Source organism: Kiritimatiellia bacterium, from assembly GCA_028715905.1.
Taxonomy (GTDB): domain Bacteria; phylum Verrucomicrobiota; class Kiritimatiellia; order JAAZAB01; family JAAZAB01; genus JAQUQV01.
Genome location: JAQUQV010000007.1, coordinates 1 through 57,671, shown reverse-complemented (window position 1 = coordinate 57,671; position 57,671 = coordinate 1). Strand labels below are relative to the sequence as shown.

General features: G+C 56.5%; 48 protein-coding genes, 3 tRNA genes and 1 riboswitch (1 of these 52 running past the window's edge). Of the genes, 26 read left to right on the top strand and 25 right to left on the bottom strand.

Translation table 11 applies throughout. The features are described from left to right. Window positions 1–2,028, bottom strand: partial view of a hypothetical protein gene (locus PHP98_02890; GenBank protein MDD5482587.1) — the 5' portion only. 237 nt of this gene lie to the left of the window's left edge; 2,028 of the gene's 2,265 nt are visible here — the first part of the coding sequence; its start codon is at window positions 2,026–2,028; its stop codon lies beyond the left edge, outside the window. A gap of 186 nt (window positions 2,029–2,214) precedes the next feature. After that, window positions 2,215–2,400: riboswitch (cobalamin riboswitch) on the bottom strand. A gap of 178 nt (window positions 2,401–2,578) precedes the next feature. On the opposite strand from PHP98_02890, the gene PHP98_02885 reads away from it, so the two are divergent. Both PHP98_02885 and PHP98_02880 read left to right on the top strand, forming a co-directional pair. After that, window positions 2,579–5,659, top strand: a complete 3,081-nt coding sequence (locus PHP98_02885) for a hypothetical protein (protein ID MDD5482586.1) — start codon at window positions 2,579–2,581, stop codon at window positions 5,657–5,659. Window positions 5,660–5,939: 280 nt separating this feature from the next. Beyond that, window positions 5,940–6,563: a MarC family protein gene (locus PHP98_02880; GenBank protein MDD5482585.1), complete on the top strand. Its 624-nt coding sequence runs from the start codon at window positions 5,940–5,942 to the stop codon at window positions 6,561–6,563. Here the strand turns inward: PHP98_02880 and amrA are convergent, their stop codons facing one another. From amrA to PHP98_02855, 5 genes are read right to left on the bottom strand one after another with little or no spacing between them, the layout of a single operon-like run. Then, window positions 6,564–7,271, bottom strand: a complete 708-nt coding sequence (gene amrA / locus PHP98_02875; protein MDD5482584.1) for an AmmeMemoRadiSam system protein A — start codon at window positions 7,269–7,271, stop codon at window positions 6,564–6,566. It lies immediately after the preceding gene. A gap of 7 nt (window positions 7,272–7,278) precedes the next feature. Continuing rightward, the gene (locus PHP98_02870) at window positions 7,279–8,157 is read right to left on the bottom strand and encodes a rhomboid family intramembrane serine protease (protein MDD5482583.1); all 879 of its coding nucleotides are present in this window, start codon (window positions 8,155–8,157) and stop codon (window positions 7,279–7,281) included. 5 nt (window positions 8,158–8,162) lie between these two features. Further along, window positions 8,163–9,278 carry a glycosyltransferase gene (locus tag PHP98_02865; protein ID MDD5482582.1) on the bottom strand — a complete coding sequence of 372 codons (1,116 nt, stop codon included), beginning with the start codon at window positions 9,276–9,278 and terminating at the stop codon, window positions 8,163–8,165. Then, window positions 9,275–10,444, bottom strand: coding sequence for a glycosyltransferase family 1 protein (locus PHP98_02860; protein ID MDD5482581.1), 1,170 nt, complete (start codon window positions 10,442–10,444; stop codon window positions 9,275–9,277). Before PHP98_02860 ends, PHP98_02865 begins: the two co-directional genes overlap by 4 nt. Then, window positions 10,444–11,532 (bottom strand): glycosyltransferase family 1 protein, encoded by a 1,089-nt coding sequence (locus PHP98_02855; GenBank protein MDD5482580.1) that lies wholly within the window; start codon window positions 11,530–11,532, stop codon window positions 10,444–10,446. The genes PHP98_02860 and PHP98_02855 overlap by 1 nt, the downstream gene beginning before the upstream one ends. 80 nt (window positions 11,533–11,612) lie before the next feature. Here PHP98_02855 and PHP98_02850 point away from each other — a divergent pair, with 80 nt between their 5' ends. After that, on the top strand, window positions 11,613–11,819 hold the full coding sequence (locus tag PHP98_02850; GenBank protein ID MDD5482579.1) for a hypothetical protein: 207 nt from the start codon (window positions 11,613–11,615) through the stop codon (window positions 11,817–11,819). 40 nt (window positions 11,820–11,859) lie between these two features. Continuing rightward, window positions 11,860–13,251, top strand: coding sequence for a TrpB-like pyridoxal phosphate-dependent enzyme (locus PHP98_02845; GenBank protein ID MDD5482578.1), 1,392 nt, complete (start codon window positions 11,860–11,862; stop codon window positions 13,249–13,251). A gap of 126 nt (window positions 13,252–13,377) precedes the next feature. Here PHP98_02845 and PHP98_02840 read toward each other — a convergent pair whose 3' ends face one another. After that, entirely contained in the window at window positions 13,378–14,901 is a 1,524-nt protein-coding gene (locus PHP98_02840) for a hypothetical protein (GenBank protein MDD5482577.1), read from the bottom strand. 126 nt (window positions 14,902–15,027) lie between these two features. Between PHP98_02840 and PHP98_02835 the strand changes: the two genes are divergently transcribed. Beyond that, window positions 15,028–16,104: a KamA family radical SAM protein gene (locus PHP98_02835; protein ID MDD5482576.1), complete on the top strand. Its 1,077-nt coding sequence runs from the start codon at window positions 15,028–15,030 to the stop codon at window positions 16,102–16,104. Here PHP98_02835 and icd read toward each other — a convergent pair. The 6 genes from icd to PHP98_02805 form a co-directional block, all read right to left on the bottom strand. Continuing rightward, a complete protein-coding gene (icd, locus tag PHP98_02830; GenBank protein ID MDD5482575.1) occupies window positions 16,088–17,266 on the bottom strand; it encodes an isocitrate dehydrogenase (NADP(+)) in 1,179 nt (392 codons plus the stop codon). The two genes, PHP98_02835 and icd, sit on opposite strands and share 17 nt — an antisense overlap. Further along, window positions 17,250–19,190: an aconitate hydratase gene (locus tag PHP98_02825; GenBank protein ID MDD5482574.1), complete on the bottom strand. Its 1,941-nt coding sequence runs from the start codon at window positions 19,188–19,190 to the stop codon at window positions 17,250–17,252. The genes icd and PHP98_02825 overlap by 17 nt, the downstream gene beginning before the upstream one ends. Window positions 19,191–19,271: 81 nt before the next feature. Beyond that, window positions 19,272–20,243, bottom strand: a complete 972-nt coding sequence (gene miaA / locus PHP98_02820) for a tRNA (adenosine(37)-N6)-dimethylallyltransferase MiaA (GenBank protein MDD5482573.1) — start codon at window positions 20,241–20,243, stop codon at window positions 19,272–19,274. Continuing rightward, window positions 20,236–20,706 carry a signal peptidase II gene (gene lspA, locus PHP98_02815; GenBank protein MDD5482572.1) on the bottom strand — a complete coding sequence of 157 codons (471 nt, stop codon included), beginning with the start codon at window positions 20,704–20,706 and terminating at the stop codon, window positions 20,236–20,238. Before lspA ends, miaA begins: the two co-directional genes overlap by 8 nt. Before the next feature lie 63 nt (window positions 20,707–20,769). After that, on the bottom strand, window positions 20,770–21,405 hold the full coding sequence (locus tag PHP98_02810) for a TraR/DksA C4-type zinc finger protein (protein ID MDD5482571.1): 636 nt from the start codon (window positions 21,403–21,405) through the stop codon (window positions 20,770–20,772). Window positions 21,406–21,650: 245 nt separating this feature from the next. Further along, complete coding sequence (locus tag PHP98_02805; GenBank protein ID MDD5482570.1) at window positions 21,651–23,003, bottom strand: sigma-54 dependent transcriptional regulator; 1,353 nt, start codon at window positions 23,001–23,003, stop codon at window positions 21,651–21,653. A gap of 78 nt (window positions 23,004–23,081) precedes the next feature. Here PHP98_02805 and PHP98_02800 point away from each other — a divergent pair, with 78 nt between their 5' ends. Further along, the gene (locus tag PHP98_02800; protein ID MDD5482569.1) at window positions 23,082–23,480 is read left to right on the top strand and encodes a nucleotidyltransferase domain-containing protein; all 399 of its coding nucleotides are present in this window, start codon (window positions 23,082–23,084) and stop codon (window positions 23,478–23,480) included. Then, the gene (locus PHP98_02795) at window positions 23,470–23,850 is read left to right on the top strand and encodes a HEPN domain-containing protein (protein ID MDD5482568.1); all 381 of its coding nucleotides are present in this window, start codon (window positions 23,470–23,472) and stop codon (window positions 23,848–23,850) included. The genes PHP98_02800 and PHP98_02795 overlap by 11 nt, the downstream gene beginning before the upstream one ends. A 7-nt stretch (window positions 23,851–23,857) precedes the next feature. On the opposite strand, the gene PHP98_02790 is transcribed toward PHP98_02795, so the two are convergent. Then, a complete protein-coding gene (locus PHP98_02790; GenBank protein MDD5482567.1) occupies window positions 23,858–25,255 on the bottom strand; it encodes a HAMP domain-containing sensor histidine kinase in 1,398 nt (465 codons plus the stop codon). A 264-nt stretch (window positions 25,256–25,519) separates the two neighbouring features. On the opposite strand from PHP98_02790, the gene PHP98_02785 reads away from it, so the two are divergent. The 3 genes from PHP98_02785 to PHP98_02775 all read left to right on the top strand — a co-directional run bounded on the left by PHP98_02785 (window position 25,520) and on the right by PHP98_02775 (window position 28,797). Then, on the top strand, window positions 25,520–26,314 hold the full coding sequence (locus PHP98_02785) for an electron transfer flavoprotein subunit beta/FixA family protein (protein ID MDD5482566.1): 795 nt from the start codon (window positions 25,520–25,522) through the stop codon (window positions 26,312–26,314). A 103-nt stretch (window positions 26,315–26,417) separates the two neighbouring features. After that, complete coding sequence (locus tag PHP98_02780; GenBank protein ID MDD5482565.1) at window positions 26,418–27,623, top strand: electron transfer flavoprotein subunit alpha; 1,206 nt, start codon at window positions 26,418–26,420, stop codon at window positions 27,621–27,623. A gap of 169 nt (window positions 27,624–27,792) precedes the next feature. Beyond that, on the top strand, window positions 27,793–28,797 hold the full coding sequence (locus tag PHP98_02775; GenBank protein ID MDD5482564.1) for a zinc-binding alcohol dehydrogenase: 1,005 nt from the start codon (window positions 27,793–27,795) through the stop codon (window positions 28,795–28,797). A gap of 351 nt (window positions 28,798–29,148) precedes the next feature. Here PHP98_02775 and PHP98_02770 read toward each other — a convergent pair whose 3' ends face one another. Further along, window positions 29,149–29,976 (bottom strand): helix-turn-helix domain-containing protein, encoded by an 828-nt coding sequence (locus tag PHP98_02770; GenBank protein MDD5482563.1) that lies wholly within the window; start codon window positions 29,974–29,976, stop codon window positions 29,149–29,151. Window positions 29,977–30,413: 437 nt separating this feature from the next. Here PHP98_02770 and PHP98_02765 point away from each other — a divergent pair, with 437 nt between their 5' ends. Next, window positions 30,414–33,242 (top strand): PD-(D/E)XK nuclease family protein, encoded by a 2,829-nt coding sequence (locus tag PHP98_02765; GenBank protein ID MDD5482562.1) that lies wholly within the window; start codon window positions 30,414–30,416, stop codon window positions 33,240–33,242. Continuing rightward, the gene (locus PHP98_02760; protein MDD5482561.1) at window positions 33,239–36,532 is read left to right on the top strand and encodes a UvrD-helicase domain-containing protein; all 3,294 of its coding nucleotides are present in this window, start codon (window positions 33,239–33,241) and stop codon (window positions 36,530–36,532) included. The genes PHP98_02765 and PHP98_02760 overlap by 4 nt, the downstream gene beginning before the upstream one ends. 90 nt (window positions 36,533–36,622) lie before the next feature. On the opposite strand, the gene PHP98_02755 is transcribed toward PHP98_02760, so the two are convergent. Then, entirely contained in the window at window positions 36,623–37,507 is an 885-nt protein-coding gene (locus PHP98_02755) for a class I SAM-dependent methyltransferase (GenBank protein ID MDD5482560.1), read from the bottom strand. A 124-nt stretch (window positions 37,508–37,631) separates the two neighbouring features. Here PHP98_02755 and PHP98_02750 point away from each other — a divergent pair. From PHP98_02750 to PHP98_02740, 3 genes are all read left to right on the top strand, one after another. Further along, window positions 37,632–37,708 (top strand) — tRNA-Pro (locus PHP98_02750). Window positions 37,709–37,956: 248 nt separating this feature from the next. Next, window positions 37,957–38,217, top strand: a complete 261-nt coding sequence (locus tag PHP98_02745) for a hypothetical protein (GenBank protein ID MDD5482559.1) — start codon at window positions 37,957–37,959, stop codon at window positions 38,215–38,217. A gap of 272 nt (window positions 38,218–38,489) precedes the next feature. Further along, window positions 38,490–38,717 (top strand): hypothetical protein, encoded by a 228-nt coding sequence (locus PHP98_02740; protein ID MDD5482558.1) that lies wholly within the window; start codon window positions 38,490–38,492, stop codon window positions 38,715–38,717. A gap of 26 nt (window positions 38,718–38,743) precedes the next feature. On the opposite strand, the gene PHP98_02735 is transcribed toward PHP98_02740, so the two are convergent. Further along, window positions 38,744–38,831 (bottom strand) — tRNA-Ser (locus tag PHP98_02735). A 170-nt stretch (window positions 38,832–39,001) separates the two neighbouring features. After that, the gene (locus tag PHP98_02730) at window positions 39,002–40,306 is read right to left on the bottom strand and encodes a YhjD/YihY/BrkB family envelope integrity protein (protein ID MDD5482557.1); all 1,305 of its coding nucleotides are present in this window, start codon (window positions 40,304–40,306) and stop codon (window positions 39,002–39,004) included. A gap of 112 nt (window positions 40,307–40,418) precedes the next feature. Here PHP98_02730 and fabZ point away from each other — a divergent pair, with 112 nt between their 5' ends. The 4 genes from fabZ (at window position 40,419) to PHP98_02710 (ending at window position 45,368) form a co-directional block, all read left to right on the top strand. Continuing rightward, entirely contained in the window at window positions 40,419–40,865 is a 447-nt protein-coding gene (gene fabZ / locus PHP98_02725; GenBank protein ID MDD5482556.1) for a 3-hydroxyacyl-ACP dehydratase FabZ, read from the top strand. Next, window positions 40,862–41,635 (top strand): acyl-ACP--UDP-N-acetylglucosamine O-acyltransferase, encoded by a 774-nt coding sequence (gene lpxA / locus PHP98_02720; protein MDD5482555.1) that lies wholly within the window; start codon window positions 40,862–40,864, stop codon window positions 41,633–41,635. Before fabZ ends, lpxA begins: the two co-directional genes overlap by 4 nt. A gap of 61 nt (window positions 41,636–41,696) precedes the next feature. Then, window positions 41,697–43,748: a type II secretion system secretin GspD gene (gene gspD, locus PHP98_02715; protein MDD5482554.1), complete on the top strand. Its 2,052-nt coding sequence runs from the start codon at window positions 41,697–41,699 to the stop codon at window positions 43,746–43,748. 36 nt (window positions 43,749–43,784) lie between these two features. After that, window positions 43,785–45,368, top strand: coding sequence for a GspE/PulE family protein (locus tag PHP98_02710; protein ID MDD5482553.1), 1,584 nt, complete (start codon window positions 43,785–43,787; stop codon window positions 45,366–45,368). Window positions 45,369–45,523: 155 nt separating this feature from the next. Here the strand turns inward: PHP98_02710 and PHP98_02705 are convergent. Further along, window positions 45,524–45,597: transfer RNA gene (locus PHP98_02705), tRNA-Pro, on the bottom strand. 106 nt (window positions 45,598–45,703) lie between these two features. On the opposite strand from PHP98_02705, the gene PHP98_02700 reads away from it, so the two are divergent. Beyond that, window positions 45,704–46,198 carry a hypothetical protein gene (locus PHP98_02700; GenBank protein MDD5482552.1) on the top strand — a complete coding sequence of 165 codons (495 nt, stop codon included), beginning with the start codon at window positions 45,704–45,706 and terminating at the stop codon, window positions 46,196–46,198. Window positions 46,199–46,213: 15 nt separating this feature from the next. Further along, complete coding sequence (locus PHP98_02695; protein MDD5482551.1) at window positions 46,214–47,062, top strand: SDR family oxidoreductase; 849 nt, start codon at window positions 46,214–46,216, stop codon at window positions 47,060–47,062. 144 nt (window positions 47,063–47,206) lie between these two features. Here the strand turns inward: PHP98_02695 and PHP98_02690 are convergent, their stop codons facing one another. Further along, window positions 47,207–47,422 carry a hypothetical protein gene (locus PHP98_02690; GenBank protein ID MDD5482550.1) on the bottom strand — a complete coding sequence of 72 codons (216 nt, stop codon included), beginning with the start codon at window positions 47,420–47,422 and terminating at the stop codon, window positions 47,207–47,209. 365 nt (window positions 47,423–47,787) lie between these two features. Here PHP98_02690 and PHP98_02685 point away from each other — a divergent pair, with 365 nt between their 5' ends. From PHP98_02685 to PHP98_02675, 3 genes are read left to right on the top strand one after another with little or no spacing between them, the layout of a single operon-like run. Further along, window positions 47,788–49,002 carry a type II secretion system F family protein gene (locus tag PHP98_02685; protein ID MDD5482549.1) on the top strand — a complete coding sequence of 405 codons (1,215 nt, stop codon included), beginning with the start codon at window positions 47,788–47,790 and terminating at the stop codon, window positions 49,000–49,002. Between the two features lie 59 nt (window positions 49,003–49,061). Next, the gene (locus tag PHP98_02680) at window positions 49,062–49,601 is read left to right on the top strand and encodes an ATP-binding protein (protein MDD5482548.1); all 540 of its coding nucleotides are present in this window, start codon (window positions 49,062–49,064) and stop codon (window positions 49,599–49,601) included. Further along, window positions 49,594–49,956 carry an STAS domain-containing protein gene (locus tag PHP98_02675; protein ID MDD5482547.1) on the top strand — a complete coding sequence of 121 codons (363 nt, stop codon included), beginning with the start codon at window positions 49,594–49,596 and terminating at the stop codon, window positions 49,954–49,956. The genes PHP98_02680 and PHP98_02675 overlap by 8 nt, the downstream gene beginning before the upstream one ends. 41 nt (window positions 49,957–49,997) lie before the next feature. Here the strand turns inward: PHP98_02675 and budA are convergent, their stop codons facing one another. After that, entirely contained in the window at window positions 49,998–50,795 is a 798-nt protein-coding gene (budA, locus tag PHP98_02670) for an acetolactate decarboxylase (protein MDD5482546.1), read from the bottom strand. 39 nt (window positions 50,796–50,834) lie between these two features. Then, window positions 50,835–51,851, bottom strand: coding sequence for a UDP-3-O-acyl-N-acetylglucosamine deacetylase (locus PHP98_02665; GenBank protein ID MDD5482545.1), 1,017 nt, complete (start codon window positions 51,849–51,851; stop codon window positions 50,835–50,837). A gap of 292 nt (window positions 51,852–52,143) precedes the next feature. Between PHP98_02665 and PHP98_02660 the strand changes: the two genes are divergently transcribed. Continuing rightward, window positions 52,144–52,851, top strand: coding sequence for a PqiC family protein (locus PHP98_02660; GenBank protein MDD5482544.1), 708 nt, complete (start codon window positions 52,144–52,146; stop codon window positions 52,849–52,851). A 209-nt stretch (window positions 52,852–53,060) separates the two neighbouring features. On the opposite strand, the gene PHP98_02655 is transcribed toward PHP98_02660, so the two are convergent. Both PHP98_02655 and PHP98_02650 read right to left on the bottom strand, forming a co-directional pair. After that, a complete protein-coding gene (locus PHP98_02655) occupies window positions 53,061–54,479 on the bottom strand; it encodes an undecaprenyl-phosphate glucose phosphotransferase (protein ID MDD5482543.1) in 1,419 nt (472 codons plus the stop codon). 32 nt (window positions 54,480–54,511) lie between these two features. After that, window positions 54,512–55,645, bottom strand: a complete 1,134-nt coding sequence (locus PHP98_02650; GenBank protein MDD5482542.1) for a Gfo/Idh/MocA family oxidoreductase — start codon at window positions 55,643–55,645, stop codon at window positions 54,512–54,514. A 237-nt stretch (window positions 55,646–55,882) separates the two neighbouring features. On the opposite strand from PHP98_02650, the gene PHP98_02645 reads away from it, so the two are divergent. After that, window positions 55,883–56,851 carry a glycosyltransferase family 9 protein gene (locus PHP98_02645; GenBank protein MDD5482541.1) on the top strand — a complete coding sequence of 323 codons (969 nt, stop codon included), beginning with the start codon at window positions 55,883–55,885 and terminating at the stop codon, window positions 56,849–56,851. On the opposite strand, the gene PHP98_02640 is transcribed toward PHP98_02645, so the two are convergent. After that, window positions 56,826–57,671, bottom strand: an 846-nt coding sequence (locus PHP98_02640; protein MDD5482540.1) for an ROK family protein, incomplete at its 5' end; no start/stop codon positions are given. The genes PHP98_02645 and PHP98_02640 overlap by 26 nt on opposite strands.

Sequence of the window (57,671 nt, the reverse complement as noted above, 5' to 3'; positions counted from 1 at the left end):
CGACAGGGCGGGGTCAGTGGGGTCCGGGTCGCAGCCGTTGCTCATGACGGGATTTACGCCGGCGAAACCGGAATTGTAACAATAAGGATGACGGACATTGAGCTTTCCGCTCCCGGGATAATAGCGCGGCGAGAAGTCAATCGGGAATTGCCGCCAGTTCACGCCATCCTGGCTGACGGCCACAACGGCCGGCTCCATAAAACGGGTTTCGGGGTCAAGCACGCCGGCATCGTTGCAAATATAAAAGACATTTTCAAAAATCGTAAAGTCGGCGCCCGGCCCGTCCCACACAACGTTATCCACAAACTCCAATATTATTGAGCCGCCATACGGCGCCGAGCCCCCGTTGTCGTTGTTGATGGCGGCGCCCAGAGAAACAACGTCCGCCGATCCCGAGGCAAGCCCCGTGCCGCGGGGGGCGCCGAGAACAATCCGGGGCAGTTCGGACGACCGGAAGGCATTCGGATGAAGCAGTTTGCTGCTCGCGACTTTATCCGCGAACGGGTCTGTTTCCGGCGGCAGCGTCACGCAAAGCGCCGGCGGCGCCGCCGAGGTTACCGTTGTTCCGTTTTCTTCAAGGAAGGCGGCATAGTAATAACGGCCGCGGCCGACATCGCCGTCAAGGCAGGATGTTCCGGGCCCGTAATACACGGCTTTACCGTCCGCCGGCGTCAACGGTTTCCGCGCGGAATTTCTGACAATCCGGACGCCGATCTTTCCATCCGCCGGCGGCAGTTCCCATTTCAAAGCCACGCTGTTGCGGCTCAAGAGCGCCCGGAAATCGGAAAGCGCGGGGGCGCGGGACAAAACCTCCAAGGCAAAGGTTACGGCAGCCAACCTGCCGTCGGCGTCCTGAATCTGGACGCTGTTTTCGTAGAGGCCGGGTTCCGAGGGCCGGCCGGATAAAAGCCCGTCCGCTGAAAATTCAAGGCCGGGCGGCAGAAGGCCGCCCGCACTCCAGAGATATGGCTCTCTTCCGCCGGCCGCCTGAAAAACAAACTCAAACAACTCCGACTCGTAAAGCGGGGATTGAGGAGCATTCAGTATGCTCGGCGCGGACCGGACGCGGAAGGTTAATTCCTTTGAAACGCTGACCTGCGCGTCGCTCAACCAGAAAACCAGCGGCACATCAATTTGCGGCGCGTTATCGGCAATCCGCCCGCTGATCTGGCCGTTGTTCACATCAATGACAAGCGCCCCGATTTCCCCGTCAATATTGCCGGCCGCGCCCCACGTGTACGGAGGAATCCCGCCGGACACCTGCAGCTGGCAAAAATAGTCCTCGCCGGGAACGGCTGCGGGCAGAATCTCGGTTGCTATTGCAAGGGGGCGCTCCGGCTGAAACGTCAACGCATATTCCGCCATATCCTTGGCGCCCCGGCTGTCGGTGACCTCAATAAAAAAGCGCGCGGTAACGGGTTCCTCGGGGACGCCGGCGAGTTTGCCCGAATAACCGTCAAACAAAAATGATTGCGGCAATTCGCCGGAAACGATTTTCCAGGCATACGGCGGACAACCGCTCGCCGCCGAGAATTGCGCTTCATAGACCTCGCCGACCCGGCCCGGCGGAAGCGATCCGGTGGTGATATAGACCAGGTTCGAGGCGCCGTCAATCGTCGGAATCCATTTCCCCTGCCGCCGCACAACGCCGAAACGTTTCCGCATGAATTGCTCCTTGAACGCGGCAATCTCTTCGGGACTGTATTCTTCGTCTTCCAGCCCGTTTTCCTTTTCCGCGTTTTCATCCGAACAGTCGGGCAAACCGCCCTGTTCCGGCAAAGCGGCATCCCCTTCAAGTCCTTCGGCGGATATTCCGGCATTGGTTTTCCAGAGCTCGCCGCTGGCGGCGGACGGTTCCCCGGCGCCGCAAGCAGAAACTGTGACGGCCGGGCGGCCGCGTTCCGGCTCGCCCGCGCCGCCGGAGGCGGGGACATCCGGTCCGCCGCGGCGAGCCTGGGCCGCCAGGAAACAGCCAAGCGCGGCGCAACAAACAACGCCCGCAATTATTCCTGTATAAATCTTTGCCATTATTCTCTCCAAAAAAAACATCTTTCCACCGGCCCTTTAAAGCCGGTGTTTCGCAAAAAAAATATGCCCGGGCAGGGATAAAAAACAAAAAAGCCTTCCGGCTCCCGAGAAAGAGCCTGAAGGCTTAAAATAAAAACATCCCTCATCCCCCTTTCAAGCGAAGGAGCCGGCAACGGTTTTAACCGCCGCCTAAGAGCATGAAAAGAAACGTCTCCTGACTTCCGGCCTCAAACCTACTCCTTCGCCTTCTCCCGACCCGCGTCGGAATGGCATTTGAAGTTTCGCAGCCGGTCACAGTGGCGCGACCGTATCCGATTTTCACGGATTTCCGTACTCTTTCCGCAAACAAAATTTATTCCAAAGAACTGTTGATGCGTATAACACAGGCCCGGCGGATTTGTCAATGCAATTTTTTTAATTTTTCGGGGGGTGCGGAAAAAAATGGACGGCACACGGCCGGCCCGGCGGCCGGCAAAAAACATATTGACACTTCACCGGAAAACGCTATGCTTGGCGATAAACAATGAGGCCTTTTTCACAGGGAAAAATAATGCCTGAAAAAAAAATCCGCCTTTTTCTGCCAGCCGCCGTTTTCATGATGGCGGTCTGCGCCGCCCCTTTTTTGCCGGCACAGACCGCCATAGAATCCGGGCAATATTTTGAAGACACCCTTACCACCAATACCACATCGGAAAAAACAGCCGCCTACACTTTTTACGCCAACCCGGGTGAAACCGTCATCATCCGGCTTGGGCATGCCGAGCACGATCCCTACCCCGATTTTGCGCTTTATAATCCCAACGGCACCCAGACCAACTGCCCCCCGGTCAGCGCCAATGAATACCACCTGAGTGTTATCACCAACGGCTGGACCGCCGCCCAACCGGCGGATAACGGATGGTACACTTTTACCTGCACGATCCCCGACGGGATAAGCAATATGACCTATAACTGCTCCATGCTCCGCACGCCGAACCTTCCGCTTTCCTATGATGACCCTGACGTGGGCAATTTGACAATCGGGCAGTCAAAGACCGGCAAAATTGACGTCAGTTCCGACCTGGATGCCGGTTTCTTTGCCGTTTCAAACGTCCCGAGCACCATGCAGATCCGCATGGGGCAGAAATCAGTCTTCCTTGTGCCGAACATTCAAATCTATGCGCCCGACGGCACACTGGTAACCAACGATTTCCCGACTGATTACCGCTCTGAAATTACCGCCGAACTCACCAATCAGGGCGTCTATACCGTGGTCTGTTCCGACAAATTCAACGCTGAGGGAGAATATGCGCTCACCATGATCCAGATCCCCGGAACGATCAGCGGCACGGACACCGATATCGGCACGATCATCAGCGGCGAGCAGAAAACCGGCACAATAAACCTGCCGGGCGACCTGGATGTCGCCATGTTCCAGGCGGTCAGCGGCGACACGGTTACCATCACCATGCGGGATATTGACGCGGACATGATCCCCGTCATGGAATTTTACAGTCCGAGCGGCGAAATGCTGGCGCGGACCACGGACGTATTTGAAACCTGCGCCTTCATTTCCAACGCCATTGCTTCCAACGGTGTCTACAGCATTGTCTGCAAGGACAAGGAAGACCGTTACAATGTCTCCTATACGTTGGAATTCAATTTCATGCCCGGCAGTCCCAGCCTTGCCAATATTCCAGAACCGCCCGCAACCGTTTCGGCCTCCCAGGGATCATACTCAAACCGTATTGATATAACCTGGAGCGCGGCCGAGGGCGCAACCGGCTATGACCTGTGGCGCAGTTACGGCACAAACAACGCCGTTCAAATTCACACCAATATCATGGCGCTGGCCTACTCGGACTACGATGTTATCCCCGGAACGCACTACTATTACCGCGTCCGGTCGCGCAACACTTACGGCGCCAGCTCCAATTACAGCAATGCGGCCGAGGGCTGGTGCGGGACTTCAACGGTTTCCGCCAACCGCCGGGTACTGCTGGTCGGGCTTGACAATTATTCGCCTTCATACGGCCCTTCGTCGCTGACCACCTGCACCAACGACGCGAACGGCATGCGCGACATATTTTTCCTGGGCGACCCCTCCAATCGCTGGGCCACCACCAACATAACCTCTTATACCGACCGGCAGGCCACAAAGCTAACCATCCAGAACGCCCTGCATTCCCTGGCCGCGGCCAGCGGCGCCGGCGATATCGTGGTCTACGCGCATTCCAGCCACGGCGGTTCGTCGGGCGGAACACCGGGCGGAGCAAACACTTTTGTCTGCGCTTATGACGCCAATTATACCGCCGCCGAGCTGGCTGACGATTTAACCGTTTTTAACAGCGAAACAAAAATCATCGTTATTATTGACGCCTGTTATTCCGGCGGAATGTACCGGCTCGCCGGCGCCAATCCGCCGCCATGGCGTTTCGCGGAAGAAACAATGGAAAATTACCGGCGCATCAAGGCCGCCCGGCTGAAAAGCCGGGGGCTGAAGGCGCCGAAAGAACTCGGCCAGAATATCGCCTTCATGACCGCCTGCAATTACGACGAGTTAAGTTACACCAGCGATTTCTACAGCCGCTATATCGGATACCTGATTGAGGGCTGCAACGTGCAGGCGGTTGACACCAACAACAGCGGCCAGCTCAATTTCCTGGAACTGCATAATTACGCCGCCGAAAAATCGGCCGCCGAAACCCCGGCTCAGCACGCGCAGACTTACCACGCCTCGCTTCTGGAAAACACCATCGCCCGGGCGCTCGGCACCAACGCGGTGGTTAGAACCCACATTAAATACAACGATTTTGACGGCGATTCCTGCTCCGATCTGGCAGTCTACAACATCTACAACGGCAACTGGCGCGTCGGCTCAATCCGGCGCTGGTGCCGGCTCGTCTGGGACATTTCCTGGGGCGGGCCCGGATACCGGCCAATCAATGGCGATTACGACGGCGACCGCACCAGCGATTGCGCCGTTTATAATGAAACGCTGGGGTTGTGGAAGATCGCCTCCCTGAGCCGCTGGGCTGTGCTCATTCCATCCGCATCATTCGGCGGGCCGACCCAGAGACCGGTTTCCGGCGACTACGACGGCGACAAAATCTACGAGGGCGCCCTCTGCCAGTCCCCGGAAAGTTTCTGGTATATCGTTACCACGGCGGGCACGCCGCTGCTCTGGGGCGAATCGCTGACCGGAATGGGATTCGTTCCCGCATCAGGCGACTACGACGGCGACCGCATATCCGATTTGGCGATGTATAACACCGCCATGAGATACTGGTACATCATGGCCATGTCCGGCACCGAAATCACATGGGGCACTCTCTGGGGCGTTGAAAACGCCGTTCCGGTTTCCGGCGACTTTGACGGCGACGGCTGTTCCGACCTGGCGGTCTACCAGGAATCAACCGGCCGCTGGTATATCTGGTCCTGCAAACGATCGGCCTTGATTGCCGATGGAGTTCCGTTCGGTGGCCCCGGATATATACCGGTGCCGGGCGACTATGACGGCGACGGCGTATGCGACCTTGTGGTTTATCAGGAAAGCACCGGCAACTGGCTTCTGCGCGCCGTAAACGACAATACTTCGTTCATCATTAACCTCGGCGGCCCCGGCTGGGCCCCCGTCCTGCCGATGTGGTAAGATCAAATTTGGTCCGCAGGAGCGGCAACTGTATTTGAAAGATGTAGGAGCCGCATCCCCATGCGGCGATTCCGGACAACAAAACATATATCGCCGAACAGGGGTTCGGCTCCTACCTTTATTTTGCGCTTTTTTGCGGCAAGATTTTCCGCCAGTTCCCGCAGGGCGCATTCCGCCAGCAAAATATTTTTCGTGCTCCTCCCCGCCCCATCCGATTCCGCCAGGCGCCGGGAGAAATTGGCTTGCTTATTCAGGCCGGGATCATATCATTTTTCGGTATATGGGCATCGCAACCTTTGCCGGCGTTTTTTTTCCCCTGCTGGTAGTCCTGGACCCGATCGGGACCACCGCGATTTTTGCGGCGCTTTCGGCCGAGACAGCCAAGGCAGCCAAAAAAAAGATGGTCTTGCAGGCGCTGGCAACGGCCCTGATCCTCGGCCTGGTTTTCACTTTCTTCGGCCATGTCCTCCTGAAAGCCATCGGCATTGAAGTGGCCGATTTGCAAATTGCCGGCGGAATTGTTCTCCTCTGGATGTCATTGCAGGACATAGTGCGCGACAAGACCGAGGAAGCCGTGAAATTGACCGAACAGTTCGGGGTCGTCCCGCTCGGCACGCCGCTCATCATCGGGCCGGGCGCGATTACGACGCTCCTCATGCACAGCCGTCCCGATACTCCCTTCTGGGGCTGTCTGCCGGAATTCTGGCCGGTCCTGGCGGCGCTGGCCGCCAACCTGGTGATTATCGGCATTTGTCTCTTCGCGGCCGAATGGCTGATACAAAAACTGGGGCGGTCGGTCGCCATGGCGGTTTCAAAAGTGTTCATGCTCATCCTGGCCGCTTATGCGGTCATGATGATCCGCTACGGCGTCCTGGCAATCGCGCCCGCATTTGCCGGCCAATAACTATTCCTCCCCCGCGCGCGAGAGCACCACGCTCTCAAACACCTGGAAACGGGTATTTTTTTTCCAGGCATCCGGCTCAAGCCCGGCCTTCAACGCCAGATGCGTGCAAGTTTCCTCCTTGGTCCATTTCTGCTCAAGGGCGACTTCCGGCAAAAAGACCGACCGGGCCATGCCCTTGCTCATGATGATTCCCTGCGCACCCAGTTTGAATTCATCCAGCGAAGGAATGTCGCGGATAGGGCTCAAGATGGAAACATCCACCGAAATGGAATCCAATTCGCCGGCCGTAACCGGCTGAAAACGATAGTCATGCAGGGCGGCATTAATTGCGTTTTGATGGACGGAAAGATAAAGCGGCTCGGAAGGCGCCAGCGAGCCGATGCATCCGCGCAGTTCACCCCTTGTTTTAAGCGTTACAAAAGTGGCCGTGGCAATCTTCAGTTTCGGCGTGAGCTCGTATTTTTCCATCGGAAATTTCCCGCCTTTTTGCTCCACGCACCAGCGCAGGGTGTCCCGGGCAACGGCAAAGAGCGTGTTCTTTTCCTTTTCGGAAAGATTGGGCCGCCAGGCGCCGCTGCAACGTTCAATTATCTTCATCTGTGCCTCCTCCCGCCGCGGCGATGCCGCGGCCGCATTCGTTCCGTTGTCCGCCCGGCAGACGGCCATGCCCGCCAGCGCGATCAACGTTACCGCCGTAATTTTTTTCATGAAGTTCTCATTCGCGCCGCCAACCTCTGTTTTCCGGCCGTCGCGCGCGGCTGGCGCGTTTCAATATTTCGTGTTCGCGCGGCGTCAGGCTCTTTATGCCATATCTGCTGATTTTTTCAAGCACGGCGTTCACTTCGTCATTCGTCGGAAAATCATCCGCATCGTCAAACCCGTGAGCATCGCCGCGCATGACTTTGAATTTGCGCCGGTGCCAGCGCCAGAGCAAATCGTTGGCCATCTGACGCAAGGTGGGGCGGACAAAATTTTTGCCGGCATGAAACAGGACGATATAAAAATAACCGGCCAGCCCCCCGGCGAGATGGGCGGCATAAGCGATATTGCCCGGCTGGCTGATTGTGGCCAGCAATGTGAACACGGCCAGGGCAATCGCCAGCGAACGGGCCTTCATGGTTACCGGCAGGACAAAAAACACCAAAATCGTTACGGGGCGGTTGGGAAAAAGGGCGGCAAAAGCGCCTAAAATTCCGAAAACGGCGCCGGAAGCGCCCAGGCAGATTGCCGCCGTGTGGCTGCTGGTAAACAGCAGCCAGCCAAGGCCGCCCAGGACCCCGCAGGCCAGGTAGAGCATCATGAACTGTTTTGAACCGAGCGCGCGCTCGGTCTCCGGGCCGAAAAAGAAAAGGCCCAGCATGTTCAGGATGAGATGCAAAAGCCCGCCGTGCATGAAAATATAAGTGGCAAGCTGCCAGAACAGAAAATGTTTAATTCCGGCCCAGCTCAGGCTGAAAAGCAAAGTGACCCGGCCGCCGAGCAGGGGATCAACGAGCAACTGGACCAGGAAAACGACGCCGGTGGCCGCCAGCAGAAACCGCACGGACGGCGTCAGTATCCCGCGCATAAATCCGTTGAAAGATTGATAATACATCGGCCTTATCCCTCCAGACATTTCATGATATTGGCCCGCAACCCCGCAATAAAATTCTGCCCGCTGAATCGCGCGGCGTTTGCCCGGATAACCTCCGCGTCCCACCGCGCGGCGGCGCATTTTTCCACGGCCGCCAGCAGTGATTTTTCGTCCTGTTGTTCAAAAAAAACCCCGGTCGCGCCGTCCGCCACGGTTTCCAACGCCCCGCCCCGCGCATAAGCCACAACCGGCCGGCCGCAGGCCTGGGCTTCAACCGGCACAATACCGAAATCCTCTTCGCCCGGGAAAACCAGGGCGCGGCAATTGCGGTACAACTCAAGGAGCTGTCCGTCGGTTACGCGTCCGAGAAAAACGATGTTTTTGCCGGCCAGCCTCTTCAATTTCCGGCTTTCCGGACCGCCGCCGGCGATTTTCAAAGGAAACCCCGACTGCGTATAAGCCCGGACGGCAATGTCAATCCGTTTGTAGGGCACCAGGGCGGAGACAACCAGGTCGTAATCTCCCGGCCGGCCGGCCGGGGCGCCGCCGGCCGGCTTCCAGAACGAGAGATCAACGGGCGGATAGACCACGGCGGCCTCGCGGTTGTAAAAATCCCCGATTCTTTTCCGGACGTGTTCGCTGAGCGTAACAAAAGAATCCACCCGCGCCGAGCTGGCTTTATCCCATTGGCGGAGACGCCGCAGGACCGGCGCGAGCGTTGCTTTTTTGAGCGGATTGCTCCCGAAATATTCGCCGTAAAAAACCCAGGCGTAACGCATGGGCGTGAAACAATAACACAAATGGCGCGCGCCGGCCGGCGGAATCAGCCCCTTGGCGACGCAATGCGAAAGACTGATGACAAGATCGGCGGGTTCTTCAACCCGCAACCCCTCAATGGCGCCGGGAAAAAACGGCAGAAAACTGCGGTAATATTTAAAAGCGCCCGGAATTTTCTGAAGCCAGGAAGTTTTCACCGGGTGGCGGTTGATAACGTCCGAAACGGCGGCCGGATTATAAACAAGAGTGTAAATCGGCGCGCGCGGAAACATCCGGCAGAGGTATTCCAGCACGCGCTCGCCGCCGCGCATGCCAGTCAACCAGTCATGCGCAAGCACGACTTTTATCTGTGTCCCGTCAATCATTCTTGAACCATCGCAACCTGTTCATAAGCTTGGAGAGTCCGCCGGGCGGTTTCAAGCCAGGTGTATCCGGCCGCCTGGCGAATGCCGCGCTCCGTCATGCCGTCGGCCAGGCTGAAATCCGTCAACACGCGCCGCATCGCGTCCGCAAGCGCGGCGGCGTCATCCGGGTCAACCTGGAGAGCGGCGGAACCGCATATTTCTGGCAAAGAGCTCCTGTTGCTGCAGATCACCGGCGTGCCGCAGGCAAAAGCCTCAAGAACGGGCAGCCCAAACCCCTCGTAACGCGACGGCATGACAAACACGTCGGCATTCTGATATTCGCGGACCAGTTCCTCCGCGGAAACATGGCCAACCCATCTGACCGCATCCGCAAGGCCGAGCGCAACGACGCTCCGGGGAGCCTCCGGATACCGGGAATCATCCGGCCCAACCAGGCGCAGTTCAAGCGGCCCGGCGTAATTTGAGCGCAGGATGGAAAACGCCCGGACCAGGCCGGCCAGGTTTTTATAAGGGTCGCGGCGGCCGACCCAGAGAACGATCTTTTTTTGCCGCAGGCGGCGGGGATAGGTTGACGGCGGAACGCCCGTTTCAGGCGGACGAAAGCTCGCCGAAACTCCGTCTGGAATTGCCGCGACGCGCTCCGGGCGGCAGCGCAGCAGATTGATTATGTCACCGCGCGAAGACTGGCTGCCGGTGATGATCAGGCTGCTCCGCGCGGCCACTTCTTTCATCACCCAGCGGTAGAGCGGAGGAAATTTTGCCTTGAGAGCGCGCGGGGCGGCCTCCGGTAAAACCAGGGGAATAAGGTCGTGGATGTTTATCACGCAAGCCGGAGCGCCGCAACAATCTCGGGGAAAGGACAGCATCGGAATCATGTAATTGGTTGAATGAAACAGGTCCAGGCCGAGCTTCCTGATAAGCGCCGGCATGACGAATTGATTTTTGACTGAAAAGACGCCGAAATCCAGAAGATGCCCCGTAAAATTCTCCGCACCGCAGGGTTTGATTCCGGCCATGATCGTGTTCATCAGGCCGCCGTCGCGGAAAAAGAGGACATATTGGTTCCGCTTGTCAATTTGTGCCAGATGACGCGCCAACTCGGCGGTATAAACGCCGATTCCGGACGTTTCATTGAAAATCCAACGCGCGTCAATTCCTATTTTCATCAGGCCAAACTCCGGTAAAGCTCCATGGTTTTCCTTGCGGTTTCCGCCCATGTGTAGCGGGCGGCCTGAAGGCGGCCCCGGTCAACCAGCGCCCGGCGGCGGGAGACGTCGTTGATAATCCCCATTACCGCCTCGGCCCATTGTCCGGCGTCGTATTTGTCAATCAGGAGCGCTCCATTTCCCAGAACTTCCCGCAAGGAGCCCGCCGCGGAGGAGACCACCGGCGCGCCGCAGGCCGCGGCCTCCAGCGGCGGGAAACCAAACCCCTCGTAAAGCGAAGGAAAAACAAACGCCTCGGCCCCGGCATAAAGGGAAGCCAATTCGCCGTCATTTACATTCTCCAGCAGGCGGATGTCGGCCGCGCGCGGTGAAGCGCGGAGGCGTTCAAGAATCGGAGAATATTTCCATCCAAGCCGTCCGGCAATGACCAGCCGCCCTTTGAATGCCCGCATTTTTTCAAAAATTTCCACCAAAAAGGCGATGTTTTTACGCGGTTCAATCGTGCCGACCGTAAGGATATACGGCGGCTCAGCCATTTTAGGGCGGTTTTGAATCGCCGGCGGCGCTTGTTGCGCGACCCCGGGATAAATCACATGGATTCGGCCCCGGGCCTGCGGAAAAAAACAGGCAAGTTCCGCGGCGCTGAAATGCGAAATAGTGATGATGGCGTCGGCCCTTTTAACCGTGTCGCTGATTTTGGCGCTCAAAAAGGCGAGATTGCGGCTCTCGGTGAATTCCGGACAGCGCAGGAAACTGGCGTCATAAATCGTCACCGCTTTTTTTCCGCCGGAAAGGGGGGGGATGATGAAGTTGGTAAAATGATACACGTCGGCCCTGCCCGCGAACCAGTCATAAGGCGGCCAGTCCATCCGTTTCCAGCAGGACTGCGCAAGCCGTCCCGGACACCAGCGCACCGCGCGGCTGCCGGGCAAAGGCGACGATAATCCCCGCCGCATGAAATCAAAATAAAAAAAGGACAACCGGTCGCTCCCCGCTATCCCGGACAGGTTTTCAGCCAGGAGCCGCGTGTAACGCCCGACGCCCGCGCCCTGGGCAACCGCCGCCTGGATATCAACGCAGATTTTCAATTTTCTCCTTTTGCATATTGACACAGCCGGGAATTATCTTAAATTAAAGTGGATTTATCTCAAGCGTTTAATTCAAATTCATGCGGACAAAGCGGCAATTTGAAAATTTGACGGCCTCGGAATTGTACTGCCCGAAATGCCGTCAGTTGCGGCCGGTGCGCGAGCGCCTGCTGCTCGTCCTGCCGGCCGGCGAACTTTACGATTATCGTTGCCGGGTGTGCGGAGAATCGCTCGGCGCACGGGAAGTCAATGCCCGCCGCCGGGGCATTATGCCGGCGCGCATATGATTGAAGGCAAGCCAAGTATGAAACATTAGAGGAAAAAAACATGAACAAGCGGATCAGTCGCGCCGAAAACACGGTAAAAATCTTTCTGGACGAAAAAGACATGCCGCGCCAGTGGTATAACATCCAGGCCGACCTGCCCCACCCTCTCCCGCCGCCGGTGGATAAAAACGGCAAGCCGATCGGCCCCGACGCGCTCGCCCCGGTTTTCCCCATGAACCTCATTGAACAGGAAGTCAGCGCCCAGCGCTGGATTGACATACCGGAAGAGGTCATGGAAAAGCTCCTCTTGTGGAGGCCCACGCCCCTCTGCCGCGCGCGCGCATTTGAAAAGGCGCTCGGCACGCCCGCGAGAATTTATTACAAAAACGAGGGTTGGTCGCCGGCCGGCAGCCATAAAACCAACACGGCCGTTCCACAGGCATATTACAACCGGGCGTTCGGCATCAAGCGGTTGACAACCGAAACCGGAGCCGGCCAGTGGGGCAGCGCGCTTTCATTCGCCTGCCAGCTTTTCGGCCTCGTTTGCAAGGTTTACATGGTTAAAATCAGCTTTGAACAAAAACCCTTGCGCAAAATGATGATGAATGTCTGGGGGGCGGAATGCGTTGCCAGCCCCAGCAGCCAGACCAAGTCCGGACGCGAAATACTCGCAAAAAACCCCGACACCCCCGGCAGCCTGGCAATCGCCATCAGCGAAGCCATTGAAGACGCCGTCACTTCCCAAGACACCCGTTACGCGCTCGGCAGTGTGCTCAACCACGTGCTCCTGCATCAGACCATCATCGGGCTTGAGGCACAGAAACAGATGAAAATGATCGCGGAATACCCGGATGTCGTCATCGGCTGCGTGGGCGGCGGCTCCAATTTCGCCGGCATCGCTTTCCCGTTCATCTGCGACAAAATCCACGGCAAAGAAGTCCGTCTTGTCGCGGTTGAGCCGGCGGCCTGCCCGACCCTTACCCGCGGTCCGTTTGTCTATGATTCCGGCGACGTCGCCATGATGACGCCGCTCCTTGCCATGCACAGCCTGGGACACGGCTTCGTGCCCCGTCCAATCCATGCCGGCGGACTCCGTTACCACGGCATGGCCCCGCTGGTCAGCCACGTCAGGCGCGAAGGTCTCATTGAAGCGTGCGCTCTCCAACAGATGGAATGCTATAAAACGGCGCTCTTATGGGCCAACACGGAAGGATTTATCCCGGCCCCGGAAACGGCTCACGCCATCGCGGCGGCCGCCCGGGAAGCCGCGAAAGCCAAAGAGGAAGGGAAAGAAAGGGTCATTTTAATGAATTGGTCCGGGCACGGCCTCATGGACCTGACCGGATATGCCGCGTATCAAGCCGGAAAATTGTCCGACGCCGAACTTCCGGAAAAAGATCTGCAAAATTCACTGAAAATATTGGAAGGACTGCCAACCCCGCCGGCGCTGTGACCGCCGCGTCTGTCCGGCCCCATGCCACCAATGATGCCTGACGTAGACGATCTTTCATCAGCGGGCAATACCTGCCTGGACGAATATTACACGATTTTTCGCGCAATATTCGGGTGTTAACAAAAGTCACTCTTCTTCTTCTTCGGACTCATCCTGTCCGGCTGCGGCAGGCGGCGGCGCGTTGGAAACGGCGGGCGGCCCGGAGGCGGGAAGCGGCGCTGCGGCAGGCGCGGGTACCGGGGCCAACCGGTCTGGCGCGGGTTCCGCGGCGGCCAGGGATCTTGCCTGCTCTGAATTGAGCGCGATATTGTAAAAGATCAGCTCGTCAATGGCGCCATTGGGTGAAAGGTTTTTAAAAAAATCGCCGGCGACAACAAACTCGGGCTTTTTCATCAACCGCGTTTCGCCGGCGGGGTTCGGATAATCCATGCCGTCCACGTAAAGCATGCGTTCGCCGGTTTCGTTCCAGGCCAGCACGAAATAATGCCAGTTGTTTTTCCAGTCATAGGGCGTGAAGGAAACGCCGGCCGGCGCAAAAACGATTTTCTGTCCGCGATGGGATAAAACGAGCTGGTTTGTCGCGATTTGCAGAATAAGCTCCGCGCCGCCGTCGCGCGCATCCCACATCGGCTTGAACCAGAACGCGATGCTTCCGGATTTCTTCCAGGAGTTGAAATAATCGTTCCGGATGTCAATTGTCATTTGTTCATGAGCGGCCCGGAAGGCGCCCATGACCCAGGAATGCGGCGAAAGTTCCGCGTTCCGGCCGGCGGCATACCGCTGTTCAAGCTGAAGGCCGTCTGCGAGAAAATCCAGTTTCTGGCTGTCCACCGTAGCGCAAATCAATTGCAGTCTGGCGTCAAGGCCGGCTTCCGGAGGAAGAGATTTCTTCCAATCCGTTTCGTGATTGGCGCCGATGTTGACGCGCTTGAAGGCATAGGCGAACGAGCAGGAAAACCTCTGCCAATTATCCGACAATTCCGCATAGACCGTTTCCCCGCATTCGCCGCTTTCAACGTCCTTGAGCGTGATTTTAATGTTGCCCCGGCCCTTGAGGTAAAGGGATGCCAGGTAAAAAGCCGGCGCAATGGCCGGCGAACTTTCTTTGGTATAAAGCGCCTTTTCAACCCGAACCTCGGCGCAAAAACCCTCCTCGGCGTTCTCGCCCTTCGTCGTTACGGAAAGCGCCGTTTTGCCCTGCCAGGGGCGTTCGGAAGACAACGCAAGTTCGGCACCTGGAAGCGGCCGGAAAGAAGTCGCGTCCTCGGCGCAGGAGAGGCCGATGGAAAACATGTTTTCATAAGCCGATTCCAGGAGAATGGCCCGGCCGGAGCGGCCTTCCACAAAGCGCGGCGCGCCCTCGGCCACCGGCGCGCCCTCAAGATAAGCCGCGGATTCCCGGGCAAATGTTACCGGGATTGTGGCGCCGCCGCCAATATCCGGCTGAACGGTGTTTTCAAAACTGAAACGGGCAATTACGCACTGCGCCGGGTCTTTGGGCGGCGCGGGCGGCGGAAGGTTGGTCGCCGACGGAGCGCCCTGTTCCGAGGCTGAGCCGCCGATCGGCGCGGCCGCGGGCGGCGGAAGGGGCTGGGCTCCGCACAAAGCGGCATAAAAAATAAAAACCACAATACCGGCAAGAATTTTCATTAATGAACCCTCCTGAAAATTGAAATTTATAATGCAACAAATCATCCGGCGCGGTCAAGATTATTCCGGATGATTATTCGCGCGCACAGTTGATTTTTCCTCAAGAATGCGGCATGATCCCGGATTATGCGCGCGCAAAACAATTTTCCGCTGAAACATAACCGCCATTGGCATGACTGGCGCTGGCAGATGGTAAACCGGATTGCAAACCCAGCCTGTCTGGCGGATTGGATTGAGATTCACCCGAAACAGCTGGCCGCTTTAAAAACGGCGGCGGCGCGCTATCCTTTTTGCGTAACGCCGTATTATTTCTCCCTGTGCCATCCCGGCGACAAACGCGACCCGGTCCTGCGCCAGTTTCTGCCCGACATCCGCGAACTGGCGGATAAAGACACGCCGGCGGACCCGCTCGGCGAAAAGGCGTACGAACCCGTGCCCGGCCTGATTCACCGTTACCGCAACCGCGTGGTCGTTCTGGTCACGAACAATTGCGCGGTGCGCTGCCGGCATTGCACACGAAAAAACAGCCTTAACCGTTCCCCGGCGGAAAACATTGAGAGCCGCCTGCCGCAAATCCTGAAATACATCCGCCGGAAGAAGAAAATCCGGGAAGTAATCCTCTCGGGCGGCGACCCGCTTCTGCTGGAAACCGCCGTATTGGACGGGGTTATGGCGGAACTGACCGCGATCAAGCACGTGGAAGTTCTGCGGATCGGGACCCGCGCGCCGGTGGTTTTGCCGATGCGGATTGACGCTGAATTGTGCGCCTGCCTGGCAAAGCACCGGCCGCTCTGGATAAACACCCAGTTCAACCATCCGCGCGAAATTACCGCGGAAGCGGAAAAAGCGTGCCGTTCTCTTCAGCAATCCGGCCTGCCGGTCTCCAACCAGACGGTTCTCCTGCGGGGCGTCAATGATTCTCTGCCGGTCCTGGCAAAGCTGTTTAACAATCTGCAGCGCATCATGGTCCGGCCCTATTACGCCTTTCGTTGCGACCCGGTCCGCGGCGTCCGGCATTTCATCACGCGCAAATCCGCAAGCGCTGAATTATCGGCGCGCCTGAGACAGACCCTGGGGGGATTGAGCATGCCGTTGTTTGTGGCCGACCTTCCCGGACGGAAAAGCAAAATCCCGCTGGAATGCGCACGGCGCCGAGAAACACCCCGCGCCGGAACGACACCGGAAATCACATGTTCCTTATGATTTCTCCGCCGAACTCGGAACATTTCAACAACGTGGCGTTTTCCATGAGGCGGTGAAAGTCATAGGTAACCGTCTTGTTCTTGATTGCGCGGCTGATGCCCGCAATAATCAGGTCGGCCGCCTCAATCCAGCCCATGTACCTGAACATCATTTCCCCGGAGAGGATCACCGAGCCGGGATTGACCTTGTCCTGGCCGGCGTATTTCGGGGCGGTGCCGTGGGTGGCCTCAAAAACGGCGCAACCGGTCTCATAATTGATGTTCGCCCCCGGCGCGATGCCGATCCCGCCGACCTGCGCCGCGAGCGCGTCGGACATATAATCGCCGTTGAGGTTCATGGTGGCAATCACGTCAAATTCCTCGGGCCGGGTGAGCGCCTGCTGGAAAAATATGTCGGCAATAACATCCCTGACCGCGACTTTTCCCTCGTATTCCCGCGCCACGTCATAGCCCCAGGCCTTGAAGGCGCCCTCGGTGAATTTCTGGATGTTGCCCTTGTGCACAAGCGTAACGCTGCGGCGGTTATTTTTAACGGCATACTCAAAGGCCGCGCGGATTAAGCGCTTGCTGGCCGCCTCGCTGATCGGTTTTATTCCCAGCCCCGAATCGGCGCGGATGTTCCAGCCGTATTCCTTCTTGAGAAAACCAATCAGCCGCGCGGCCTCCTGGCTCCCCGCCGGCACTTCCAGTCCGGCGTAAACATCCTCCGTGTTTTCACGGAACACGATCATGTTCACTTTTCCCGGACATTTGACCGGACTCGGCACGCCTTCAAACCAGCGCACGGGACGCAGGCAGACAAACAAGTCAAGCTGCTGGCGCAAGGCCACATTCAGACTGCGGTGGCCGCCGCCGATCGGCGTTGTCAAAGGCCCCTTGATTCCCACCAGGTAATCATTAAAAGCCGCAACCGTTTCCTCGGGCAGCCATGTGCCCACCCGGCGAAAGGCCTTTTCGCCGGCCAGCGCCTCTTTCCAGGCTATCTTGCGCTTGCCGCCGTACGCTTTTTCCACGGCCGCATCAAACACTCGGACCGACGCCTTCCAGATATCCGGCCCCGTGCCGTCGCCTTCAATGAAGGGAATAACAGGATGATCGGGGACTTTGCATTTTCCGGCAATATTTTCAAACCGTATTTTTTCAGCATTATTTTTTGCCTGCATGATTTAACGCTCCTCCCGCCAGCAGAATTTCGCGCTGTCTGGCGCTCAATAAAAGACTGGCTTCTATTTTCAGGTTTTTCGTCCTGTTTAAGACTTGTATTTTCCCCCCGTCCTTAACGGCGTTGCGCAGACCGTTGATTTCAATTTCATCCGACTGATTGAACCGCTCATAATCTTCCGGAACGGCAAAAACGAGAGGCACAATGCCGTAATTTACCAGGTTGGCAAGGTGGATTCGCTCAAACGATCTGGCGATCACGGCCTTCACGCCGAGATAGCGCGGGCAAACCGCGGCATGCTCGCGCGAGGACCCCTGCCCGTAACTCAATCCGCCGATAATAACTGAATCAATGTTTTTCTTTTTATTCTCAAGGCAGCGCCGGCTGAAACCGGCGTCAACGTGTTCAAAGACGAATTGCGCATACTTTTCTATGTTGGAGCGGTATTTCAAGCGGGCGCCGGCCGGCATAATGTCATCGGTGGTAACCTTGTCTCCGGTTTTCAACTCTATTTTCCCAGTGATAGCGTCGGCCAGCGGCTCCAGCGCAAGCGGCCGGCCAATGTTCGGCCCGCGCAGAATTTCCACTGCCGCGCGCCCGGCTTCCGGCAACGGAGCGCTGATCATGCTGTCGTCAATCGGAAAAATCTCGGGCGCGGCGCGCGGCGGGCATTCAAAACCCGCGGCGGCGGGGTCGGCAATCACCCCCAGCACCGCTGAAACCGCCGCCGTTTCCGGACTGACCAGATAAACCTTCGCCGACTTGGTCCCCGATCTTCCCCGGAAATTCCGGTTGGTGGTCCGCAGGCTTACCCCTTCCGTCCGGGGCGCGTGGCAATTGCCGATGCAGAAGCCGCAAACCGGCTCCAGAATTCTCGCGCCGGCGGACAGGAATATTTCCAGCGCTCCGTTTTTCGCCAGCAGGGAAAACGTCTGGCGCGAAGCCGGCGCTATAACCAGGCTTACATCCGGATGAGCTTTGCGCCCCTTGAGAACGGCGGCGACTTTCATGAGGTCCTGACAAGAGGCGTTGGTACAGCTGCCGATGGCCACCTGGTCAACTTTTATACCGGCAATTTCGGCGACCGGCACGACGTTGTCCGGGCTGTCTGGTTTGGCCGCCAGCGGATGGATGGAAGCAAGGTCAAGCTCAATGGCATGGTCATATTGAGCGCCGGCATCCGGCAATATCTCCCGCCAGCATTCTTCGCGGCCCTGTGCTTTCAGGAAAGCGCGCGTAACGGCGTCGCTCGGAAAAACCGAGGTGGTTACGCCGAGTTCCGCGCCCATATTCGTGATGGTTGCGCGTTCCTGAACGGAGAGCGAGGCGACGCCGTCCCCGCCGTATTCAATCAACGCCCCGGTATTGCCCTTGGTGGTGAGCCGACGCAGAACTTCCAGGATGATGTCCTTGGCCGAGGACCATGGCCGCAGGGCGCCGCGCAGATCAACCCGGATTATTTTCGGGCATTCCAGGTAAAACGGCGCGCCGGCCATGGCGAGCGCCACGTCAATCCCGCCGGCGCCGATCGCCAGCATGCCCAGTCCGCCGCCGGTGGGAGTATGCGAATCGGACCCCAGCAGGGTTTTGCCGGGCGCGGCAAATCTTTCCAGATGAACCTGATGGCAGATGCCGTTGCCGGCCCGTGAAAAATAAAGACCGTATTTCGCGGCGACACTCTGGAGATATTTATGGTCGTCGGCGTTTTCAAACCCGTCCTGGATGGTGTTATGGTCAACGTAACTGACCGAAAGCCCGGTTTGCACCTTTGCCATGCCGAAAGTTTCAAACTGCAGGCACACAAAAGTGCCGGTCGCGTCCTGGGTCAGGGTCTGATCAATCGTTATGCCTATTTCCCGGCCGGGGGAATACTTCCCCTTGACCAGGTGTTCCTTGATGATTTTTTCCGCAATGCCTGCGCTCATAAAACCCCTTGAATTATTATCACGAAGCACATGAAGTGGTGAAAATTAACAGAATGTCTCCGGCGGCGCAATCCCGAAAGATCAAACGGATATGGGCGCGGGCCCGGTTTTTTCCCAGCATTCCAGAACCATCTGCGCTGTCCGGGCGATCGTCGTCCCGGGATTGATCGTAACCCACTCCACGTTCGCCTGGTTCCGGAACCACGTCATCTGCCGTTTCGCCAGGCGGCAGGTTCGCGCAATTGTCAATTCTCTGGCCTTTTCCAGCGGCATCTGTCCGCGCAGGAAAGCGATGGCCTCGGCGTAACCGATGGCCTTGCCGGCGGTCGGCGAAAATTCCAGACCGGAGGCAGGGGCGTCCCCGGCGGAAAGATTGTCTTTTAAAAGCCGCTCCGTTTCCGCAAGCAACCCCTTCGCATACATTTCGTCAACGCGCTGTTTGATCCGTTCGCAAAGCATTTCTTTCGGCATCGCCAGCCCGGTTATTTTCGGCCCCTTTCCGAGGAGCCGCCAGCCCCCCCCCTGGCGGGCAACGGAATTTTGCGCGGTTTCAACCGCGCGCACAAGGCGCCGCGGATTCTGTTTATCGGCCAGCGCTTCGTATTGCTCCGGCGCAAGGGTTTTGGCCCATTCCTGCAGGGCGCCGAGACCGCTTTTCTGAAACAATGCCTCGGCTTCTTCCCTGAGCGCGGCATTGGCCGCCGGCAGAAGGGTTAAACCATGGGTAAGACTTTTTATGTAAAGCCCGGTGCCGCCGGTTACAATCATCCGGCGGTCGGGGGCCGTTGCCGCGCGGATAGCGGCAAGGGCATGCTCGCGGTACCGGCCGACACTGAAAGCGGAACGGGGCGGGACCAGATCCAGCCCCCAATAACGGACGCCAGCGCGCAACGTTTTTTCCGGCTTGGCCGTGCCGATATCCATCCCGCGATAAACCATCATGGCATCCGCCGATAAAATATCATACGGATGCCTTTCGGCGATCCACTGGCTCACGGAAGTTTTGCCGGCGGCGGTAGGTCCGACCAGAAAAAAAGCCTTTAAATCATGCACGGGAATGGAAATCCTGCTTGTTTGGCGGAAAACGCGGCAGTGAAGAAAGCAAATACAAAAACACGCCCGCGCAGATGGCCGCATCGGCGACATTGAACGCCGGCCAATGCCAGTCGCGCCAGTAAAAATCAAGGAAATCCACAACCCAGCCCAGCTTGATCCGGTCAATCAGATTTCCGATAATGCCGCCGGCAATCAGACCGACCGCCGCGGCGCCGACCGCCCGATTGCCGGAAAGGCAGCGGTAAAAGAGAGCGAGCAAAAAAAGAACCGCCGCCGAAATTACCGCCAGCCATTCATTCTGATGCTGGAAACAGCCCCAGACGGCCCCGGTGTTGCGCACATGGGCCAGGTTAAAAAAAGAGGCAATGATTTCAGACTCGCCCGGGGAAAGATATGATCGGACCGCACATTTCGTTGCCTGATCCAGGACCATGACGGCCGAAACCAAAATCAGCGTCAACGTTAATAGGCGGTATCTGGCAGGCACACAACCATCCCATGCTTTGACCGCGGCGAAAAACCTTTATTCCTCTTCCGGTTCCGGCTCGGCGGCGGTTTTATCGGCATTATAAAGAGTTTCGGAAGCTCCCGGCGCGCGAAATATCTTCCGATTGCTGCCATCCTGCGATTTACAGGCGACGCACATTCTGGAATACGGCACCGCCTTCATCCGCAGTTTCTCAATTCCCCGTCCGCAACTTTCGCAAACCCCGTAGGTGCCCAGCACAAGGCGATTCAAGGCCTCGTCTATTTCAAATAAAATGTCCTGGTCCAGACTGACCCGGTTCAGCGCGAAATCGCGGTCAAAATTATCAGTGCCCTGTTCCTCCGACCGGTAGCTGATATCCTCGTCATTTTCAGAACGGCTGATGTTATCCGTGGCCAGGAAATTGATCTGGCCTGTGATCTGATCGCGCAGGCGCAGCAAAAGATCGCGTTTTTCCCTGGCCTCCGCAGCCGTCAGGTATTTATTGCCTTTCACCGCTGCGCCGGTTTTTGACAGATGGGCAACGGTTAAAAGCGGACGGGATGACGCCGCGCTTTTTTTCGCTTTTGCGGCAGGCTTGGCCGACCGGGCGGACGAAGGCGCGCCGCGCGCCGCGCGCTTTTTTTGCGGCGGCGTTTTATTTGGTCTCTTTTTTTGTTTTGCTTTGCTCATTTCTATTTCTTATTTTTAACGCAACCCGCCGTTGCTTTCAATGATATTCCCTGACAAAATTTTCAAAACCGCGTTGTTTTATCATTTGCCATAATGCTTGTCAACCACGAATCGCCCGGAAAAAACGCATTTCGCATTCGGGCCTGTCCCCCCTGGCTTTTCCCGCAAAAAGACGCGCGTCTGCGAAAAACTTTATGCGCAACGAGCCGCCGCGGGTAATTTTCCTTGGGGGCACGATTGCCGCCTTAAAACGGGAGGTTGTAATCCTTGATTTTCCGCTGGATGGTCCGGACGGATACATCCAGTTCCCGGGCGGCAAGGGTGCGGCTGCCTTTATGGCGCCGGAGAGCATTGAGGATCAGCTCTCTTTCCATTGCGGCCAAAGCAACCGGGGCCGGCGGACATTCCGGCCGGGGCAGATTTTCCCCGGCGCCCGGCAGGCTGATATCGGCGGCGGTCAGCCGCGGCGAACCCGCCAGCACGACGGCCGATTCAATCGCATTGCGCAATTCGCGCACATTGCCCGGCCATTCGTATTTTTCAACGGCCGCGTAAAAATCGGGCGTAACCGATTCAATATGCCTTCCGTTTTGTTTGCAGAACCCGGCCATGAAATAATCCGCCAGCGGACGGATATCATCGGGCCTTTCGCGCAAAGGCGGAATGCGGATGGTGACCACCTTCAACCGGTAGAGCAGATCATGCCGGAACAACCTGCCCTCCGTCAACTCCTCAAGGCCGCGATTGGAAGCCGCGATTATCCTGGTTTCAAACGCAACGGTTTTTGATCCGCCCACGCGTATCACTTCTTTTTCCTCCAGGACCCGCAGAAGCCGCGCTTGAACATGCGGGGAGGCCAGGCCGATTTCATCCAGAAAAAGACTGCCCCCATGGGCGCGCTCAAACGCGCCCGGGCGCATTTGCGTGGCGCCGGTAAAAGCGCCCTTCTCATGGCCGAACAATTCCGATTCCAGCAGGGATTCGGCAAAGGCGCCGCAATTGACCGCGATAAATTTTCCTTCGGGGTTTTTCCCTTGGGCATGCAGGGCGCGGGCGACAAGTTCCTTGCCGGTTCCGCTCTCGCCCAGAATCAGGACATTGGCATGGGTGGGGGCGACGGTTTCAACCTGCTTTAAAACCGCCCGCATCCCCCTTGACTGCGCGATAATGGGCCGCGCAAAGAGCTCCTTTTTCAAGGAAACAACCTGCCGCCGCAAACGCCTGTTTTCAACGGCATGGGAAACCTTGGCCTGCAGGTCGGTCAAATCCAGCGGCTTGACTATATAATCATAGGCCCCGGCCTTCAGCGCTTCCACCGCCGCGGTTATCGCGCCGTAGGCCGTCATGAGCAGTACCGGCATATTCTGATCCGACTGCCGGATGAGCTTGAGGACTTGAATGCCGTCAATGTCCGGCAGTTTGATATCGCTTAAAACGGCGTCAAAATCCTGCCGGCCGGATAATTCCACGGCCTTGTTTCCGCAATCAACCGCCGCGACTTCACAGCCGCTTGCCGCCAGGGCATCGGCCACCGAACGGCGTCCGTCCGGATCGTCTTCAACCAGCAGTATTCTCGGTTTTTGGTCGGGACCATTCATGAAATATCAGGCTTGTATTTATCACTATACCGGCGGGTGTAATTACCTTCAAGAAAATATTGACTCCGGAATGAATGAATGGTAAAAATAATTTCAGGTTGCCTTCCGGGCGGAAAGCAGCCCAAAAGCCGGCGTTACAATCAATATTTAAAAACAAACACTATGATTGCCGCTAAAAACATTCAGGAGGTTAGAAATATAATTATTGATGCTGAAGAACCGGAGAAAATTATTATCTTCGGTTCCTGCGCACGCGGCGACGATAAGCATGGCAGCGATCTTGACATACTTGTCATAAAGCAAACAGAACTGCCCTCCCCGCAAAGATCAAGAAAATTAAGAAAACTTCTTTCAAACCAGCCTTTTCCTAAAGACATACTCGTGCTTACACCGGAAGAATTCAACCGATGGGCTGATATTTCTTTTTCCTTCAATTCAACGGTGAAGAGAGAAGGAAAAATAATTTATGAACGATGAATACGCACGCCTGTGGATACTTAAGGCCAAAAGCGATTTAAAGATTGCCGAGGACGAGCTTAAAACAAAAAATCCGGCTACCGACGCGGTCTGTTTCCACTGCCAACAGGCCGCGGAAAAAGCTTTTAAGGCCTTCCTTTCATTTCATGGCGTCGCTTTTGAAAAAGTTCATGACCTTGAATACCTCAGCAATCTCTGCCTCCAAAAAGATGGTTCTTTTGCAAAACTTGATATAGGCGACCTGAGTTCGTATGCCGTGACAATCCGATATCCTGACGACTTTTATTTTCCTTCCGTGGAAGAAGCGGTTGGCGCGTTAAAAACGGCGCAGTTGATTAACGCTTTTGTGGCCGGAAAAATCGGAATATAATCCGTTTTTAAACCGGAACACGCCTGGCAATCTCCGCCGCGGGGATTCTGATGGCAAATAAAGCCCCTTTGCCGGCCGGCGGAGTTTGACATTCAATTTCACCGCCGCAGTTTTCAATGGCCGTCCTGGCCAGCGCCAGGCCGATTCCCGTTCCGCCCGGGCGGTTTGAATAAAAAAGCTCAAATATTTTTTTCCTTTCCGGATAGGGGATGCCCGGGCCTTCATCCATTATTTTAACAAGCGCGTATTTTTTTTCTATTCTGGTTTGGATCGTTACTTTGCCGGCCGGGGGCGACAACTGTTCGGCATTGGTCATGATGTTCAAAAGCGCCCTTTTAAACTGCGCGGGGAACCCCCGGATTATCAGGCGGCCCGGGGCGAGGTCCGCCTGAAAAACGAGCCCCGCCTTTTGAAAACGCATTTTCAGCATTTCAATGCAGTCAAGGACACAGGCATTGATCTCAAATGTTTCCCGCTCGCCGCTCTCGGGCCGGGACATAACAAGAAACTCGGCCAGCAAACCGTCCAGGCGGTCAATTGTCTTTACAATCCGGCCGGAAAGTTCCGCCAGGCGTTCCGGCCGGCATTCGTTCCCTTTTGCCGCCTCGCCCTGCAAAAGCTGGGCATCCAGGCGCATGGCCGACAACGGGTTTCTGAAGTCATGCATCAAGCTCCCGGCCACCGCGCCGGCAAAAGACAGATGTTCGTCCAGCCGGATTCTTTTCTGCCAGAGCATTTCCCGGTGAACCAATCCGACAATCGCCCCCAGGCAAACCGCAAACGCGACGGCAACCGCCGCCAGTGAAAAACAGAACATTCCCCTCAAAGCCGACGCGGCGGCGGCGTTCCGCCGTTCAACAATTGCCTTGTTCAGGCCGATTTCCAGGACGCGTTTCTGTCCGGTCGGAATCGTTTGCGCCATGGAAAACGTGATAACCGGCACGACCTCATCGCCAAGAACAAGTTTTTTGCGGCCGACAACCGTCCGCCCGCGTTGCGGCTCGCGCTCCTCCCCGTAGCCCGCCGCGGGGCCGGCGATTTGTTTTTGAAATAAAATGACGCCGTCTTCGCTGACGGACACATATTGCACGGCGTTTTCCATTTTCTGCAACCAGCCGACGGTCCGGTCAAAATCCTCACGGTCTTCTTTTGCGGCCTGTATTCCGCAAAAATAGGGATGCTCTCTCAGCAATTGGGAAATATAGGCGCCCTGATCAACGACGGATTTCGCGGCCGACGTGCGGGATGCTTTTTCATAGAGCGCGGCCAGAAACTGGAGATAAAACAGGGCCGCGGCCGCGATCAGGATAATCAGACCGGAAGCAATCAGCGACAAGGGCAGGCGTTGGCGGACGGAATTGCCCGAAAACTTTCTGGCGCAGGTTTGCATCGTCGTTGTCGTCAATTATGCGGCGCGCCGAAAAAAATTCAAACAAAATCAGCTTGCAATTTCCGGCAACGGAAATATAAATACAGTTTTCCACGCTCCAGCGCGGGAAGCTTGACGTATGGGAATTTCAATGTTGTCTGTTTTTTGTAGGGGCTTCGCTCGTCGAAGCCCTCTGAAGGGGCGCGACAAGCACGCCCCCTACATGCGAAAAATAATAGTTGCCCTGAAGTTAAGCGAAGCGCATACTTCAGGGACCTAATTTAAATATCGGAGCAAAGAATGAACATTGTTGTCTGCATAAAACAGGTGCCCGATACAACCGACGTAAAAATAGACCCGAAGACCAACACCCTCATCCGCGAAGGGGTGGCGTCCATCATCAATCCATTTGACATGTATGCCATTGAGGAAAGCATCCGCATCAAGGAAAAAACCGGCGGCAAGGTAACGGCGTTAACCATGGGGCCGCCGCAGGCGGAAACCGCCTTGCGCGAGGCCGTTGCCATGGGCGTTGACAACGCCATCCTTCTTTCCGACCGGGCCTTTGCCGGCAGCGACACCTGGGCCACCAGTTATACGCTCGCCATGGCCCTGAAAAAAATCGGGGCATTCAATCTTGTCGTCTGCGGGAAACAGGCCTCCGACGGCGATACGGCCCAGGTTGGCCCCGGCATTGCCGCCCACCTGGACCTTCCGCAAATCACTTATGTCCGTAAAATCGCGGAACTGGGCAATGATTATATCGCCGCCGAACGCCTCCTGGAAGACGGCACGGAAATAATCCGCGCCCCCCTGCCCTGCCTGCTGACCGTGGTCAAGGAAATCAACGAACCCCGCATCCCCTCCCTGAAAGGGAAACTGGCCGCAAAAAAAGCGCTGATCACCCTCTGGAAAAGCGCCGATCTCGCCTGCGACCCGGCCGGTTTGGGACTGGACGGTTCGCCCACCAAGGTCGTGAAAATTTTCAGCCCGCCGCCGCGCGCCGGCGGCGAAATTCTGAAGGGAGAGCCGGAGGAAGCGGTCCGGCAGTTGGCCGAAAAACTGAAAGATGCCGTCATCGCGGCTTCGGCGTGATAAAGCAGTGTAGAGCGGTTGGCGTATAGCGTATAGGAAAATCCAGGACACCGCTCGGGCAGGATAAACGCCTATCCGCGAAATTACAGGAGAAGGATAACAGATGACTCATGTCCCAATAATGGTCATAGCCGAAAAATGCGTGGGGTGCAAACTGTGCGTCAAGGCCTGTCCGTTCGGCGCCATTGAGGTAAAGGAAAAGCTGGCGGTCATTGATCTTGCCAGATGCACGCTTTGCGGCGCCTGTGTTGCGGCCTGCAAGTTCGCCGCGATTGAACTTCGCAAAAAAAACGCCCCCCGGCGGGATTTGAGCGCCTACCGGGACGTCTGGATTTTTGCCGAGCAGAAAGACGGCAAGGTGCAATCCATCACTTATGAACTCCTCGGCGAAGGCCGCAAACTGGCCGACCAGCTGGGCATGCGCCTGGCGGCGGTCATTCTGGGCAGTAACGCGCGCGCCGCCGCCGGGGAACTCGTCAGCCGCGGCGCCGACATTGTCTACGCCGTTGACCGCCCAGAGCTGGAATATTTCCAGGATGAACCCTATGCCGCCGTGCTGATTGAGCTGATCCGCCGCCACCATCCCGCCATCATGCTCTGCGGCGCCACCACCATCGGCCGCAGCCTGGTTTCGCGGGTGGCCGTAACGGTTAAAGCCGGTCTGACGGCCGACTGCACCGGCCTGGCCATTGATCCGGAAACGAAGAACCTTCTGCAGACCCGTCCCGCTTTCGGCGGCAACATCATGGCCACGATCGTTACCCCCAACCACCGGCCGCAGATGGCCACGGTCCGCCATAAGGTCATGAAAGAAGCCGTTCCCGACACCGGCCGCACCGGCGAAACGGTTCTGGAACAGGTTGCCGATGAAATCCTGAAGAGCCGGACAAAACGGCTGCAGTTCACTCCGGAACAGGAAACGACCATGAACATCGCCGAGGCCAACCTGATTGTCTCCGGCGGACGCGGCTTGCAGTCGCCGGAAAATTTTGCCGTTATCCGCGAACTGGCGGAGGTTCTGGGAGCGGGCGTGGGCGCATCGCGCGCCGCGGTTGATGCGGGCTGGATCCCCTACTCCCACCAGGTGGGACAAACCGGCAAAACGGTCTGCCCAAAAATATACTTTGCCTGCGGCATCAGCGGCCAGATCCAGCACCTGGCCGGCATGTCTTCGGCTGACATTATCGTGGCGATCAACAAGGACCCCGAAGCGCCCATTTTCAAATACGCCACCTGGGGCATTGTCGGCGACCTCTTCACAATCATTCCCGCCCTGACCGCCGAATTCAAAAAAATCTTCAAGAAATAACAACGCCGCCGGGCCGGCAACCGTGTTTTTCATCAGACTTGAGAAGGGGCTTTAACCAGCCGGGAAACAACCGCCCCCGCCGGGAAATATTCTCTTGCCTAACAATGACTTATGGCATATATTGTGTTTGTTTTCACCCCGGGGGTAACCATGCGGAAATGAAGGCAAAATGAACGAATGTAAATTTATTGTATTTACTGCTCCGAATCAGGCGGCGGTTGAAAACATGCCCGTGCCGGTCCCCGGGCCGGGGCAACTGCTTGTCAAAACCAGGCGGTCGCTGATCAGTATCGGCACGGAACTAACAGCGCTCAAGGCGGATTATCCGCCTGACAGCAACTGGGCTCAGCATTTTTCTTTTCCGCACCAGCCGGGTTACAGCAATATTGGCGAAGTCGTGGGATATGGCGAAGGGGTTGACGAGACCTGGCTGGGAAAAATCGTGGCCAGTCATGGGATCCATGCCAGCCATGTTGTTGTGGAAACAACCGATGCCGTGCCCGTGCCGGAAGGAGTGTCCGAAGACCATGCCGTATTCTTCACCATTGCCCATATTGTCATGAACGGCCTGCGCCGGGCGAAAATAACGTGGGGTGAAAGCGTGGTAATTTATGGTCTTGGTCTTTTAGGACAGATGACCGCGCAGTTCTGTTATCTGGCTGGCGCGCGGCCGGTGATTGGCGTTGATATTTCCAATTTCCGACTGGGGTTATTGCCGGAAAAACCCGGAATAACGCGCCTGGATCCGACACGAGAAAAAATTGCCGACCGCGTCCGTGATCTGACGCGCGGCCGTATGGCGGACGTGGTCGTTGAGTTGACCGGCAATGCGGAACTGATTCCTTCAGAATTCGAGCCGCTGAAAACACAAGGCCGTTTCGTCATTTTGAGCAGCCCGCGCGGCAAAACCACATTGGATTTGCATGATCTATGCAACGCGCCGAGCCATACGATTATCGGGGCGCATAACTTTTCCCATCCGCCTATAGCCACGCCTGACAATCCCTGGACCATCCCGCGGCATACGGCGCTGTTTTTTGATTTTGTCCGCGACAACGCGATTTCCATTGAGCGGCTGATTACAAAACGTGTTTTCTATAAGGATGCCCCGCGAATATACGATGAGCTGCTTCAGAATATATCGCGCGAAATGGGCATTGTTTTTGAATGGTAATCACCGTGTCAAAAGCCCAACGAGCCTCAGCTCAAAACAGTCTTAAAAGTGGTTCCAAAATAGAGGCAAGGACATTTGATCGCGTTGCAATCACGGCTTGCTTATGTGCAAGAGCACTGCATCGTTAGCCGCCACCAGGATTTTACATTCTCCGCTTTGTTCATACCCGTTTGCGCCCGTTATTACGGGCGCATCACGGTCCTTCGGGTGAATTTTGCGCGCTTCGCGTGCAAAATTCACATACATTATTTTTTGTTATTGATAACAGATACACAAAGCGCCGCGCCGTTAAGCGCATGCGGGAGCGTTGGATTGAAAAAAGAAACCGCATGGCATTATAACGCCATGCGGTTATGACCCGGCAAATTCTTTCGGCGTCATGCCCGTCAGGCGGTGAAACACGGCGCTGAAATAATTTACGTCCGCAAACCCGCAGGCAATGGCGGCATCGGTCACGCTGTAATGTTCCACCGCCAGGAGCGGCTTGGCTTTCTTAACCCGGAATTCCGCCAGAAGCCGGCGAAAGTTTTTCCCGCTGGCGCGCCGGATCATGCGGCCAAGATAATTCGGATGGCAGTTTAGCCGCATGGCCAAGTCATGCAGGGAAATATCCTCTCGGTAATGATTGTTAATAAAAGTCTCAACTGTCTGAACATAAAATCCCTTCTTTTTCCGGAGCGGAATTTCAAGCCCCTGTCTGCGGCGGCGCGCGAGCGCCAGCTTTATGAAATCCGCCAGGAATTCAGCCTTCCGCTTCAGTAATTTTTTCTTTTCTGTGGTGACCCGAGGAAGGGCGGGGCCGGAGTAGGCTTTACCGCCGAGTGTTTTGATTGTTCGTCCGGAAGGCAAGCTGCCCAGATACAACACGCCGACAGTTTTTCCTTCAAAGACGACCGGATAACACAAGTCCCATAAGCCGTAACGGCAGATGTTTTCAAAGGGGCGGCCGGAGATGGCGCGCGTCAGGCTCTTTTGTTTTTCGGAAAGACACCGCGCCATGTTGCCCTGCAGCTTGACGAATTCGCAGAATGGGCCGTGATGGCCGTAAAGTTCTTGTGGTAGTTTCAGGGCCGGGATCTCGGAAAGGGGCAGAAGCTCGTGGAAATTGACCACGCAGCCGGTTTCCTCCTCAACCCAGCGCATCAGGTCGGCGAAAATAAAGACATTTGTTTCAGACATATCTTCTCATATCCGGGACGGCATGCGCTTTTTACCGCGCGCCAGGCTGGCCGAAGAGGAAAAAAGATATTTCCGGGACGCGCGCAAAATGCGACCTGTCTAAGGCGGCAGCGCCGCCATCCAAAACTTTCCCGGCTGGCGATCCGCCGGTCTTATTTAAACTTCTACGCAAAAGTGTATCATGTTTAAATGGAACGGTTTCAGGCGGGCTTATGCCCGCAACCCAATTTATGCCTTTTTCCCGTCATCAAACTTTACGGCAACGCTCGTAATTGATCAACGTTCCGCAACCACGGTTATTCATATCAAACGTTTTCCTTGCGGAAATGTCAACACGGAACAAATCGCATGAAATGCCGGCCCAAAACTTGAATTTGACAGAATTCCCTCCGACCGCTATTGTAAAAATATAGAAAGACAGGTGATTTTTATCCGCCATGTCCAAAACAATCCATTTTCTGGGATGGAATGAACCGGTTGCCGAAGCCGCCGCAAGTTTCATCCTCAAGGACGCCGCCCCGCCGCTGGCAAACATGGAAAAAGCCCTCATTGTTGCGCCAACCCGCGAGGCTGGCCGCCGGCTGCGCGAAAAAATGACGCTTCTCTGCCAGCTGAAAAAAACCGCCCTGCTCGGCGCGCGCATCGTTACGCCCCTTTTTTTTGTCCAGACGGCGGGGGATGCGAAACGTCCGGCCGCCGCCCCGATCGTTCAAAGCAGCCTCATAAAAACCCTGCTCAACCTGCGCCCGGACGATTGTCCCGCTCTTTTCCCGCGCGGCGGGCCGCAAAGCAACAACCGGCGGGCGGGCGCAATCGCCGGCCTTATTCAACGCCTGCGCGATGAACTCTCCGACGGAGGGTTTTCCGTCAACGCCGTGCTTGAAAAATACGCCGCCCGCCTGCAGGAACTGCCGCGTTGGCAGGACCTCGCCGGCATAGAAAAATCATACCTGGAAAACCTGAAAACGACCGGCGACGCCGATCCGATTGCGCTCAAACTGGCCGCCGCCCGCGCGCCCGTTCCGCCCGAAGGCGTCAATAAAATCGTAATGGTTTCCGTGCCGGACCCCTCTTTGCTGGCGCTGGCAGCCCTCAATAAATTATCGGAAAGGATGGAAATTGAAATCCTGGTCATGGCGCCCGAAGAACTGAAAGACCATTTTGACGATTTCGGACGCCCCCTGCCGGAAAAATGGCCGGAGCGGATTATTGAGATTCCCGCGCCGGAAAAAAACATCATCGTTGCCGGCCAGCCGGCCGACCAGGCGCAATGCGTCATGGACCTGATCCGGCGCGCCGGATACGCCGCGGCCGACATATGTATCGGCGTCCCCGACCGCGATGTTATCCCCTGCCTGCAGGACAAACTGGCAAATGAAAAAATCACAACCTTTGACCCGGCGGACCGCCCCCTTAAGGACCACCATTTGTACTGGCTGGTCCAATCCTGGCGCCGAATGGTTGAGAATTCGTCCTTCGCCGATGCCGCCGTTTTTTTGCACGGGACGGATACCCTCAATTATCTGCGGGAAAAGCGCCAAGTTGATTGTTCCGCATTGCTGGCGGAACTGGACCGGCTTCAAAACCGAACTCTGCCGCAGTCCCTGGGAGACATGGAAACGGCGCTGAAAAAGAATAATGATTTTCCCAACCTGGAAATCGCCTTGAAATATATCAACGAAATACTGGCGGCGGCAAAAACAAATCCGCCCCAGGAGGCGCTGCGCCTGTTCCTCGCACAGACTTTTTCCTCAAAAACAATCGCCGGAGAATCCAGCGCGGAGCTTGATTTCAAGGCCGCGGCCGCCGGCATTGCCGAAACTCTCAATGAAATAACCTATGCTTGGCCGTACATAAAGGAATTGCCGCCCCGGCTCATCAATCAACTGATCATCGCCGGCCTGGATGAAATTTCTCTGCCGCGCCGGCGCGAAGGAGCCATGCTTGACCTCAACGGCTGGCTGGAACTGGCTTGGAACGACGCCCCCCTCATGATTATCACCGGATTCAACGAGGGCCGGGTGCCGGACACAAAAAAAAGCGATATTTTCCTGCCGGATTCGCTCAAGGAAATCCTCGGCCTGCGGAACAACAAAACGCGCTTCGCGCGGGACGCTTATTTGCTCTCATTAATAACAGCTTCCCGCGGCCAACACGGAAGGATTATCCTGATCGTTGGCAAAACAACCGCGGCAGGCGACCCGCTGAAACCTTCCCGTCTGCTCTTCCGCTGCCCGGACGAACAACTGGCCGAAAGGGCCGGATTGATCTTCGGCAAGGCGAAAGACAATCCTCACAAGCCGCCGTTTTCAATAACCTTCAAGCTTGACCCGGCCGCGCCCCTGGCCGGCAACAAGGAACCACCCTGGCCGGCCGAACTGCACGCCACCCAGTTCCGCGACTACCTCGCCTGCCCTTTCCGGTTTTATTTAAAACATATTTTAAGAATGAAACGGACCGGAAGCAAGCGCGAGCTGGACGCGCCGGACTTTGGCACCATGATCCACGCCGTCCTTGAAAAATTCGCCGCAAACCCTGAAATCAGAAATTCCGCCGACCAGAATACGCTCGGAAAATATCTGCACGGCCTCATGCATAATTACTTTAAAAAAATTTACGGGACAAACGACTCTTTCCCAATCCGCTACGCGCGCGCCGTGGCCGATCAACGCTTGAAGGCCTTCGCCAGATGCCAGGCCCGCTCGGCGTCCGAAGGCTGGGAGATCGCCGCGCGCGAGCTGGCCGGCCGCCTGACAATAGCGGGCGTTCAAATCGCCTGCAAAATTGACCGGATTGACGTCAACCGGAACACCGGCAAGACGCGGATTATTGACTACAAAACCTCCGACTCCGCAATAAATCCCGCCCAGGCCCATATCAGGAAATTTTTCAAGGAAATACCGGATTACGCCATGGCCGGGCAAAACGGCAACGAACGGTGGCTGGACCTGCAATTGCCTCTGTACCTGCTGATGTTCCGGGACACGGACTTGTCCAGAAAAAAAACAACGGCGGAGCTCTGTTACTTTAACCTGCCGCGGGCGGCCTCCGAATCCGGCATCGCGCCATGGGAAAATTTTGACGGAGCGCTGGCGGAATCGGCCGGAAAGGCCGCCGCAAAAATAATTGAACGAATCCAGCGGGGCGTCTTCTGGCCGCCGGCCGCCAACGTCCCCTACGACGATTTTGAGGAGCTTTTCGGCAAAGACATGCGCGCTTATTTTGAGGGGGAAAAAATCGCCGCGCTTTTTGACGCAAAAAAATGACGCCTTTTCAACATAAAGCCATATCCGCCTCGGCCGGCTCCGGCAAGACTTTCCGGCTTGCCCACCGCTACATGGGCCTCCTCGCCCGCGGCGTGCCGCCCGACCGTATTTGCGCTTTGACTTTTTCGCGCAAGGCCGCCGGCGAAATCTTTGACGCCATCGTGCGTTACCTGGCCGGGGCGTCGCAAAGCCCGGAACGGGCAAAGCTTTCAGCGCAATACATGGAAGCCGGACGGATAACCGCCGGTCAATACCGCGCCATCCTGCGCTCTTTTGTGGAAAACCTGCCAGCGGTCAATATCGGCACGATTGACGGTTTTATCGTCGGCATTATCCGGGTTTTTCCGCTGGAACTCGGCCTGAACGGCGCAGAATTTGACCTGATGGATAATGACAGCGCCGACGCGGAATTTTTCCGCGAGGAAGTCATGGCGGCCGTCTGCAATACAAAAAAAATCGGGAAAGCCGGCGCGGATATTTTTCTGGAATCATTGCGGCAGGCCACGCTCGGCATGGAGAAAAAATCATTCGCCGACAGCCTTTTCGGCTTCCTGAACGATTACCGCACGGCCTTTATCAACCTGCCGGAGGAGAATTCATGGGGCAATCCCGGCCTTATTTGGGAAGATCCCCCCTGGTGGCTGAACCCGCCGGCGGGGACAACGCCTGAAAACGCGGCGGAAACCGCGCGCATTATAGACGGCCTGACCGGCTGGCATGCGGCTATGAAAAACAGCCTGTTGAAACTGGCGGAAAACCTAACGGCCTTTGACGCCGGTTCGGAATGGAACGCGGACCTGTTCATTAACGGCAGAATCCAAAGCCAGCTCGTTGAAAACATAATTAACAGAAAGGCCGTTAAGCTGAAAATTGAATACAACCGCCGGGAATATCTCCTGCCGGATGAAATCGCCCGCGCATTCCGCCGCTTCTATCACAACCTTTTTTATATCCATTTCTCGCGCCTGCTCAAAAGGACCGGGGGCATGTTCAAAGTGATGGCCATGTATGAAAGGGAGTATGAGAAAGCGCTCCTCCAGACCGGCCGCCTGACCTTTACCGACGCCCAGTTGATCCTTGTTCCGCGCGGCTTTGCTTCCGGCGGAGCCGTCATCAGCCGCCGTCAACCGCCGGAGACGGCCGAAAGCGCGGCCGGGGAAAACCGCATTTTCATTGATTACCGGCTTGACGCAAAATTTGACCACTGGCTCATTGACGAGTTTCAGGATACCAGCAATTTGCAATGGCAGGTCCTGCAAAACCTGGCGGACGAAATCCTGCAGGATGACACCGGCACGCGCAGTTTCTTCTACGTCGGCGACGTGAAACAGACCATTTACCGCTGGCGCGGCGGCAATCCGGAGCTGTTCGCGGGCGTCCTGAAACGCTACGGTAAAAAAATCGTCAATGAGCCGTTGAACGAAACCCAGCGCTCGGCCCCCCCGGTCATGGAGACGGTAAATATAGTTTTCTCCCGTCTGCCGGAAACATGGGGTGTAAAATCCGAACCGGCCATCCCGTCCGCGGCGCGCGCGAATTGGAGCGCCGCATGGCAAAAGCACAAATGCGGGAAACAGGCGCCGGCGGACGGCTATACCGCCCTCATCCGTCCGGCTCCGCCGCAAAACGCCGAATACCACGAGGAAACAGAACAATTTGAACTGCTGGCGGCGCTCCTAGAACATATTAACCCGCCGGCAAGGGGATTGAGCGCCGCCATCCTCGTGCGCAAGAATAAAACCGGCAAAACCATCACCGATTTCCTGCGCCAACGCTGTCCCGGCCTGAACATATCCTATGAAGGCGAAACCGTCCTGCTTGACAGCCCGCTCGTTACGGTCATCCTGGACCTTTTCCGCTACGCGGAACACCCCGCCGATAATTTCGCGCGCCAGCACCTGCTGATGAGCCCGCTGGGCGGCTGGCTGAATAAGAACAAACTTTCCCCGGAAGAGCTTCCTTTCATGCTCCTCGGCAAAATACAAAACGAGGGCTTTAAGCCGGCCATTCGTTTCTGGGCGGACAAAATCGGCGCGCTCAACGATTTCGGCCGGCTGCGCCTGGAACAGATGCTGGAAATCGCCGGCCAGTTTGACAGCCGCTGCGACCGGAACATCGGCCTGTTCATAAAAACCGTGGAATCATACGGCCTGCGCGAAGCCTCCGACGCAAAAGGCTGCGTCCATATCATGACCATTCACTCCTCAAAGGGACTCGGGTTTGACCTCGTTATCCTGCCCGACCTGAACGCCGGCGAGAAAATGAACAGCGCCGGCGCGATTGACTTCCTGACCGGGAGCGCCCGGGGGCCCGATTCTCCGGGCTGGATACTGACAATGCCCGACCGGAAAACCGCCGCCTGCGACCCGGTCCTGAAACAAAGCCTGGACGAGGCCGATAATCTGGCGGCGCTTGACAATTTATGCCTTTTGTACGTGGCAATGACCCGCGCGAAAAAGGCGCTCTACCTCCTCACGCGGACACAGAAAAGAAAATGCTTCAACATGGCGGCGTTCCTTGAAGAACAATTGCCGGCAAATACGCCGCCGCGGAATATCATCATTGGAAGCGGGCCGCGCCGGACACCCGCGGAACTCCTTTATGAAATTGGCAGCCCGCGCTGGTTTGAAAAAGAAAAGCCCGGCCAATTTCCCACGCCGGAAACGCCGGAGCGGAAGAAAAACGCAACTCCCGGAAAAGCGCGGCGCGCGTTTCTGGAAAAAACAGAACCATCGCTTGAGGAAAAAATCCCGCTGAACGCCGCCTGGCTCTTCAAGGATGAAAGCGCGGAAGTCCTGCATTTCGGCAGCGCCATCCATGAGCTTTTCCGCCGGGTGGAATGGAGCGATAACGCCCGGCCGGATGAAATCATCCGCGCCTGGCAGCCCGCGCCCTCCTGCCCGGACAAGGTTATACGCGACGTCAAAAAACAATTTTTGCGCGCGATGGCCGGAACCGAAATCAGGGCCGCCCTCGCCCAACCCGCCGGGCCGGCCGAATTGTGGCGCGAAAAAAGCTTTGACGTAATTCTGGCCGGCAAATGGGTCTCAGGCATTTTTGACCGTGTGGTTATCCGGCGCGCGGACAGCGGCGCGCCCATCTCGGCAAAAATCATTGACTATAAAAGCAACCGGGCGACCGCTCCCGAAAAAATCAGTGAAATCAGCCTCGGTTACAAGCCACAAATCGCCCTTTACCGCCGCGCACTGGCGTCCTTGCTCAATCTGCGCGAAAGCGATATTGAAGCCTGCCTGCTCTTCACGGTTTCGGGAAAAATTGTGACTGGTTAATCCGGATATCGTGCAAAAAAAGCATGCTTTGAGAAATGGGGTCTAATGGAACGGTATAGACTCTGATAAAGGCGCAAAACAATCCGCTTCTCACGCCTGCCAGCGGCAGTAAATGCCGCAGGGCAGGATTTTGTCGTCGCTTTTGGACGGCAAGCCGATTTCGCCGCTCTCCAGCAGGCCGCCGCGGCCGCGCAAAACGGCCCGCGCCATATTGGCCGGCACCAGCGGCGAAAGGTTAGCGGTATAGGCGTTAATGAGCATGAAAAGCGGATTGGAAGACAATAATTTCCGGCATTCATCCAGCAGTTCCCACAAATTATCCTCCAGTTTCCAGACCTCGCCGCGTTTACCGCGTCCGAACGAGGGCGGGTCCATGACGATCGCATCGTAAGATTTCCCGCGCCGGATTTCGCGCCGGATAAAAGCAAGGCAATCGTCCACAATGTATTTTATCGGCGCATCGGCCAGGCCGCACAAACCGGCGTTTTCGCGGCACCAGTCCACCATGCCCCGCGCGGCGTCAACGTGGCAGACCATCGCCCCGGCCGAGGCCGCCGCCATTGTCGCGCCGCCGGTGTATCCGAAAAGATTCAGGACCGAAACAGGCCGGCGCGCGGTTTGTACCGCGGTTATGATCCAGTCCCAGTTGGCCTGCTGTTCCGGAAAGAGCCCGAGATGTTTGAAGCCCGTGGGCTTCACTTTGAATTTCAAGGCGCGGTAATTTATCGTCCAACAGGGGGGGAGCGGATGGATAAAATTCCAGGCGCCGCCGCCGCTGGGACTTCGGCGGTAAACCGCGTCGGGATTCTTCCACAAGCCGGGAGAAACTTTCGGCCAGATGACCTGCGGATCGGGCCGGATGAAGACATATTTCCCCCAGCGCTCAAGCTTCTGCCCTTCGCCGCAGTCCAGCAGTGCGTAGTCAACCCATTGGTCGGCGACGAGCAGTTTGTTTGATTGTGTTATACCGGTCATGGCGCGTGAAAGCCAGAGTAGCCGCAAACAGGGCTGTCATCAACACTGAAATTGAATCTACACCCAAAAGCGGGGGCAATTAAAATTGACTTTTCTGCGCTTACCCCCTATCCTGCCTGGTTATCGGGGCGTAGCGCAGACTGGTAGCGCGTTTGCTTGGGGTGCAAAAGGTCGAGGGTTCAAATCCCTCCGCTCCGACCATTCCAAAAGGGTCTACGAGATACTGCTGGCAAAATCGCCGGACGAGCGGGGAAGGGAATTCATTGTTGCGGCGCTAAAAGGAATCGACGGGGAAATCGCCGCCGTGCATATGGTCTATTTTGAAAAATACAATATCACGAACCGGGACTTGCTGGAGTCTGCTCCAAACCCGGCAACGGAATCGTATAATTCGTATCTGATAAAAACCGCAGATTGCGAGCCGTTTGCAGTTGGATTGACGGCAATCCTTGCCGTGCAATTGGATTTACTACCAGGTCGCACACGACATGAAGGAATCAAAACAAGTCGAGGGCAATCCCTACCAGGAATGGATTGACGAATACGGAACAATATCCTGGGAGGAAAGCGACACCAGGGCTTTCGTTGATTTGGTCGAGTATCACATGAAAAACGCCGCCGAAGAACTCAGGGAAAAAATGAGGGCCGCATATAAACGGGGCGTGGAATTTGAATATCTGTTCTGGGACACGGTTTATAGGGATGAATGAAAAAAGGCGTCTCGTTGCCGCCATCCCGGCCGTGAGCAATTCAGGGTAGCGCTCTAGGCGGCCATGCCGAAACTGCTGATGAACGGGGCAAAAAGCCGGGATGAGCAATGAAGGGAAATCATTGATGGGATGACCCGGAATACCTAGAAACAGGATAAGGCGCGTGCGTTAAAACTGCTGGCAGAAAGAAATTGACCGTGACAAATTGGATTCAATAGAGAAAACGAACATTGTGTATGCTGGATACAAAAGAATTGAAAGGAGACCAAAGGATGAAAAATAAATTCCGAGCAATATTTCTGCAGTTTCCGATCGGAGGCATCCGGCGGTTTCCGTTGGGTTTCATTGCGTCCGTGGCCGCGACGGTGGCGGCCATTTTACTCCAGCATCAGAAAGGAACAGGCTTTGACAGCGAGACGGAAGGTGGTTTAACCCGGCTACTCCTGCTGTGGCCTTTTGCGTTGTTCGGCAATGTTGCATGGGTATTGCGGTGTGAATAATAGCTCAAAACTCTGAAAATGAAAACTGGCGGAGAGGGAGGGATTCGAACCCCCGGACCCTTGCGGGTCAACGGTTTTCAAGACCGCCGCATTAGGCCACTCTGCCACCTCTCCAGTTAATTAGACCGCAAAAGCGGCAACTGTATTTGATAGACGTAGGAGCCGCATCCCCATGCGGCGATTCCGGACGGCGAAACATACATCGCCGAACAGGGGTTCGGATCCTACCCCAATTCCGCGTTTTTTGCGGCACGATTGAAATTCATGTGTCTCCAGTTAAAGCGTCATTTTATTTGACACGCCCGTTTTGTTAATCCGGCCGGAGCCGGTCCGGCCATCAGGGCGAAATTCATCGCTTTCAACCGTTCGGCCATTTCTTTAAGGAGCGCCAGGACAATATCCGGATTTTCCCGCATAATCGCGTCAAAGTTGCCGGCGTTGACGCCGATCAGCTGGGTATCCTCGGAAACCACCGTGGCGGTGGCGGTGCGCGGGGTGTTGATCAACATGGACATTTCGCCGAAATATTCGCCGGGCCCGACGCGTTTCAGAATGCGGCCGGCCTTGGATAAATCCACCCCGCCGTCAAAAACAAAATACATTTCACCGCCCGGCTCGTCCTCGGAAAAAACCACATCGCCCGGATCATACTCCCTGATCAACTTGTTCAACAGGAGACAGGACAACCTGTTTTTGCCGTGATGCGCGCCGTGAAACAGCCCCTTTAACAACAAAGCCTCCCGGCGGCGGATGACGGCGATCACGACCGCGCCGAGCAGGATAACCACAAACGTGCAATAAATCCAGATCAAAATCAGGAAAATGGTCTTCAAAGAGCCGAAGGCGTAGCCGTAACCGGGGTTGATGCGCAGAAAAACGCCGAAGAGCGGGCGGATAATCCCCAGCAGCGCGGCCACCAGGATGGCCCCGGTCATAATCTCCGCCAGACGCGGACGGACCGGACAGAAGACAAGGTAAAAAAACGCCAGCCCCGCCAGAAGCAGAGCGGGCGCCACGATAAAATTGAAGATCGGAAAAACGGCGCCCATTTTTGCCGAGACAACGCCGGCCTTCAACGCGTAGAAAATTTTTCCGGCCACCAGCATCATGAAGAGGGCAAGGAGGGCCATTACCGCCGCCATGTCAAACAGCTTGTTGACCATGAAATTGTATTTCCGCGCGGTCTTGAATATGCGGCCGAAAGCGAACCGGATTGTCCCGGCAAAGGGCACAACGGCCCAGAGCAAAAGCACGACGCCGACGATTCCCCACGTCCGGCGGTGCGAGAGGGCCATCAACTCGTTGAGAATATCGTAGGTAAAAGCGGGAAAAAACGAATGCACCATTTCGGTTACCGTGGCAAGAACCGCGTCCGACGACCGCAGGAAGAGCCCCATCAGATAGAAAACCAGCAGCAGGAAAGGCATGAGCGAGAGAAAACCATAATAAGTCAAAGTGGCCGCAAATTCAAAATTTATGTCGGAAACAAAAGCCTTGATTGATTCGCGCAGGATAAGCCAGACAAACGCCGCGCGATGAGCCAGCCCGGCCAGCAGACGCGAAAGCAGTTGGAATCTTTTGTTTTTCAAGTTGTGACAATTTTTGGTTTACGCGCGCAATTGATTATGATATACATTTTTTTTCAATCGGCAACTGTAAAAACCATGAATACATGAGGAACGAGGAGTAAAAAAAAACGCCATGGCAATTATTGAGATAAAAGAAATAATGCAAATTCTGCCGCATCGCTACCCGATGCTGCTGATTGACCGCGTGATTGAATGCGACGACAAATCATATATCGTGGCCGTTAAAAACGTCACCATCAACGAACATTTTTTCCAGGGTCATTTTCAGAACATGCCCATCATGCCGGGAGTGCTCCAGCTGGAAGCCATGGCCCAGGCCGGCGGCGTGCTGTTGAACCGCATAACGGGCGAACGCAGTTACATCCCGCTCTTCATGGCGATTGACAAGGCCAGATTCCGCAAGGCAATTTTGCCGGGCGACCAGATGCGCATTGAAGTGCGCACGATCACCCGCCGCGCGCGCGTCATGAAAATCCAGGGCAAGGTCCTCACCGACGGCCAGCTGGCCTCGGAGGCCGAACTGCTGTTTATGCTTACCAACGACAAGCTGCATTCATGACCGATATCCATCCAACCGCCATCGTGCAGAAAGGCGCTGAAATTGACGCGGAGGTGGCCGTCGGCCCTTATTGTGTCATCGGCCCGCACGTCAAGATCGGCCGGGAAACAAAAATCATGGGGCATGTTTATCTTGACGGCTGGACAACCATCGGCCCGCAGTGCGTCATTTTCCCGTTTGCCAGCATCGGCACTCAAACCCAGGACCTGAAATACAAGGGGGGGATTACCTTCGTTGAAATCGGGGAAAAGACGACCCTGCGCGAATACGTTACGGTCAATTCCGGCACCAATGAAGGCGACGTGACCCGCGTCGGAGCGCGCTGCCATATCATGGCTTATTCCCATGTTGCCCACCAGTGCCTGATCGGCAACGAGGTCATCATTTCTAATGCGGGCACCCTGGCCGGGCACGTCGTCGTTGAGGACGGCGCCATCATCGGCGGACTCTGCGGCATCCATCAGTTTGTCCGGGTCGGCCGCATGTGCATCATCGGCGGATGCTCCAAGGCGAACCAGGACATCGCCCCCTTTATGATGGCGGACGGCAACCCGGCCGCCATCCACGGCCTGAACACGGTCGGCCTGCAAAGACGCAACGTGCCCCCGGAAACACAGAATACCCTGAAAAAGGCGCACCGTATTATTTTCCGCCAGAATCTGACCGTGCAACAGGCCCTTGAAAAAATCAAAAAAGAACTTTCCCCCTGCCCGGAACTGGAGCACCTGACAGCGTTCATTGCCTCATCCGAACGCGGCATCGCCCGCTAGGCGGATTTGTTCTGTTTCGTATTGACGGCGTCAATTGAAAATGGGATAAGAATAATGCGCAATGATTAATTTTTTTCATCCGCTCCGGTTTATCGCGGGCTTTGCCGCCGTTATTATGCTGGCCGCGCCGTTGGCGGCGCAGACAAATCCGCCGCCTTCCGCCGGGACGGGCGTTTTCCCCGCCGGGAACCCCCCGGCGGCATCCGCGTTGGCGCCCGGTCCGGGTTCACCGGCAGTCCAAGCCGGCCAGCCGGGCACCTTCGTCAATTTTAATTTTGACCAGGTGGAGATAAAATTTCTGGTCAAGCTGGTCGGGGAACTGACCGGCAAAAAATTCGTCATTGACAAGGAAATAGACGGCAAGGTTACCGTGATCACCCCGCCGCAGATTCCGCTCGGCGAGGTCTATCCGCTCTTTCTCTCCATTCTTGAGGCGGGCGGCTGCGCCGTGGTGGAACAGGACGGCATTTCGCATGTCGTGGCCCGCGAGCGGCGGCAGACTCCGATCGCTCCGGTAATCGGCGCGGGAGAAAAAAACATTCATTCCGGCATGATTACCAGGGTTTTCCGCATTACCCACCTGAACGCCTCCGAGATCAAAAAAATACTTGAGCCAATGGTTGACCAGGGCAAGACCGGCGCCATCGGCCTCCTGGAAAGCACCAACCATCTGATCATCACCGATACGGCCGATAATCTGCGCCGGATTGAGCAACTTATCATGCAGATTGACAAGCCGGGCATGGCGCGCGTGATTGAGGTCTACCGTCTGCGATACGCCATTGCCGCCCAAATGGCGGGCGAACTCAACCAGGCCATGGCCGGGTCCTCGCCCGCCAAGCCGGAAACGGCCGGGGACCGTATCCGCCAACGCCTGCCGCGCCCCGCGGATTCGTCGTCCACGCCCGTGCCCGGCGACGCGATTATCGTGGCCGCCCCCCACTCCAACAGCCTGATCCTGGTCGGCACTCCGGCCCAGCTGGCCGATATAAAACGGATTATCGCCAGCATGGATGTGGAGCCCAAATCAGGCCACGGCCATCTGAAGGCCATTCATTTGAAATACCTGGCGGCGGACGAGGCCGCCAAAAGCCTGACCGCGCTCCTGGCGCGCGGGGTTGACAAACCCCAGAACCAGACCATCGCCATTGAAGCCAGCCTGGCGAACAACGCCCTGATGATTGATGCCGCGCCGCAGGATTTTGAGATGGTCAAACAACTCATAGACGAACTGGATAACCCGCCCCAGCAGGTGCTGGTGGAAGTGATGATCGCCGAACTGACCCTTGCCAAAGGCAAGGAACTGGGCGCGGAATTCATGGCGGCCGGAACGCCGTCCGAAGGGTCCACGATCGCGCTCGGCGGAATGAATCCCACGGAAAGCGACAGCGACCTCATGTCCAGAGTGATGTCCGGCGTTGTGCCCAAGGGCTTGACCTTCGGAATCGCCAAAGGAAGTTACGTGGACGCCGACGGCAACGTTGTCGCGCGCATTCCGGCCCTGCTTAATATCGTGGCCCTGAAGAGCAAAGGCAAAATGAAAATTCTTTCCAACCTGCCGCTCTGGACGCAGAACAACCAGCAGGCCACCGTTACCATCGGCAAAAATATTCCCGTGCTGAAATCAACCGTGGCGGGCGGATCGGGGACCTCGCGCGATTATATTGAAAACATTGAGCGCCTTGACGTCGGCATAAAGCTGACGGTTACCCCGCACGTCAATCCGAACAACGAAATTCTGATGAAGCTCAATCCGAGCATAGAGGCGGTTATTGAGCAGACCACCGACGGCAAGGCCTTCACCCCCACGATTGCAAAGCGCGAGGTAACCACCGCCATTACCGTGCCCGACGGCGATACGGTCATCATCAGCGGCTTGATCCGCGAGGACAACATCGCCAGCGAAACAAAAATCCCGATCCTCGGCTCAATTCCCCTGCTCGGATACCTGTTCCGCTACACGAAAGAGGAAATTGAGCGGACCAATCTGCTTATCTTCGTCACGCCGCACGCAACCACGAATGCGCTGAAAAGGGCGGAACTTGACCAGGAGATCACCTCGCGCACCGCGCTGGAAGGCATGCAGCCCGAAAAGCCGGTGGAGGATGAATAGCGCCGCAAAGGCGGCCGGCCCGCCGGCGCATCAGTTATGGAAAACAATCAAAATTCACCCGATGATGTTTCACGGCTCGGCCAACTGGCCGCTCAATTTCATCTTGAACTGATAAGCGAGGTGCCGGATGAAATGCTGGATCCACTTCTGGTGGCCGAACTGCCGGTTGAATGGGCGCGCACGCACCAGATGCTTCCCGTAAAAAAGGGCGATAAATTCCACGTCCTGGTTGCCGATCCCGGAAACATCAACGCCCAGAAACAGTTGCAGCTTCTGCTCAATCGGGAACTCACCCCCCTGCTGGCCGCCAGGGAAACCATCCTCAACACCATTGAGCGTTGTTATTTCCGCCGCAAGGAAACGGCCGGCGAGTTTATCCGCGAATTGCGCGGTCCTGCGCCCGGCTCCGAGGCCGACCGCCGGCCCGCCAACGACCTCCTGCAGATGGCTGAAAATGCCCCGGTTACCCAGTTGATCAACCTCATCCTGCTGGAAGCCGTCAAGGCCAGGGCCTCCGACGTGCATATTGAGCCGTATGAATCCCGCCTCAAAATCCGCTACCGGATTGACGGATTGCTTTACGAGCAGGTCTCACCCCCGAAGCATATGGAACTGGCCCTCGTTTCGCGCCTGAAGGTCATGGCCCACATGGATATCGCCGAAAGGCGCCTCCCCCAGGACGGAGTGGCGCGGGTGCATATCGGCAAAAGGGAAATAGATATCCGTATTTCAACCGTTCCGATCGCCGAGGGCGAAAGGGTTGTTTTGCGCCTGCTGGACCGCGGTTCCACACTTCTACCGCTCTCCGGCCTCGGCCTCGGACGGGGCCTCATGGAAAACTTTGACCGTTTAATCAAGGAACCGAACGGGATTATCCTGGTTTGCGGGCCGACGGGCAGCGGCAAAACCACCACCCTTTACGCGGCCCTTCAGCAGCTTGACAAAACCCGGCTCAATATCCTGACGATTGAAGACCCGGTTGAATATCAACTGGCCGATATCGGCCAGATGCAGGTCAAACCAAAAATCGGCCTGACATTCGCCGGAGGACTCAGGCACATTCTGCGGCAGGATCCCGACGTCATTTTGGTGGGAGAAATCCGCGACCTGGAAACGGCGGAGATAGCCATCCGCGCCTCCCTGACCGGCCACATCGTTTTCAGCACCCTGCACACCAACGACGCGCCCAGCGCCGTAACCAGATTGACCGATATGGGCATTCCCCCCTATCTTTGCGCCGCTTCACTGCGGGCGGCCATCGCCCAGCGTCTCGTGCGGCGATTATGCCGGGCCTGCAAAGTCCGGACACCGTTAGCGCCGGAAGAAGCTGCCGGTTTTGGAGCAGGCGCGGCACAGCTCGCCGGGAAACCAGCCTGGATTCCAAAGGGATGCCATGATTGCCGCGATGGTTTTCACGGCCGGACCGGGCTTTTTGAACTGATGGAAATAACCCCCGAACTTGCGGAAACAATCCGAGCGGAACACGCCAATACCGCCGCGCTCCGCGCTCTGGGCCGGAAACAGGGGATGAAAACCATGCTGGATGACGGCCTGGAAAAAATGCTTGCCGGCGAAACCTCCCCGCAGGAAGTATTGCGCGCAATGGGCCGCGCGGGTTAATCATGCCTGATTGACCATCATGCTGGCGTATAATCTGTGGCGCTGGATGAAACTGCTGGCCGGGCATTCCCAGCAGCAGCCGCCGGCGAATAAAGAAACGCCGCCGCCAACGACGGCGGTGGTTCTGCCCACACTTGTTTTACCGGGGAAGTGTATCGGGGCGGAGGGATTTGAACCCTCGACCTTTTGGTCCCGAACCAAACGCGCTACCAGTCTGCGCTACACCCCGATAAGAAGTGACAAACAAGGATAGCGGATATAATCAAACAGTCAAATTAATATCTCTGCAATATTTTATCTGGACGCAACGGGAGAAAAACCATAGAATAATCGCAATGAAGCTACAGTATCATGTCGTGATTTCGCTCTGCGTTTCGGCGCTGGTCTGGGTGGTTTTCCGCTCGTTCACCGCGGCGGCGGCCTGTTTCGCCACCGGCGTTTTCCTGGATATAGACCATTTAATTGATTACGCCATCAATTACGGGGGGCGGATCAGGATCAGGCATTTGTTCAAGGCGTTTGAATACGAGGCCTTTGAAAATATCTTTGTTTTTCTTCATTCCTGGGAATTTGTCGTTATTTATCTGGCGCTCCTGTGGCTGGTAGACTGGCAGCCGGTCGCGATCGGAGCCGGCATCGGCCTGCTCGTCCACCTGCTGCTGGATCATTTCTTCAACGACCACAGCCGGCTGGCTTATTTCCTTTCCTATCGCATGCTGCATGGTTTCTCGGGCAAACATTTTTACGGCGCCGCCGAATACCGCAAACGTTTGAAGCGCAAGCGGGCAGCGGGCGGCGCTGAAACCGCCGCAAAGGATAAAACAATATAAACGGAGACTGACCACATGAGCTGCAATACCGATAAGAAATTGAACGAGATGTTTTCGCTGAAAGGAAAGGTGGCGGCCGTTACCGGCGCCGGCGGGGTGCTTTTCGGCGCGGTCGCCCGGGGGCTGGCCGAAATGGGCGTTAAAATCGCCGCCATGGATTTAAGACTGAACGAAGCGCAAAAGACCGCGGATGATATTCTGAAAGACGGCGGCGAGGCCGTCGGTCTGGAAGTCAACGTCCTGCAATCAGAAAGCGTGCAAAAGGCCTGCGACGAAATCCTCGCCAAATACAACCGCGTGGACATCCTCATCAACGGGGCGGGCGGAAATCATCCCAAAGCGATCACCAAGAAGGAAGAAGGATTTAATTTCACCGATCTAACCGCGGACGGAATTCGTTTCGTTTTTGAGCTGAACATTATCGGAACCGTGATCCCCTCCATGATTTTCGCGCGCGCGATGATCAAGCAGTCCGAGGGCGTCATCATCAACACCTCCTCCATGAGCGCCGACACCCCTCTGAGCCGCACCCCGGCATATTCCGCCGCCAAGGCCGGCATAAGCAATTTCACAAAATGGCTCGCGGCCGACATGGCCATGAACCATTCGCCGAAAATCAGGGTCAATGAAATCCGCCCCGGTTTCTTCCCCACCCTGCAGAACGCCGATTTGATAAATAAAACGCCCGGCATCCTGACCGCTTCGCGCGGCTCGGACATTCTCGGCGGCACGCCGATGAAAAGATACGGCCGGCCCGAAGAACTGCTGGGCGGGATCGCGTATCTGTGTTCGCCCTCCGCATCATTCGTAACCGGAAGCAGCCTGGCGATTGACGGCGGATTCGGGTCGTTCTGCGGGGTGTAACAAGCGCATTCAGCCGGTTCTCTTATCGTTCAAGATTTACGCAACGGCCCTATTTTGCGTATCTCCGCCATAACTTTTTCAATCCACCCCGGCGGCATAGGCGGCTGATTTGGATCATACTCAATCCTTTGACAAGAACCTTTATCATTCTTTAATCGAAACGTCGGAAACATTTTCTTTTTCATGGAATTCAAAAGCACAAAAACACCCGGCAGATTTCACCAGTCTTGCCGCGGAGAGCTTCACGAAAACAAAAATTGATTTCACGGCAAAAGCTTGCAGTTTATGCCCGCGCCGCGGTTGATTCAAGCAAAATATGATTACTGGGTGATTCCAGTCTGGAATAATTGTTTCACCCATCCCAGATCAGCGGCATCCAGATTACTGACAGCACACGCAGGTCGTCGGTTATTCGCTTTCGCTCAGGCGGGCATTGCCCGCCAGCGAAAGACGTGAAGTTTTCGAAATAACCCATTTGGTTATTTCAAAAACCAACGTGGTTAACCCCGCGTGAGCGGCGTAGGCCGCAACGCGGCGGCACGCCGTTTGCGCCCGTTATTACGGGCGCATCATCACGTGACCACGTTGGCACGTGGAACGCGACTCACGTGGCGGCCATTCGGGTGAATTTTGCGCGCTTCGCGTGCAAAATTCAGGAATAAACCTCCGCGATATTCATATTGTCTCCCGAGTGTAATAAATGATATTATTCAACACAAAGCTTTATGAAAACTTTTGAATACACGGGCTATGACACCGCCGGCAAAACGCGGAAGGGATTGATTGAGGCGCTGGATAAAAAGCAGGCGCGCGAAAAACTCGCCGGCGGCGGAGTCCTGGCCGAAACCGTTTCTCCGGCGGATCCGGCGCAGAGCGAAAAATCTTTCCGTCCGCGAAATTCCTTCCCCCGCGCCGCCCGGGCGGTTTTTTACGGCGAACTCGCCTCGTTGCTGCGCGCGGGACTGCCGCTCGCGTCGGCGCTGGAAATAATGCTCCGCTCTCCCGAGTTAACCGCGCCGCGGACAAAAATTGCGGCCATCCGCGATAAAATCCGGGAGGGACGTTCGCTGGCCGAGGCGCTGGCCGGCATCGGCCGCGCTATTCAGCCGGCGGAAACATCCTTTATTGCGGCCGGGGAAAAATCCGGAGAACTGGAGTGGGCGCTCAGGAACATGGCGGATTTCATGACGGCGGAAACCCGGCTGCGCGAGCGGATCGCCACGGCGCTGATTTATCCGGCCATCATTGTCATCCTGGCGATTATCATCGCCGTCGGACTGCTCGGCTTCGCCATGCCGCGCCTGACGCATGTTTTATCGGCGGAAATGAACATTGCCCTGCCGCTGGTCACGAGGATTATGCTCGCCATCGGAAACATGCTGGCAAAATGGGGGCCCGCGCTGCTGCTCGTATCCGCCGCGGCGGGTTTTATTGCCTGGCGCGTGATAACGGGCCGGACTGAACTGAAACAGGCGCTGGACAGCAGAATTTTCCGCCTGCCTTTCATCGGCCGGTGCTATGCGACCCTGAGCGCTCTGCGCTTTGCGCGGACTTTGGCGCTTCTCCTGCACGGAGGACTGCCGCTCGTTGAAAGCGTCCGGCTGGCGGGGGAAACGACCGGAAGCTGTTCAATTCAAGCCCAGTGCCGGCGCGAGGCGGAAGCGGTCCGGAACGGCGCCGTTCTTTCGGAAGCGGTCGCGCGCATTGATCCCCTCGGGAAACTTCTGGCCGGCGTTATTCAAATCGGCGAGAATACCGGCGCGCTGGAACAGATGCTGAAAAACGCCGAAGAACGCTACCAGAGCCAGTGGGAACAACAACTGGCAAGATTCATGGCATGGCTGGAACCGGCGCTTATTCTGCTGGTGGGCGGTTTTGTCCTGCTGGTGGTAATTTCAATTCTACTGCCGATCCTGACGCTGAACCGTCAATTGATGTAAAAGACCGGATAAACTTGCCAGACCGATGCGATTGGGCTAATCTGGTTGACGCATTCACATTGAAACAGGGAGTGAACGGCACCCCGCGCAATATGCTTTTTTACTCGGCAAAACCGATGGTCATGAACAATAATACCGTCTGCACAAAGACGCATAACCGGGGCAATTCAACAACGGCGAAATTTACCTTGGAAACCCCCGCCGATACCAGACACCTTCAGCAAATCGCCGATTTTGTGGAGAGCGCCCTCAACGCGCTTGGTATCCGGGGCAAATACCGCGGACATATCTGCGTTGCCGTTGACGAGGCGGTTACCAACGTCATCCTCTATGCCTATCCGAACGCCAAAGGCAAACTCGGCCTGACCATTGAACGCCGGGATGACCGCATTCTGGTTGAAATCACCGATGCCGGCCTTGCTTTTAATCCATTACTCATACCAGCCCCCGACATAACCGCCGGCATAGATGAAAGGCCGATCGGCGGACTGGGCGTTCACCTCGTGCGCAAGATGATGGACGAAACACATTACCGCAGGATCGGCAACCACAACCATCTTGTGCTTGTAAAACACATCGGAGATAAAAAAAATGAGTGAATCCGTCCTGTTAATGGAAGAAAACCGGCAGGGAGTTCTTATTCTGCATATCGTCAACCAGCGCCTGATAGAGCCGGGCTTGGCCGAGGAACTTACCCGCCGCCTCTGCGCCAGGATTGACGAGGACGCGCCCGCCCTTTTGATAGACATGGGGGCGGTGGCCAGAATTTCCAGCGTGTTTTTCCGCTCCTTCATCGCGGCCGGCAAAAAGGCGAATGAAAAAAAATCCCGGATCGCTTTTTACGGTCTGGCGCCGCTCATCAAGGAAGGTTTTGCCATAACCGGCCTGGACAAGTTATTCAAAATTTACGCAAGCGAAGGCAAGGCCCTGGCGGAACTTGCGGTCAGGCAATAGCGCGGAAAGACCGGCGCGCAAACCCGCAAAGCGCGAAAACTTCAAGGATTTGCGCTTGCCGGGTCGTGCGCGTTTTGCGTTGCGGTCTTGGACTCTTCCAAATCCGCGCTGAAATAATCCCCGTTTTCCGGAGTAACAACGGTTAATCCCGCGCAACGGTCCATGCGGACGTTGAGGCCGTGAAACCGGAGGTCAAGCGCGTGTCCGCCGATGTTTTTCTCCCTGGAAATAAAGTGGAAATGATAGCCCGGAACGCCGATTTTTTCCGCAAACGAGGGCGACCAGAATCCCGCCAGCGTGCCCGTTATGTTCTTGTATTCAAAAACGGTTTGCCCCTTCAGCGCCTCCGCCAGGGAAGGATATGGTTTTTTCTGGGGCGGCACGCTGCGTAATTTAAGATAGTCAAAGCGGCCGTCCACACGCAGGGCATAAAACAGATTTTTCGTCGGCCGGCTGCGGTCAATAATCCGGCAAAGTTCCGCCAGACTTCCGGCATTGACGGCCTCTATCCGCCGGTCCTCGTCAAAAAAAGTCAGCATTGCAAAGGGCGTCAAAACCGCGTCCGGCACCGGCCCGGATTTGCCGTCGGCCCTGATCTGGTAAAAGACGCCGTCCACGCAAACCATTTCCCCGTCCAGCGCGTTGAAAGTTCCCAGCCCGAAATCGCCGCAATCCTTCAGAACGGCGTATGAAATCAAGCCGTCATAGACGCCTTTGTTCAGGCTCTGAAAAGGCGCCGTCTGGAAAATCATGTCGCGCTCATCCCCGCCGCAGCATGCCGGGCGGGCAACGCCGCCGAGAAATACGCATAGCCATAAAAAGCGTAACAATGGTTTCATTTTTGCCCCCGGGAAATTGCCCACATGAATCACATTTAATCAAACCGGCGTCAGCAGGTCATGCTTGTAAAGCAACCGGACCATGTCCGCATCCAGGGCATGCCCGGATTTATAGGAATTAATCCGGCCGATGAACCGGCCGCGGTCAATCAAAGCGACGGCCGCGAGTAAATCCATGACGGCCCTGTGCCAAACCGCCTCCAGCGATTTGCCGTTCTGCATGAGGCGCGGCGCGTTCAGGTAGCGCTTTTTGCCGGCGATCAGGATGTTGCGGCTGGTGTACCCCATATTCCTTATATCGGCGAACAATTGGCCGACGGTCAGGCAGTATAGTTTCATGGCCGTCGTGGTATTGGTGCGGGCCAGGGCCTTGGCGCGGAACAGCTTTTTGGTCAGGTCAAATTGCACCCGCTGCTTTCCGATGGCATTCTTGAAATCAATGGCGCAGTCCATGGTGAGTTTCCTCGCGGCGCCGGCGTGCGGAATGAAAGTCAGGAAACCGCCGTTTTCACCGCCGATTGTTACGGTTTCCTTGACGGTAACATAAGCCACCGGCGCTTTTTGTTCCCGGGTGCCGGCGCTTTCCAGGGCTTCCACGATGTCCATGCTGCCGCGGTCAAAAAGCGGCGGATCGCCGGAGGCGGCCTTGATAAGCAGGTTGTCTATTCCCAGGCCGAGCTTCAGGGCAATGATATGCTCAACCATGCGCATGTAATTGTGCGGAGACCCGCTGCGTAAAACAATATTGCGCGCGGTGGTCCACACGTTGCGCACGGAAACAGCCGTCGGCAAATCCCGCGGGAGGTCGGTTCTTTCAAACCACCAGCCCTGTTCCGCCGCCGGCTCAAAAATCAGCGTACGGGCCGCGCGCCTGAAAAATGTGCCGGGTCCCGTAACGGAAACCGGCCGGGCAATCGTGCATTGGCGCTCGTCCTCCAGGTCGCCCTGCCCGGTGCCGACAACCTGATCCACCGGCTGCGTTAAAAAAGAATCGTAAGCGCGGCGGACAGCCTCCCCGCTGCCGGCTATGATTTTTCCGTACGGCGCGTTTTCCACGTCAATTTTCTCCGGTGATAATTAATGTCCGCAAGATTACGCCGCCAACCAGCAAATGCAAGCAATTTGTTAGGAAAGCGGCGGCAGAGCACGGGAATTTAAATCTTGTCCGTTAATGTTAAGCAATTATACTTTCAAACAAACCGACCCCAGCGTCATTGTTGATTGTGGTAACATACGATGAATCCTTCTGATTTGACGTTATGCACATTTAAAAATAAAAATTACCGGCGCTTTCGCCATTCCGCCGGAAGGCCAATAACCTGCGAGTTCGTTCATGAAGGAGGATAAAATGAAAAAAAAAGGATGGATGCATTCAAAAGTCTCCCCGGCGGCACCTGATATGGAACAGGGGTTCCCGGAAAAACTAAAAAAAACGGCCGTTTTCGGCAGAATCATCGCCGGCTTGGTTTTTATTGCCGCCCTGCCCGGATGTCTCTCGGTCGCCAACACCCCCGTCCCGCGCTTCTATGCGCTCCGCGCGGCGGACGATGGGAAAAACACCCGTAAATTTGACATTGCGCCGGAAACCATCATCGGAGTCAGCCCCGTAAAAATACCGGAATACATGGACCGCCCCCAGATTGTCACGCATAATCAGGACGGAACGCTTTCCTTTGCCCAGTTTGACCGCTGGGGAGAATCCCTGGACGCGGCGCTTTCCCGGGTGCTGACGGAAAACCTTTCCGTCATGCTCCCGCGGGCCAACATTGAAATGCTCCCCGGCAACGCCGCCGTGCCGCTGAAATACCAGGTGCTCGTGAACGTAACCCGGCTGGAATGCCAATTGGACGGGGAGATGGTTTTTGCCGCGCAATGGTCGGTGATCAACCCCGCCGAAGAAAAACTGGCGCTTATGAAAAAATCTTTGTTCCGCCATGCGATCGCTCCCCATGATTATCGCGGCCTGGCCGGGGCGCTGAGCGCGGTCTGCGAATCTTTGAGCGCTGAAATTGCAGGGGAGCTTGCCGCGCGGACAGCGCCGCCAAAAACGGAATAAAAAACGCCGGCCGCGCCGCCGAACAACGGGTTTATCCGCTTCAAACGGTTCGCTATATTCCACGCAAAGGGCGGATCAGCCCGCGTTTCCGCGCAGAGCGTGCATTCTGAACCCCGAATATTGCACAAAAATCGCGCAACATTCGTTTTCGCTCAAGCGGGCATTGGCCGCCGGCGAAAGACGTGAGGAGCGAAAAATACTGCTCCCGATCAATAAGCATTTTCCCGGTTCAAAAAGGTTTTCAGCAGGATCTTGAAATCAAAAGCCAGCGACCAGTGCTCAAGGTAATAAAGATCATATTTGATCCGCTCGCCGATGTCGGTGTTGCCCCGCAGCCCGTTCACCTGCGCCCAGCCGGTAATGCCCGGCTTTGAAACGTGCCGCCACATATAGCGGTTGATATCCTCCTTGAACTGCTCCACGAAAAACGGACGCTCGGGGCGCGGCCCCACCAGGCTCATTTCGCCCCGGAGAACGTTCCACAATTGCGGCAGTTCATCCAGGTTGTAACGCCGCAGGAAGACGCCGATTTTGGTGCGCCGCGGATCGTTTTCCACGGCCCAGACCGGCCCGGTCGCGGACTCGGCGTCAACGCGCATCGTGCGGAATTTAATCATCTGAAACTTCCGGCCGCCTTCGCCGCAGCGTTCCTGGCGGAAAAAGGCCGGCCCCGGCGAACTGCGCTTGATCAGAAAGGCCAGGACCAGCAGCACCGGCGCAAACAACGCCAGCCCCGCAGCGGCACCGACCATGTCCGCCGCGCGTTTTACCAGCCGGTTCCAGAAATTATCCAGCGGCCAGCGGCTCACGCCCAGAAGCGGTATGTCGTCAATCGCCTGCATGTCAACGCCGCCGGTGAGAATATGAAAGAGGTCCGGCACGAGGTTGAAGGCGATCAGGGACTGTTCGCAAAGCAATATCAGTTCAATCATGCGCTCCGTGCCGACGGCCATATCGGCGAGGATGATTTGATCAACATGTTTTTTTTCAATAAACGCTTTCAGATCGCCCAGCCCACCCTTGATATCATCGGCGCTGATGGAAGGATGCACGGGCGCTACGGGAAAAGACCGGAAAAAACCGACGACCCGCGCGCCGAGCCGCGGCTCGTTATGGAGGGTTTTCCGCAACCGCGCCGCGATGGAATTGGTGCCGATGATAATAACCTGGTTGACCCTTGAACGCCGGCGCGCCATGAACAATTCCCAGCGGAAAAGCAGATAACGCTCAAGCAAAACGCACAATCCGACGGTAATAAACGCCAGCAATACCGTGATCCGCGAAAAAGGCGGCTCGGTGCGGATGGCAAAGGCGAGCGCCGCGCTCAGGAGAATGCCGAGTCCCGTGGCGCGAATCAGGCGGGGGATTTTGTCGCCGAAGCCGCCGCTCTGCGGCCGCGCGTAAAGATCAAGCGAGTGGAAAATGAACACGAAAAGGAGCACGGCAAGCGCCGCCGCCTTTGAATATACAAGGTAAAGGTTGGCCGGCGGCGCGTCGTGGAACAGAAGAATAACGCCGCTGTCAAAACGCAGCCAGGTCGCCAGAATGAATCCGGTGAAAACGGCCAGGGCGTCGCCGGCCACGGCCGCACAGCTTGCCAGAACGTCGGATGTGTCTTTAACGCGCATAAATTATTCCGCCGCCGTTGGAATCTGCCGCCCTATATACCGCCGGATTTCCGGCGGAGCGAGGCAAGCAAGCGGTCATACTTCCGGCGGCTGATCGGTATTTTGATCCAGCGCTTTTCAAACGAGGAAAGCGTGATCGCATTGGCCAGTTCCAGCGAGGCCACGCCGCTCGCGCCCGGCGTAACCAGTTTTTCGCCGCGCAACAAATGACGCACCATGTTGCCGTGGACGCAGACAGGCCCGCCGGGTTTATCATCCAGTTTCATTTTTTTTTCAAGAGCCTCAATGCCGCACCATTTGCGGGAATTTTTTATCGCCCGTCCGATGGCGGGCCGGAACCGGTAAAAAGACAAGGCGCCGTTGCGCCAGACCAGTTTGCCCTTGTCGCCGAAAATTTCAATCATCTGTCCCGGCCCGGCTTCAATGGTGGAGCAATATAAATAGCCGATGCCGCCGTTTGGATAGCGCAGCATGGCCGCGGCCTCGTCTTCCACTTCAATCCGGTGCATGCGGGTGGCGATATTGCCGAATACTTCCTCCGGCATCCCCGCCATCTGGATAAAGAGGTCCATGATATGCGGCGACTGATTCATCATAACCCCGCCGCCCTCGCCGCGCCAGGTCGCCCGCCACGTCCCGGAATCATAGTAGCGCTGCGAACGGAATTCCGGAGAGATCAGGACCGCCCGGTAGATGTTGCCGATTTCCCCGGCGCGGATTAATTCCATGGCTTTGCGCACCGCCGGCTCAAAGCGGCGCTGGAACATAACGGCAAAAGCCACGCCGTTCTTCTCGGCGGTCCGGACCATCCGCTCGGCGGTAGACAACCGTTCCGAAAGCGGTTTTTCTGAAATCACATGCAGTCTGGCCTTCATACAGTCAATCGCCGCCGGCGGATGGAAAGGATGCGGAGTGGCAATCACCGCGACGTCGCAGAGTCCGCTTTTGATGAGGGCGCGGTGATCGCCAAAAGCCTGCGCGCCAAGTTCGCGCGCCGCTTTTTCGGCAGCGGCAAAATTAACGTCGCAGACCGCCGTCAGTTTGGCGCGGGGCACTTTTTTGACCGCCAGGCAATGCCCCATCCCCATTCCGCCCACCCCCACCACTCCGAAACGAACCACGCCGTTTTTCCTGATCGCCGATTTCCGCTCCGCATCTGTTTTCATAAACGCTCCCTGTTTATATTGCCGCTGGATACCGTTGAATGGCGGCGCTCTGTTTTGTTACTGTGTCTTCATTCGCCGAAGAATAATGTTTCCCGGGCCGGTTTGTCAAGACAACGCGGGAAAAATCCGGGAAACCGGCGGGGCGAGCGCCCCGTGAAAAATGCTTCCCGGATTTTCAATAAATAGTATCATGTTCCCATGACCGTTTGTCACGATAGCGCGGAGAGAAAACCGAAAATGCTGGTCATGCGCGGCGGGGCGCTGGGGGATTTCATCCTGACCCTTCCCGCCATCGCCGCCTTGCGCCAACGCTGTCCCCGCGCCCGCATTGAACTGGCCGCCCATGAAAAGCACGCCCAGCTGGCCATGATAACGGGGATCATTGACAGCATCAAACCGCTTGATTCGGCCGGCATGGCGTTTTATTTCCAGGATGAATCACCGCTGCCGCCGGCGGAGCAAGAATATATCCGCTCTTTTGACTTGATTATTTCCTTTCTGCACGACCCCGACGCGGTTTTACGCCGTAATCTTGTTTCCTCCGGCGGGAAACGGGTGATTTCGGTTTCCCCGCTTGTAAAAAAGGGCCATGCCGCGGACCATTTCATGGCGGCAATCAAAGATGCTTTCCGGCGCGTTTCCCCGGCCATAAACGCCCCGGAAGACCCGCCGGTTTTGCCGGCCTGGCCGGATTATCTGAAAAAAAACGCGCGGCAACGCCTGCGGCATGCAACCGGCGGAAAAGACGTTTTCATTATTCACCCCGGCAGCGGCTCGCCCGCCAAAAACTGGGCAGGCGAAAAATACGCCGCCCTGGCAAAAAGAATCGCGGATGAAACGGAACTCGCGCCCCTGGTCATCGGCGGCGAGGCGGATGGAGAGGCGGTTGCTTCAATTCTGAAATTATTTCCGGAATGCAAAACGCTCGTCAATCCGCCCCTTATGGAAACGGCCTCCGTCCTTTCCGCGGCGCGTGGGTTTGCCGGAAACGATTCGGGCGTCACCCACCTGGCGGCCGCCCTGGGGATCCCGGTGGTCGCGATTTTCGGTCCGACCGACCCGGCCGTCTGGTCGCCGCGCGGGAAGAACGTGCTGATAATGAGAGGCCAAGCATCCGGCGCAGAACGCTTCCGCGGGATTACCGTTGAAAGCGTCTTTTCCGCCTTGAAAACAAAATTATTCAGCCCTGTACCTGCGGCAGACTAGCCGCGGCAATCGCCTGCCCCACCCGCCGGCTGGCCTCGTCGGGAACAACCAGACGGATTTTCCCGGTCAGTTCCGGAAATTCGGATTTCAGAGTTTCCTCGGCGGTTTTAATGAGGATATCGCCGCCTTTACCCGAGGTAACTCGTCCGAGGATCAGGATGTTTTCCAAATCATAGAAATCGGCGTAATGGGCGATTGTGCATCCGAAATAGACGCCGATTGTTTCAAATATTTTCACGGCGTTCCGGTCGCCGGCATTGACTTTGGCCTGCACGTCTTTGAGCCGCTCGGCTAATGTCCGCTTTTCGTCAAGCTGGATGCCGGCCTTGGCGGCCAGGCGGTTGACGGCCACCTGCGAAAAATACATGGCGCCGCAGCCGTAATCGCCCGACCATTCGTCCACGGGAGCCGCCGGGTTATAATCAACCGGGGCGAAGGCCAGCTCGTCCAGCCAGCCGACCACGTTCCCCTGGCGGTCAACGTATCCGGCCGCCAGGCTGGACCCCATCGCAATGCCGAGAATGCGATTCACGTTCAGGGACATTGAGCCGGCCAGGGCGGTTACCTCGCCGTCGTTAATGACTTCAAAAGGAATATTATTCCATGCCGTCTTAATATCGCCGAAGAGACCGCGGATTTTTTTCTCAAACAAATCCCTGGGAACGCCGCGGAAGAGCGAGGCGATGCGCACGCTGTTATTGACGTAAATCCCGGCGGCCGAACCGCCGATGGCGTCAACGCGCGGCAGATAACCGGCGGCTTTTTTCAGGGCCGCCATGATTTCGTCAAAATGATACTGCGGGTCGTTGTGCCCCCGCGG

Coding starts and splice junctions, on each gene's coding strand:
- PHP98_02880 (MDD5482585.1), top strand. CDS start 5,940: ATGGGCATCGCAACCTTTGCCGGCGTTTTTTTTCCCCTGCTGGTAGTC.
- PHP98_02650 (MDD5482542.1), bottom strand. CDS start 55,645: ATGAAAACAGATGCGGAGCGGAAATCGGCGATCAGGAAAAACGGCGTG.
- PHP98_02675 (MDD5482547.1), top strand. CDS start 49,594: ATGAGTGAATCCGTCCTGTTAATGGAAGAAAACCGGCAGGGAGTTCTT.
- PHP98_02805 (MDD5482570.1), bottom strand. CDS start 23,003: ATGAATGGTCCCGACCAAAAACCGAGAATACTGCTGGTTGAAGACGAT.
- PHP98_02700 (MDD5482552.1), top strand. CDS start 45,704: ATGAAGCTACAGTATCATGTCGTGATTTCGCTCTGCGTTTCGGCGCTG.
- PHP98_02755 (MDD5482560.1), bottom strand. CDS start 37,507: ATGACCGGTATAACACAATCAAACAAACTGCTCGTCGCCGACCAATGG.
- lpxA (MDD5482555.1), top strand. CDS start 40,862: ATGACCGATATCCATCCAACCGCCATCGTGCAGAAAGGCGCTGAAATT.
- gspD (MDD5482554.1), top strand. CDS start 41,697: ATGATTAATTTTTTTCATCCGCTCCGGTTTATCGCGGGCTTTGCCGCC.
- PHP98_02690 (MDD5482550.1), bottom strand. CDS start 47,422: ATGGGTGAAACAATTATTCCAGACTGGAATCACCCAGTAATCATATTT.
- PHP98_02775 (MDD5482564.1), top strand. CDS start 27,793: ATGAACGAATGTAAATTTATTGTATTTACTGCTCCGAATCAGGCGGCG.
- PHP98_02850 (MDD5482579.1), top strand. CDS start 11,613: ATGCGGACAAAGCGGCAATTTGAAAATTTGACGGCCTCGGAATTGTAC.
- PHP98_02795 (MDD5482568.1), top strand. CDS start 23,470: ATGAACGATGAATACGCACGCCTGTGGATACTTAAGGCCAAAAGCGAT.
- amrA (MDD5482584.1), bottom strand. CDS start 7,271: ATGAAAAAAATTACGGCGGTAACGTTGATCGCGCTGGCGGGCATGGCC.
- PHP98_02765 (MDD5482562.1), top strand. CDS start 30,414: ATGTCCAAAACAATCCATTTTCTGGGATGGAATGAACCGGTTGCCGAA.
- PHP98_02660 (MDD5482544.1), top strand. CDS start 52,144: ATGAAAAAAAAAGGATGGATGCATTCAAAAGTCTCCCCGGCGGCACCT.
- icd (MDD5482575.1), bottom strand. CDS start 17,266: ATGCAGGCAAAAAATAATGCTGAAAAAATACGGTTTGAAAATATTGCC.
- PHP98_02860 (MDD5482581.1), bottom strand. CDS start 10,444: ATGAAAATAGGAATTGACGCGCGTTGGATTTTCAATGAAACGTCCGGA.
- PHP98_02655 (MDD5482543.1), bottom strand. CDS start 54,479: ATGCGCGTTAAAGACACATCCGACGTTCTGGCAAGCTGTGCGGCCGTG.
- PHP98_02835 (MDD5482576.1), top strand. CDS start 15,028: ATGCGCGCGCAAAACAATTTTCCGCTGAAACATAACCGCCATTGGCAT.
- PHP98_02870 (MDD5482583.1), bottom strand. CDS start 8,157: ATGTATTATCAATCTTTCAACGGATTTATGCGCGGGATACTGACGCCG.
- PHP98_02710 (MDD5482553.1), top strand. CDS start 43,785: ATGGAAAACAATCAAAATTCACCCGATGATGTTTCACGGCTCGGCCAA.
- PHP98_02780 (MDD5482565.1), top strand. CDS start 26,418: ATGACTCATGTCCCAATAATGGTCATAGCCGAAAAATGCGTGGGGTGC.
- PHP98_02885 (MDD5482586.1), top strand. CDS start 2,579: ATGCCTGAAAAAAAAATCCGCCTTTTTCTGCCAGCCGCCGTTTTCATG.
- PHP98_02800 (MDD5482569.1), top strand. CDS start 23,082: ATGGTAAAAATAATTTCAGGTTGCCTTCCGGGCGGAAAGCAGCCCAAA.
- PHP98_02770 (MDD5482563.1), bottom strand. CDS start 29,976: ATGTCTGAAACAAATGTCTTTATTTTCGCCGACCTGATGCGCTGGGTT.
- PHP98_02785 (MDD5482566.1), top strand. CDS start 25,520: ATGAACATTGTTGTCTGCATAAAACAGGTGCCCGATACAACCGACGTA.
- budA (MDD5482546.1), bottom strand. CDS start 50,795: ATGAAACCATTGTTACGCTTTTTATGGCTATGCGTATTTCTCGGCGGC.
- PHP98_02865 (MDD5482582.1), bottom strand. CDS start 9,278: ATGATTGACGGGACACAGATAAAAGTCGTGCTTGCGCATGACTGGTTG.
- PHP98_02695 (MDD5482551.1), top strand. CDS start 46,214: ATGAGCTGCAATACCGATAAGAAATTGAACGAGATGTTTTCGCTGAAA.
- PHP98_02740 (MDD5482558.1), top strand. CDS start 38,490: ATGAAAAATAAATTCCGAGCAATATTTCTGCAGTTTCCGATCGGAGGC.
- PHP98_02845 (MDD5482578.1), top strand. CDS start 11,860: ATGAACAAGCGGATCAGTCGCGCCGAAAACACGGTAAAAATCTTTCTG.
- fabZ (MDD5482556.1), top strand. CDS start 40,419: ATGGCAATTATTGAGATAAAAGAAATAATGCAAATTCTGCCGCATCGC.
- PHP98_02645 (MDD5482541.1), top strand. CDS start 55,883: ATGCTGGTCATGCGCGGCGGGGCGCTGGGGGATTTCATCCTGACCCTT.
- PHP98_02825 (MDD5482574.1), bottom strand. CDS start 19,190: ATGAGCGCAGGCATTGCGGAAAAAATCATCAAGGAACACCTGGTCAAG.
- PHP98_02760 (MDD5482561.1), top strand. CDS start 33,239: ATGACGCCTTTTCAACATAAAGCCATATCCGCCTCGGCCGGCTCCGGC.
- PHP98_02840 (MDD5482577.1), bottom strand. CDS start 14,901: ATGAAAATTCTTGCCGGTATTGTGGTTTTTATTTTTTATGCCGCTTTG.
- PHP98_02810 (MDD5482571.1), bottom strand. CDS start 21,405: ATGAGCAAAGCAAAACAAAAAAAGAGACCAAATAAAACGCCGCCGCAA.
- PHP98_02685 (MDD5482549.1), top strand. CDS start 47,788: ATGAAAACTTTTGAATACACGGGCTATGACACCGCCGGCAAAACGCGG.